General features: G+C 70.9%; 30 protein-coding genes and 2 pseudogenes (1 of these 32 running past the window's edge). 17 read left to right on the top strand and 15 right to left on the bottom strand.

From position 1 onward, the window contains the following. Together ACIRQP_RS02365 and ACIRQP_RS02360 are read right to left on the bottom strand one after the other, a co-directional pair. Positions 1-1,195 (bottom strand): annotated as a pseudogene (locus ACIRQP_RS02365) (IS1380 family transposase); the annotation flags it as partial. A 135-nt stretch (positions 1,196-1,330) separates the two neighbouring features. Then, positions 1,331-2,140 carry a site-2 protease family protein gene (locus tag ACIRQP_RS02360; RefSeq protein WP_403882056.1) on the bottom strand — a complete coding sequence of 270 codons (810 nt, stop codon included), beginning with the start codon at positions 2,138-2,140 and terminating at the stop codon, positions 1,331-1,333. Positions 2,141-2,482: 342 nt separating this feature from the next. Between ACIRQP_RS02360 and ACIRQP_RS02355 the strand changes: the two genes are divergently transcribed. Then, positions 2,483-6,034 carry an AfsR/SARP family transcriptional regulator gene (locus ACIRQP_RS02355; protein ID WP_403882053.1) on the top strand — a complete coding sequence of 1,184 codons (3,552 nt, stop codon included), beginning with the start codon at positions 2,483-2,485 and terminating at the stop codon, positions 6,032-6,034. A gap of 121 nt (positions 6,035-6,155) precedes the next feature. Here the strand turns inward: ACIRQP_RS02355 and ACIRQP_RS02350 are convergent, their stop codons facing one another. The 3 genes from ACIRQP_RS02350 to panB all read right to left on the bottom strand — a co-directional run bounded on the left by ACIRQP_RS02350 (position 6,156) and on the right by panB (position 9,161). Continuing rightward, positions 6,156-7,016, bottom strand: a complete 861-nt coding sequence (locus ACIRQP_RS02350; protein WP_403882050.1) for an ABC transporter permease — start codon at positions 7,014-7,016, stop codon at positions 6,156-6,158. After that, on the bottom strand, positions 7,013-8,041 hold the full coding sequence (locus ACIRQP_RS02345) for an ATP-binding cassette domain-containing protein (protein ID WP_403882046.1): 1,029 nt from the start codon (positions 8,039-8,041) through the stop codon (positions 7,013-7,015). The genes ACIRQP_RS02350 and ACIRQP_RS02345 overlap by 4 nt, the downstream gene beginning before the upstream one ends. Before the next feature lie 238 nt (positions 8,042-8,279). Further along, positions 8,280-9,161 (bottom strand): 3-methyl-2-oxobutanoate hydroxymethyltransferase, encoded by an 882-nt coding sequence (gene panB / locus ACIRQP_RS02340; RefSeq protein ID WP_403882044.1) that lies wholly within the window; start codon positions 9,159-9,161, stop codon positions 8,280-8,282. 157 nt (positions 9,162-9,318) lie between these two features. Between panB and ACIRQP_RS02335 the strand changes: the two genes are divergently transcribed. From ACIRQP_RS02335 to ACIRQP_RS02320, 4 genes are all read left to right on the top strand, one after another. Then, positions 9,319-10,941 (top strand): MFS transporter, encoded by a 1,623-nt coding sequence (locus tag ACIRQP_RS02335; RefSeq protein ID WP_403882041.1) that lies wholly within the window; start codon positions 9,319-9,321, stop codon positions 10,939-10,941. A gap of 108 nt (positions 10,942-11,049) precedes the next feature. Then, positions 11,050-11,658, top strand: a complete 609-nt coding sequence (locus ACIRQP_RS02330; RefSeq protein ID WP_403882038.1) for a TetR/AcrR family transcriptional regulator — start codon at positions 11,050-11,052, stop codon at positions 11,656-11,658. A 284-nt stretch (positions 11,659-11,942) separates the two neighbouring features. Beyond that, a complete protein-coding gene (locus tag ACIRQP_RS02325) occupies positions 11,943-12,971 on the top strand; it encodes an endonuclease/exonuclease/phosphatase family protein (protein WP_403882035.1) in 1,029 nt (342 codons plus the stop codon). A 229-nt stretch (positions 12,972-13,200) separates the two neighbouring features. Then, a complete protein-coding gene (locus ACIRQP_RS02320; RefSeq protein ID WP_403882032.1) occupies positions 13,201-14,427 on the top strand; it encodes an MFS transporter in 1,227 nt (408 codons plus the stop codon). A 100-nt stretch (positions 14,428-14,527) separates the two neighbouring features. On the opposite strand, the gene ACIRQP_RS02315 is transcribed toward ACIRQP_RS02320, so the two are convergent. The 5 genes from ACIRQP_RS02315 to ACIRQP_RS02295 form a co-directional block, all read right to left on the bottom strand. Continuing rightward, positions 14,528-16,285 (bottom strand): NAD+ synthase, encoded by a 1,758-nt coding sequence (locus ACIRQP_RS02315; RefSeq protein WP_403882029.1) that lies wholly within the window; start codon positions 16,283-16,285, stop codon positions 14,528-14,530. A 225-nt stretch (positions 16,286-16,510) separates the two neighbouring features. Further along, positions 16,511-16,930 carry a CBS domain-containing protein gene (locus tag ACIRQP_RS02310; RefSeq protein WP_403882026.1) on the bottom strand — a complete coding sequence of 140 codons (420 nt, stop codon included), beginning with the start codon at positions 16,928-16,930 and terminating at the stop codon, positions 16,511-16,513. Between the two features lie 227 nt (positions 16,931-17,157). Beyond that, complete coding sequence (locus ACIRQP_RS02305; RefSeq protein ID WP_403882150.1) at positions 17,158-17,826, bottom strand: DUF305 domain-containing protein; 669 nt, start codon at positions 17,824-17,826, stop codon at positions 17,158-17,160. 86 nt (positions 17,827-17,912) lie between these two features. Further along, positions 17,913-18,560 carry a DUF3105 domain-containing protein gene (locus ACIRQP_RS02300; protein WP_403882023.1) on the bottom strand — a complete coding sequence of 216 codons (648 nt, stop codon included), beginning with the start codon at positions 18,558-18,560 and terminating at the stop codon, positions 17,913-17,915. 118 nt (positions 18,561-18,678) lie between these two features. After that, complete coding sequence (locus tag ACIRQP_RS02295; protein WP_403882020.1) at positions 18,679-19,107, bottom strand: hypothetical protein; 429 nt, start codon at positions 19,105-19,107, stop codon at positions 18,679-18,681. A 113-nt stretch (positions 19,108-19,220) separates the two neighbouring features. Here ACIRQP_RS02295 and ACIRQP_RS02290 point away from each other — a divergent pair, with 113 nt between their 5' ends. The 3 genes from ACIRQP_RS02290 (at position 19,221) to ACIRQP_RS02280 (ending at position 24,804) form a co-directional block, all read left to right on the top strand. Beyond that, a complete protein-coding gene (locus tag ACIRQP_RS02290) occupies positions 19,221-19,820 on the top strand; it encodes a MarR family winged helix-turn-helix transcriptional regulator (protein ID WP_403882017.1) in 600 nt (199 codons plus the stop codon). A gap of 240 nt (positions 19,821-20,060) precedes the next feature. Next, positions 20,061-21,422, top strand: coding sequence for a type I glutamate--ammonia ligase (gene glnA / locus ACIRQP_RS02285; protein WP_403882014.1), 1,362 nt, complete (start codon positions 20,061-20,063; stop codon positions 21,420-21,422). Between the two features lie 367 nt (positions 21,423-21,789). Continuing rightward, the gene (locus ACIRQP_RS02280) at positions 21,790-24,804 is read left to right on the top strand and encodes a bifunctional [glutamine synthetase] adenylyltransferase/[glutamine synthetase]-adenylyl-L-tyrosine phosphorylase (protein WP_403882011.1); all 3,015 of its coding nucleotides are present in this window, start codon (positions 21,790-21,792) and stop codon (positions 24,802-24,804) included. Between the two features lie 97 nt (positions 24,805-24,901). Here ACIRQP_RS02280 and ACIRQP_RS02275 read toward each other — a convergent pair whose 3' ends face one another. Together ACIRQP_RS02275 and ACIRQP_RS02270 are read right to left on the bottom strand one after the other, a co-directional pair. Beyond that, positions 24,902-25,819, bottom strand: a complete 918-nt coding sequence (locus tag ACIRQP_RS02275; protein ID WP_403882009.1) for a phosphatase PAP2 family protein — start codon at positions 25,817-25,819, stop codon at positions 24,902-24,904. A gap of 74 nt (positions 25,820-25,893) precedes the next feature. Beyond that, positions 25,894-26,949 (bottom strand): LacI family DNA-binding transcriptional regulator, encoded by a 1,056-nt coding sequence (locus ACIRQP_RS02270; protein WP_403882006.1) that lies wholly within the window; start codon positions 26,947-26,949, stop codon positions 25,894-25,896. 349 nt (positions 26,950-27,298) lie between these two features. Between ACIRQP_RS02270 and ACIRQP_RS02265 the strand changes: the two genes are divergently transcribed. The 8 genes and pseudogenes from ACIRQP_RS02265 (at position 27,299) to ACIRQP_RS02230 (ending at position 41,416) form a co-directional block, all read left to right on the top strand. Next, positions 27,299-28,573: an extracellular solute-binding protein gene (locus tag ACIRQP_RS02265; protein ID WP_403882003.1), complete on the top strand. Its 1,275-nt coding sequence runs from the start codon at positions 27,299-27,301 to the stop codon at positions 28,571-28,573. 30 nt (positions 28,574-28,603) lie between these two features. Further along, positions 28,604-29,632 carry a carbohydrate ABC transporter permease gene (locus ACIRQP_RS02260; protein WP_403882001.1) on the top strand — a complete coding sequence of 343 codons (1,029 nt, stop codon included), beginning with the start codon at positions 28,604-28,606 and terminating at the stop codon, positions 29,630-29,632. Further along, positions 29,626-30,495: a sugar ABC transporter permease gene (locus ACIRQP_RS02255; RefSeq protein WP_403881998.1), complete on the top strand. Its 870-nt coding sequence runs from the start codon at positions 29,626-29,628 to the stop codon at positions 30,493-30,495. Before ACIRQP_RS02260 ends, ACIRQP_RS02255 begins: the two co-directional genes overlap by 7 nt. Before the next feature lie 102 nt (positions 30,496-30,597). Further along, the gene (locus ACIRQP_RS02250; RefSeq protein WP_403881995.1) at positions 30,598-32,280 is read left to right on the top strand and encodes a glycoside hydrolase family 13 protein; all 1,683 of its coding nucleotides are present in this window, start codon (positions 30,598-30,600) and stop codon (positions 32,278-32,280) included. Continuing rightward, positions 32,265-33,416 carry a LacI family DNA-binding transcriptional regulator gene (locus tag ACIRQP_RS02245; RefSeq protein WP_403881992.1) on the top strand — a complete coding sequence of 384 codons (1,152 nt, stop codon included), beginning with the start codon at positions 32,265-32,267 and terminating at the stop codon, positions 33,414-33,416. The genes ACIRQP_RS02250 and ACIRQP_RS02245 overlap by 16 nt, the downstream gene beginning before the upstream one ends. A 181-nt stretch (positions 33,417-33,597) precedes the next feature. Beyond that, a pseudogene (locus tag ACIRQP_RS02240) lies at positions 33,598-34,977 on the top strand (alpha-amylase family protein); the annotation flags it as partial. A gap of 168 nt (positions 34,978-35,145) precedes the next feature. Further along, on the top strand, positions 35,146-40,533 hold the full coding sequence (gene pulA, locus ACIRQP_RS02235; protein WP_403881989.1) for a pullulanase-type alpha-1,6-glucosidase: 5,388 nt from the start codon (positions 35,146-35,148) through the stop codon (positions 40,531-40,533). A 208-nt stretch (positions 40,534-40,741) separates the two neighbouring features. Then, complete coding sequence (locus ACIRQP_RS02230; RefSeq protein WP_403881986.1) at positions 40,742-41,416, top strand: DUF4230 domain-containing protein; 675 nt, start codon at positions 40,742-40,744, stop codon at positions 41,414-41,416. Positions 41,417-41,467: 51 nt separating this feature from the next. On the opposite strand, the gene ACIRQP_RS02225 is transcribed toward ACIRQP_RS02230, so the two are convergent. Together ACIRQP_RS02225 and ACIRQP_RS02220 are read right to left on the bottom strand one after the other, a co-directional pair. Further along, the gene (locus tag ACIRQP_RS02225) at positions 41,468-42,184 is read right to left on the bottom strand and encodes a hypothetical protein (RefSeq protein ID WP_403881983.1); all 717 of its coding nucleotides are present in this window, start codon (positions 42,182-42,184) and stop codon (positions 41,468-41,470) included. A 142-nt stretch (positions 42,185-42,326) separates the two neighbouring features. After that, on the bottom strand, positions 42,327-43,043 hold the full coding sequence (locus ACIRQP_RS02220) for a TetR/AcrR family transcriptional regulator (protein WP_403881980.1): 717 nt from the start codon (positions 43,041-43,043) through the stop codon (positions 42,327-42,329). A gap of 51 nt (positions 43,044-43,094) precedes the next feature. Here ACIRQP_RS02220 and ACIRQP_RS02215 point away from each other — a divergent pair, with 51 nt between their 5' ends. After that, positions 43,095-43,409 carry a hypothetical protein gene (locus ACIRQP_RS02215; RefSeq protein ID WP_403881977.1) on the top strand — a complete coding sequence of 105 codons (315 nt, stop codon included), beginning with the start codon at positions 43,095-43,097 and terminating at the stop codon, positions 43,407-43,409. 49 nt (positions 43,410-43,458) lie between these two features. Here the strand turns inward: ACIRQP_RS02215 and ACIRQP_RS02210 are convergent, their stop codons facing one another. After that, positions 43,459-44,643, bottom strand: partial view of a hypothetical protein gene (locus ACIRQP_RS02210; protein WP_403882147.1) — the 3' portion only. It continues 852 nt past the right edge of the window; the window shows 1,185 of its 2,037 coding nt (coding positions 853-2,037); its start codon lies beyond the right edge, outside the window — the gene reads right to left on this strand; it ends in the stop codon at positions 43,459-43,461.

Raw genomic sequence — 44,643 nt, 5'->3', positions numbered from 1 at the left:
GCGGCGTTGACCAGGAAGTGGCGGGAGGGGAAGCGGCCGAAGCCGGTGGTCTTGCCGCACCTGATGTGGTCCTCGACGGTGGCGTGTCCGCGGTGGCGGACCTCCAGAAACTGGGCGGAGCCCCCGCTGGCGAACGGCGTGTCGGTGAGGAAGGCCTGGTGCCGCAGGCCCTCGTCCTGGTCGAACAGGGACAGTTGGGCGCCGGGGTGCGGTCGCTCGCGGCGCACGATGATGCGGGTGCCGTCCGGATAGCCGGCAAGGTCGGCCATGCCAGTCAGCTCGGCGACCTCGGCGCCGGCACGCAGTGTTCCGTCCTGGTCCAGGGCGGGGTGCCAGACCTGTTCGGGCAGGGCCCGGATCGCGCGGCGGACCGGTGCGGTGACCGCGTATCCGACCGAGAAGAAGGTGCGGATTCCTCGTATCCGCACGTCTCGGACGTGGGTGAGGAAGGCTTTCGCCGATCCGGCGCTGTCGGTGCGGACGAGGATGTCGGTGCCGTGCCGGTGGGCGTCGGGGATCTGCGCGAGAGCGTCGTCCAGCACCGCGATGTGATCGGCGGCGGTGTTGGCTCCGGCGTTGCCGGGCCGCAGCCGCCCGGACATGCCCTCGCCGGTGTTGGCCAAGAAACACACCAGAGGGTGGAATCCGAAGCCGCCTTTATAGGTGGGTGCGGCTTGGTCTTTTTCGGAGTGGCAGGTCACCAGCGTGGCGTCGAGGTCCAGGACCAGGCCGGGCGGTTCCCGTCCGCCGGATTTCACTGCCGGTATTCCGCAGCGGGTCTCGGCGGCCTGCAGCCAGGCGACCTCTCGTGCCTGGGCGCGGGCCGCTCGCAGCCGGGCGAGTCCGGTCTCGTCGATGTCGGCGAGCAGCCGCCAGGCCGTGGGTGTCGAGGCGACCGGGCCGAACGCCTCGCCCTGGTCCCGGAGCACGGCCAGATCCGTGATGGCCTCCCCGCCGTCAGCCAGCATCACCGCGGATCGGTGGCGATCCGGCCCGGGTCGTGGCCGGTGCCGCGTCGCCGAAGTGGTCCCAACGCGGTGGAGCACGCGCTGGTCAGTCCGGTGGCATCGGCAAGATCAGCCAGCAACCGTGCCCCGGCATGACCGACCACCCCCGAACCATCGGCACTGACCTGGACCTTGGGACGCAACCCGATAGTCTGCACGTAGAAAGTGCCCTCCGCCTGGACCGACAGAACCCCTCAGCAAGGTTCATCGTCCCAGGTCAGGAAGGCACTTTCGGGTTTCCGACCCCATAACCAGCCGTCCCCAAGCGAAACGGCGAGGTTAGCGGCGGCTCGGCGGCCCGGCCTGCCCGCCCGTCGCCGCCGCTACTGCCCGACCGCGCCGCAGATGAATTCGTCCCTCGTGGTCCAGAAGCTGAAGAGATCGCGTCCGCAGTAGCTGTCCAGCTCCGAGACCCCCAGCCCGCGCAGGATCGCGTGGATCAGGTCGAAGAAGGCCGCGTTCACCTCGGGGATGAAGAAGAGCAGGACGAAGACGGCGAGCAGTCCGTACGGGGCGAACGGCTCGACCTGGCGGCGGAATGTGTACGAGAGCCAGGGCTCGACCACCCCGTAGCCGTCGAGGCCCGGGACCGGCAGGAAGTTCAGGATCGCCGCGGTGACCTGGAGCAGGGCGAGGAAGCCGAGGGCGTAGCGGAAGCCCGTCGGGACGCCGGAGAGGGCGTTCAGCCAGAAGGGCGCGGTGCAGACGAGGGCGAACAGTACGTTCGTCAGCGGGCCGGCCGCCGAGATCAGGCTGTGCCGCCAGCGTCCCTGGATGCGTTGGCGCTCGATGAAGACCGCGCCGCCGGGCAGACCGATACCGCCCATGATCACAAAGACCACCGGCAGCACGATGGACAGCAGCGCGTGCGTGTACTTGAGGGGGTTGAGCGTCAGATAGCCCTTCGCCCCGATCGAGATGTCCCCGCTGTGCAGCGCGGTACGGGCGTGTGCGTACTCGTGCAGACAGAGCGAGACGATCCAGGCGCCGACGACGAACAGGAAGACGGCGATCCGGATGTTCGCCGCGAAGTCCGTCCACACGGCCCAGCCCGCGACAGCCGTGACAGCGGCGATCCCCAGGAAGACGGGGGAGATCCGCCGGTCGCCGCGGCGGGAGGAGGCGGTGGTCATGGGTGGGTCTCCTCGGGGGCGTGGGACGGCGGTCGGACCGCCTTACCGTAAGCGGCGCGGGTCGGTGGTCGGATGCCCGGCCCTGAGCGGTGCGGGACGGCGGTCGGCGTCGCCCGACCGTACAGCTGACAGAACGGGAACGTCCGGCACGCCGATAACGTCTCGCCAACGGTTCCCGGTTCCGGGGGAGGCCGGCCGCCCGCGTCCCGGCGGGAGGGCTACCGGCGCGACGCGACCGGCGTGCTGGTCGGACTCGCGACTGAATAAGAGGCCGCCCCACCCATGCGCCCGGCCTCTCATGCCGGGGCGGCCTTCCTGGACGCCGTCACGGACAATGGGCGGATGCGCTATCGGCTCCTCGGCACCACACGGGCACTGCACGACGACGGCACCCCCGTCGCCCTCGGCGGTGCGCGGCTGCGTGCGCTGCTGACGGTGCTCGCCCTGCGGCCCGGCCGTACGGTGCCGGTCGGCCAGCTCGTCGCCGAGGTCTGGGACGGCGATCCGCCCGCCGACGCGGTGGGGGCGCTCCAGGCGCTGGTCGGGCGGTTGCGGCGGGCGCTCGGCCCCGCGGCCGTCTCCTCCGCGGAGGGCGGCTACGGGCTGTGCGCCGACGAGGAGGATGTGGATCTCCACCGCTTCGGCCGGCTCGCCGCCGAGGGCGCGCGGGCCTTGGCGGACGGTGACCCGACCAAGGCGGCGAGCCTTCTCGACGAGGCGCTGGCGCTCTGGCGCGGTCCCGCACTGACCGACCTTCCCGACCGTACGACCGGGGCGGCCCGCTGGGAGACCCTCCGGCTGGAGGCCCGCAGGGCGCGGCTCACGGCCGCGCTCGCCCTCGGTCGCGCCGAGGAGGCGCTGCCCGAACTGGCCGCGCTCTGCGGTGAGTTCCCGCTCGACGAGCCGCTCCAGGCGCTGCGTATCCGCGCCCTGCGCGACGCGGCGCGCCCGGCCGAGGCCCTGGCCGCGTACGACAGGGTGCGCCGGGCGCTGGCGGCCCGCCTGGGCACCGACCCGGGCCCGGAGCTGCGCGCCCTGCACGAGGAGTTGCTCCAGGGCGCCGGCGGGCCCGGTGGCGCCAGCGGCTCCGGCGGCAGCGGTGGGTCCGAGGAAGGGGCCGGGGGCGGCGAGCTGTCCGACCGTACGACCGCCACGCCGCCCGACCGTATCCGCCCACCGGTCCGGGCTCCGCGCCCCGCCGCGCCGCCCGGCAACCTCCGGGCCCGGCTGACCAGCTTCGTGGGGCGCGAAGGCGACATCGAGGACATCCGCGGCGATCTGGGCCGCGCCAGGCTCGTCACCCTGCTCGGCCCCGGCGGAGCGGGGAAGACCCGGCTCTCGCAGGAGGCCGCGGAGCTGATGGCCGAGGGGTGGCCCGACGGCGTATGGCTCGCCGAACTGGCGCCCGTGAACGATCCGGAGACCGTGCCCGAGGCCGTACTGACCGCGCTCGGAGCGCGGGAGACCGTACTGCGGGGTGCCGGGGCCGAGGAGCTGCGGGCCGCCGACCGGCACGCCGGTGAGCCGCTCGTACGGCTGGCCGAGCACTGCGCGCGCCGGCGCATGCTGCTGCTCCTCGACAACTGCGAGCACGTGATCGGCGCTGCCGCCGCTCTCGCCGAGGAACTGCTCGCCCGCTGTCCGGAGCTGACCATCCTGGCGACCAGTCGTGAGCCGTTGGGGGTGCCGGGTGAGTCGGTGCGGCCGGTGGAGCCGTTGCCGCCGGATCCGGCGCATCGCCTGTTCGCGGAGCGTGCCCGTGCGGTGCGGCCGGGGTTCGATCCGGCGGGGGATCCGGAGGCGGTGGCGGAGATCTGCCGTCGTCTCGACGGGCTGCCGCTGGCGATCGAGCTGGCGGCGGCGCGGTTGCGGATGCTGACTCCGCGTCAGATCGCGGATCGGCTCGATGACCGTTTCCGGCTGCTGACCAGCGGGAGCCGGACCGTTCTGCCGCGTCAGCAGACGCTGCGCGCGGTCGTCGACTGGTCCTGGGACCTGCTCGACGCGTCCGAACGCGCGGTACTGCGGCGGCTGTCGGTCTTCGCGGGCGGCTGTGGACTGACGGCCGCCGAGTCGGTCTGCGCGGATGAACCGGCCGGCCCGGAAGGCCTGGACGACAGGAACGACGCGGCTGCCCCCGACGGTACGGCCGCCCCACCCGTCACCGACGGTACGGCCGCCCCGGCTGCCACCGACGGTACGGCCGCCCCGGGCGCCACACGCGACGCCCAGACCGCCACACACGTCGTCGCGTCCCAGGACGTCGCCCGGCTCCTCGGCTCGCTCATCGACAAGTCCCTCGTCGTCGCCGCCCCCGCGCCGGACGGCGACATGCGCTACCGGCTGCTGGAAACCGTCGCCGAGTACACCGCCGAGCGGCTCGACCAGGCCGGTGACCGGGCCGCCGCCGAGCGCCGGCATCTCGTGTACTACCGGGAGCTGGCCCGTACCACCGACACCGAACTTCGCGGCCCCGGCCAGCACGCCGCGATCGCCCGGTTCCAGTTGGAGTACGAGAATCTGCGCACCGCGCTGCGCCGTGCCGTCGCCGCCCGCGACGAGCACGAGGCGCTCTGTCTCGTACTCTCCCTCGCCTGGCTCTGGCAGATGCTCGATCTGCGCGCCGACGCCCGTCACTGGGCGGAGGCCGCCGGGGCTCTCGGCCCCGACCCGTTCGCCCCGCCCGTGGAGCCGGCTCCGGCCCTCTCGCAGCGGTGCACCGACGCGCCACCGCCCATGACACCCGAGTTGCTCCACGAGGCCCGGCGCCAGGTGCGGCTGATCGGGATCGCCAGCATGAATCACGACGCGGAGAACTGGACCACACCCGAGCGGCTCGCGTGGTTGCGCAAGGTCGCCGACACCTACCGCCCGGGGCTTCCGCAGACCTGCCGGTTCCCCGGCACGCTGTGGGTCTTCGCGTACATGCTCACCGGGGATCCGAACGAGCTGAGACGGGTCGTGAACGAGACCGTACGGGCCTGCGAGAGGCTCGGTTACGAGTGGGAGCTGGCCGGCGCGCTGCATCTACGGGCCAATATCCTCGCGAACCGCAGCGACTGGGCCGAGGACGCGAGCCGGGACGCCGACCGCAGCCTGGAGATCTTTCAGCGGCTCGGCGACGCCTGGGGCGCCGCGGAGGCGCTGTCCGCGCGGGGAGAGGCCAGGGAGAGGGCCGGGGAGTACCTCCTCGCCGCCGACGACTACCGGGCCGCCATGGCCCACGCCGAAGGGCTCGGCGCACAGAGTCAGGCCGCGCTGCTGCGTTCCCGGCTGGCGGCGACCATGTTCGAGACCGGCCGGGGCGAGGAGGGCGAGCGCATCCTCCGTGAGGTGCTGGCCGAGGGGCGCGACACCTGGCACGAGGCGCAGCCCGCGGCCCGGCTCTTTCTCGCGCTGTGGCTGGGCCATACCGGACGCGGGGACGAGGCGCGGGAACAACTCAACCGTCTGCTCGTTGTGTTCCGCTCCGAGACGCTGGCCATCTTCGAGGGTTTCGTCCACGGCGTCTTCGCCTGGCTGGACTGCGCGGACGGCCGCTACGCCGCGGCGCTGGAGGAGTCCCGCACGGCCGTGGAGGCGGCGCTGTCGCCGCTCTCGCTGATGGTCGCCCCCGAGATGCCCGCGGTCCATCTGATGACGGTCGCCTGGGCGCTGGGCGGTCTGGCCGCCGAAGCGGGCGACCGGGAGCGTGGACGGGACGCGGCCCGGCTGATCGGCGCGTACGAGACGCTGGCGCCCGCCGGGCACCACCCCACGTTCACGGAGCGGTACATCGGGAGGAGCGCGCGCGAGACCGTGGTGGGCGTGCTCGGCGACGCCGCGTTCGAGGAGGCCCGTGCCGAGGGCGGCGGCCTCACTCTGGAGGAGGCCACCGCTCTCGCCGGATGCTGAATCCGCCGTCCCGGATCTGTCGAGTCCTGGTCCGGACGGGACCCGGAGTCCTGGGCCCGACGGATCCCGGAGTCCTGGTCAGGACAGGTCCCGGAGTCCTGGGCCCGACCGGTCCCGGACCTCAGGACTTCTTGCGGAACTTGGCCACCGCCAGCGGCGCCGTCACCACCATGATCGCCGCCGCCCACCCCAGCGTCATCCACATCGAGTGCAGGACAGGACCGCCGTTTATCAGGCTTCGCGCCGCGTCCGCGAGATTGGACAGCGGGTTGTAGTCGGTGAACGCCTGGAGCCAGCCGGGCATCGTGGACGGCGGGGCGAAGATCGACGAGCCGAACTGCAGGGGCATCAGGACGAGCATCGCCACGCCCTGGACGGCCTGCGCCGTCTTCATGGTGAGCCCCAGCAGTATGAAGATCCACATCAGCGAGGCGCCGAACGCCAGGGACAGACCGACGGCCCCGAGCAGTTCGGGCACCGACGTCTTGATCTCCATGCCGAGCAGGAAGCCCATGCCGAGCAGGATGGCGGTGGCGACGAGCATCCGGCCGATCTCGACGACGATCTTGGCGATCAGTACCGAGGACCGGGCGATCGGCATCGTACGGAACCGGTCCATGACCCCCTTGCGGAAATCGTCGTTCACGCCCGTGCCGACGGCCATCGCGATGTTCATACCCATCATCGCCATCAGACCCGGGATCACATAGTTCACATACTCCTCGCGGCTGCCGCCGAGGCTCGCGCCCACGGAGCCGCCGAAGACGTACACGAACAGCAGCGTGAAGATGATCGGCATCAGCAGGACGTCGAACATCGACTCGGGGTCCTGCTTGATCTGGAGGGCGTTGCGGCGCACCAGCGCGCCGATGTGCCGCAGGTTGGCGCGCAATCCGATCCGGCCCTCGTCGGCGGCGATGGCGGGCGACGGCGCGGGTGCCTTCTCGGGCGCGGACGTGGGCAGTGTGGTCGTCGTGCTCATGCCGCGACCTCCTCGGGTGTGGTGTCGGACACGGAGGCCGTCTTCTGGCCGGTGATGGCCAGGAACACTTCGTCCAGGCTCGGGAGATGGGTGCCGATATGGGCGATCCCGAAGCCGCGCTCGCCCAGCAGGCCGACGACCGCGGTCAGTTGCTCGTCGCTCAGGATCGGTACGTACAGCAGGCCCTCGTCCGGGACGGCCTGCGTGCCGGCCAGGCCGTCGAGCCCGGTCTCGGCGATCGCCCGTGCCATCGCGGGGAGCTGCGCCGGATCCGCGGGCCGGATCTGGAGCGTACGGCCGCCGACCTTCGCCTTCAGTTCGTCCACCTTGCCGTTGGCGATGACCCGGCCGCGGTCGATGACCGTCAGCTCGCTGGCCAGTTGCTCGGCCTCTTCCATGTACTGGGTGGTGAGCAGGACGGTGGCCCCCTCCGCGACCATCCGCTGCACCTCGTCCCAGACCTCGTTGCGGGTACGGGGGTCGAGCCCGGTGGTCGGCTCGTCCAGATACAGCACGGACGGTTGGCCGATCATCGAGGCCGCCAGGTCGAGCCGGCGCCGCATACCGCCGGAGTACTGCATCGCGGGCTTCTTCGCCGCCTCGGTGAGGGAGAAGCGCTCCAGCAGTTCGTCGGCGCGGCGGCGGGCGTCCTTGCGGGACAGATCGAGCAGCCGGCCGATCATGTAGAGGTTCTCCCAGCCGGAGAGCTTCTCGTCGACCGAGGCGTACTGCCCGGTGAGACCGATGGTGCGGCGCAGTTGGCGCGGCTGGCGCAGTACGTCGTACCCGGCGACCATCGCGGTCCCGGCGTCGGGCTGGACGAGTGTGGAGAGAATACGGACGAGCGTTGTCTTGCCGGCGCCGTTGGGCCCGAGCACACCGAGCACGGTGCCCTCGCGCACATCGAGGTCCACTCCGTCGAGAGCCCGGGTGCCCTGTGGTCCGCCGTAGTGCTTGACCAGCCCCCGTACCTCGACGGCGTTGCCCGTGCGGCTGCCGTTGGGGTTCTTGTCGATTCGCGTCATGACACCAGTGGACCAGCCGCCACCGACAAGCCGCCGACAAGCCGCCGACAAGCCGCCGACAAGCCGCAGTCAAGCCGCCGTCGAGCCGCCGTCGAGAGGCTGTCGGACAGCCGACAGCCCGCCGACGGGGGAAGATCGGCGGGCTGTCGTCCGTGCGGGCAGTGGCTTCTGGGGCCTTCTGGGGCGGAGAGGCCTCGCGTCGCGGGGGTGAATCCGTCCAGTGGGGTGTGAACCCCGTCTAGTGGAACGTGTGCTCCTCCTGAGGGAACGTTCCTCCAATGACCTCGTCCGCAAACTCCCTCGCGGCGTCCCCGAGCGTCTGCCGGAGGTTCGCGTACTGCTTCGTGAAGCGCGGCACCTTCCCTCCGGTGAGCCCGACCATGTCGGTGTAGACGAGCACCTGCGCGTCCGTCTCCGGCCCGGCGCCGATCCCGATGGTCGGGATGTGCAGGATGCGGGTCACCTCGGCGGCCAGCTCGGCGGGGACCAGTTCGAGCACGACCGCGAACGCCCCCGCGTCCTGTACCGCCTTGGCGTCGCGGAGCAGCTGCTGCGCGGCCTCCTCGCCGCGGCCCTGCACCCGGTAGCCCAGGGTGTTGACGGACTGCGGGGTGAGCCCGATGTGCCCCATCACCGGGATACCGGCCTGTACCAGCAGCTCGATCTGGGTGTGCGAGCGCTCGCCGCCCTCCAGCTTGACCGCGCCCACACCCGCGTCCTTCACCAGCCGGGTGGCGCTGCGCAGGGCCTGGACCGGCCCTTCCTGGTACGAGCCGAACGGCAGGTCGCCGACGATCAGGGCGCGCTTCGTGCCCCGTACGACCGCCGCGGCGAGCATCGTCATCTCGTCCAGCGTGACGGGCACGGTCGTCTCATACCCCAGATGGCAGTTCCCCATCGAGTCGCCGACGAGCATGACCGGGATACCGGCCTCGTCGAACACGGAGGCCGTCATCGCGTCGTAGGCGGTGAGCATGGGCCACTTCTCGCCGCGCTCCTTGGCGGCGGCGATGTCATGGACGGTGACGCGCCGGGAACTCTTGCCGCCGTACAGCGCCTTGGAGGCGACTTCCGGGCGTCCCGCGGGCGGCTTCTGCGCAGCCTCGGTCTGAACAGTCATGGCCAAAGGCCCTTTCGTCATCTCGAGGCACCCTGTCGGTGTCCCCGGACCGGTTCCATGGTGGCATCCCGGTACCGGTCACGGGAAGTGGGGGCCGCGCGTAAAGACTTTACAATACGAGACGGTCTCGTATCGAAAATGCTCTAGGGTATGCGTCATGTCCACACCGTCCGGCGGCGCTGCCGCCGCACCCCGAATACCCGAGTCCCGTGTCCCGGAGGCGGTCCACCGCCGCCGCTGGGCCATCCTCGGTGTCCTGATGTTCAGCCTGCTCATCGTCGTGCTGGACAACTCGATCCTGAACGTGGCGGTCAAGACGATCGCCGCCCCCGAGCCCACCGGCATCGGCGCCACCCAGAGCGAGCTGGAGTGGGCGATCAACTCCTACACGCTCGTCTTCGCCGGACTGCTCTTCACCTCCGGGCTGCTCGGTGACCGCATCGGCCGCAAGAAGGTGCTCCTCTTCGGCATCGCCGTCTTCGGACTCGGCTCGGCGCTCGCCGCCCTGTCCGGGTCCCCCGCCGAACTCATCGGCTACCGCGCCCTGATGGGCTTCGGCGCCGCCTTTGTGATGCCCGCAACCCTCGCCGTCCTGATGAATGTCTTCGAGCGCGAGGAGCAGCCCAAGGCCATCGGCATCTGGGCGGGCAGCGTGGGCCTCGGCATCGCCATCGGCCCGATCACCGGCGGTCTGCTGCTCGAACACTTCTGGTGGGGCTCCATCTTCCTCGTCAACGTCCCGGTGGCCGTTGTCGCGCTGATCGCGATGGTGCTGCTGGTCCCGGACTCCAAGGACCCCAGGCCGGGCCGGCTCGACCCGCTGGGCGTCGTGCTCTCCATCGTCGGACTCGTCCTGCTGGTGTACGGCATCATCCGCGGCGGCGAGCTGGCGGACTTCACCGGCGCGAGCGTGCTCGCCCCGCTCCTCGGCGGCGTGGCCGTGCTCGCCCTCTTCGTCTGGCACGAGAAGCGCAGCAGCCACCCGGCCATCGACATCTCGTACTTCAGGAAGCCGGCCTTCGCCGCCGCTGTCGCCTCCATCGCGCTGGTCTTCTTCGCGCTGATGGGCGTGACCTTCTTCTCGGCCTTCTACCTCCAGAGCGTGCGCGGCTACAGCGCGCTCCAGTCCGGACTGCTGATCCTGCCGCTCGCCGCGGCGCAGATGATCTTCGCGCCGCGCGCCCGGCTGGTGGTGGACCGGTTCGGCGCCCGTGCCGTCTGCACGGTCGGCATGCTGCTCGTCGCGGCCGGACTCGCCGCGTTCGCCCTCTTCGGCGCGGACACCCCGGTCTGGGTGCTGTGCCTGGTCTTCTTCGTCCAGGGCACCGGAATGGCGCACATCATGCCGCCGGTGACCGTCGCGGTCATGCAGGCGCTGCCCCGGGAGAAGGCCGGTTCGGGCTCGGCCATCAACAACACCTTCCGTCAGGTCGGCGGCGCGCTCGGGATCGCCGTACTCGGCTCGGTGCTCTCCGCGACCTACCGGGGCGGGATCGAGGGACACCTCGGCGCGGTCCCGGCCGGTGCGCGGGACGCGGCGGGGGAGTCGATCGAGGCGACCCTCGGCGTCGCGGAGAAGATGGGGCCTGCGGGCCGGCCGCTGATCAGCTCGGCCTACGACGCGTTTCTCGACGCCATGCATGTCACGGCCCTCGGCTCGGCGGCCGTCGCGCTGATCGGCGCCGTGGTGGTCGCGCTCTTCCTGCCGGGCCGCCCGGAGCCGCGGAAGCTCGCGGGGAGCGAGGAGGCGCCCGAACCGGCGACGGCCGCCCGCGCCTGACAGCGACGCCGTGTACGCCGCGTACGCGCGCACGGGATGCCGTGGAAAGAGACGCCGTGTACGAGAATCGGCACGGCGGAAGCGCGGCGCGGCGAGAGGCGGAGACAGGTGCGGGAGCAGGGTCACGAGAACGGACACCGGCGCGGCAGGCCACGCAGTGAGGCGGTCGAGCGGGCGATCCTGGAAGCCGTCGTGGCCCTGCTGGAGGACGGTGTGCCGCTCGGCGCGCTCTCCGTCGAACGCATCGCGCGTACGGCGGGCGTCGGCAAGGCGACCATCTACCGGCGCTGGCAGGGCAAGGAGGAGATCTTCCTCGACGTCCTGCGGGAGATCGAGCCGCCGGAGCCCGAACTGCCCGGAATCTCGGCGCTCGACGATCTCAGGGTCGTGCTGGAGTCGATGCGCCGGCGCGGGCTCGCCCAGCGGTCCTCGGCCCTGGTGCACAACGTCGCCGTCGAGATGAAGAGTCAGCCCAAACTCTGGGCGGAATACCACAGGACGGTCATCGGCCCCCGGCGTGAGATGACGCTGGCCCTGATCCGGCGCGGGGTCGCCTCCGGTGAGCTACGGGACGACCTGAGCGTGGAGTTGATGCACGAACTGCTGGTCGGCCCGATGCTCATGCGCACCCTGCACCGGCCCGGCGCGCCGCTGGAGGAGGACCTCCCCGACCGGATCATCAGCGCCGTGCTCCAGGGGCTGCGCCCACGTACATGACGGACGCGCGCGCCGGTGACGGGCGCGCGGAGTTCCGTACCGGACCGGCGCGACCGGATCGGCGCGCGATACGAGTCGCCGGGTCGGCGCGCGCGACGTGAAACACCCGGCCAGGCCGTGCGGGATCTGTCACACCTGCCGCTTTTCGTCCTTGATCGGAACCCCCGGACCCTCCCTCTTCGTCTCCGTGCGGGAACGGCTGTCCCCGGACGGCGTAGAAAGTGCCCGTACATCGCCTAGGGTCGGGGGCGAGCGTGCACGGCAAGGCAGTGAGGGCAGCGCATATGACGCAGGAGTACACGGCGCATTCGGTGACGGACGGCGGGGAGGACCACCGCTCCGGCTCCCGCGTCAGAACTCTGCTCGACCGATGGCGGGGCGATCCGGGTATCTGGCGGCGCGGGATCGTGCTCGCGCTGCTCGCGGTGGTCGTCGCGCTGTTGATGATCTCCCACGCGCAGATCCCCAACAAGATCGGCAACTTGGGCAGTCTCATCGAGACATTCCTGCCCTGGTTCGGGGTGTTCGTTCCGCTGATCCTCGTGCTGGCGCTGGTACGGCGCTCCGCCACCGCGCTGATCGCCGTGGTGCTGCCCGCCGTGGTCTGGGTCAATCTCTTCGGCGGACTCCTCACCGACAAGTCCGGCGGCGGCGGTGACCTCATGGTCGCCACCCACAACGTCAACGCGGACAACCCCGATCCGGCGGGCACCGCGCGCAAGCTGGCGGAGTCCGGAGCCGATGTCGTGGCGCTGGAGGAGCTGAAGGCCAGCGCCGTGGAGACCTATGTCGAGGCGCTGGCCGGGACGTACAAGTACCACTCGGTGCAGGGCACGGTGGGGCTGTGGAGCAAGTACCCGATGACCGGGACCGAGCCCGTCGACATCAGGCTGGGCTGGGTCCGCGCCATGCGCGCCACCGTCACCACACCGGAGGGCGGCCGGGTCGCCGTCTATGTGGCGCATCTCCCCTCCGTACGCGTCAAACTGAACGCGGGCTTCACCGCCAACCAGCGCGACAAGAGCGCCGACGCGCTGGGCGAGGCCATCGCCGACGAGTCGCTGAGCCGGGTCATCCTGCTCGGCGATCTGAACGGCACCATGAACGACCGGTCGCTCAACGCCGTGACCTCCCAGATGCGTTCGACCCAGGGCGCGGCCGGGCACGGGTACGGCTTCAGCTGGCCGACGTCGTTCCCGCTGGCGCGGATCGACCAGATCATGGTGAAGGGCGTCGAGCCGACCTCGTCCTGGACCCTTCCCGAGACGGACAGCGACCATCTGCCGATCGCGGCGCGGGTGGAGCTGAGCTGAGCGCGAGGCCGCGCGGGCCGGAGCGGCGCAGACCGGAGCCGTGCGGGCCGGAGCCGCGCGGGCCGGAGCCGGACCGGCCGGTCGGGCCGGAGCAGGACCTACCGGAGCCTCGTCGGCCGGACGGGACCTGGGCGCAATCCGGAGTTCATCCGCCGGAATAGAAACCCTGAGAGGCTTTGTTCCGTGGGGGTACTTAACCCCTGAACCTCACCACGGAAGGTCTCTCTCGATGCCCCTCGCCCTGTTCGCCCTGGCCGTCAGTGCTTTCGGCATCGGGACGACAGAGTTCGTGATGATGGGCCTGCTGCCCAATGTCGCGGACGATCTGGGTACGTCCGTGCCGACCGCCGGATATCTGGTCTCGGCCTACGCGATCGGTGTCGTCGTGGGCGCCCCGCTGCTCACCGCCCTCGGCTCCCGTATCCCGCGCAAGCGGATGCTGCTCCTGCTCATGGGGCTCTTCGTCATCGGCAACCTCGGCTCGGCGCTCGCCCCCGGCTTCGGCTGGCTGCTGACGGGCCGCTTCCTCGCCGGGCTGCCGCACGGCGCGTTCTTCGGCGTCGGCGCGGTCGTCGCCGCCCGGCTGGTGCGCGAGGGCCGGCAGGCGCGGGCCGTCGCCACCATGTTCCTGGGCCTGACCGTCGCCAATATCGTCGGCGTCCCCGCCGCCACCCTGCTCGGCCAGAACCTCGGCTGGCGCGCCACCTTCCTGGTGGTGACCGTGATTGGTCTGATCGCGCTCGTGGCGCTCGCGCGGCTCGTGCCCTACATACCGATCGAGGCGCATCAGAGCGTGGGCCGCGAGATACGCGCCCTCGGCGACCGCCAGGTGCTGCTCGGCCTCGCGACCGCCGTCTTCGGCTTCGCCGGGGTCTTCGCCGTCTACTCGTACCTGGCCTCGATCACGACCGAGGTGATGGGCTTCGGCGAGTCCTCCGTCACACTGGTCCTCGCCCTTTTCGGCATCGGTATGACGCTCGGCGCGCTGGCGGCCGGGCCGCTGACCGACCGGGCGCTGCGGCCCACCCTGTACGCCTCGCTCGGCACGCTCGCCGTCGTACTGCTCGCCTTCCGGTTCACGGCGCACATCCAGTGGGCGGCGCTGGTGACGGTCGTGGTGCTGGGCGCGGTGGGGTTCCTGACGACCACTCCGCTCCAGATGCTCGTCATGCGGAAGGCCAGGCACGCGCCCACGATCGCCTCCGCCTCGAACCACTCGGCCTTCAACCTGGCCAACGCGGGCGGCGCCTGGCTCGGCGGCGTGGCGATCGCGGCGGGCTGGGGCTGGCTGTCCCCGACCCTGGTCGGCGCGGTGCTCGCGGTCGTCGGCCTGGCGATCGCGGTGACGGCCGGGCTGCTGGACCGGGGGGACGGGAGCGGCCGGGTGCCGGAGACATCGCGGGTCGTCGCCTCGGCCACGGCGAAGACCGGGACGACGGCGGAACGGGTGGGCTGAGCCCGCAGGGCCCTCTGGGCGCCGCCAGTCCCCCCTGGCCCGTCGGCCTCCTTGGCGCTGCCGGCCCCTCTTGGCCCCCGCCGACCCGCGTCCGCGTCCGCTACGACCCGTGCTCGCGCCAGCGGTTCGTGATCGGCAGCCGCCGGTCCTTGCCGAAGCCCTTCGCCGAGATCTTGGTGCCCGGCGGGTACTGGCGCCGCTTGTACTCCGCCGTATCCACCATCCGCAGTGTCCTGGCGACCAGTTCGGGGTCGAAGCCGGCCGCGACGATCGCGTCCATGCCCTGGTCGCGGTCGACGTACAGCTCCAGGATCCGGTCCAGTACGTCGTAGTCGGGCAGTGAGTCCGTGTCGACCTGGCCGGGGCGCAGCTCCGCGCTCGGCGGCTTGGAGATCGAGGCCTCCGGGATCGGCGGGGTCTGGCCGCGCTCCTCGGCGGCGCGGTTGCGCCAGCGGGCGAGCCGGAAGACGGAGGTCTTGTAGACGTCCTTGATCGGGCCGTACGCGCCGACGGAGTCGCCGTAGAGCGTCGAATAGCCCACGGCCAGCTCGGACTTGTTGCCCGGTGCGAGAACGATGTGCCCCTCCTGGTTGGAGAGCGCCATCAGCATGGTGCCGCGCAGCCGAGACTGGAGGTTCTCCTCCGCGAGCCCGGTCAGCCCGAGTTCGCCCATGTACGCGTCGAACATCGGCTCGATCGGGTGCGTACGGAAGTTGAGCCCGGTGCGGCGGGCCAACTCGGCCGCGTCGTCCCTGGAATGGCCGGACGAGTACTTCGACGGCATGGAGACGCCGTACACGTTCTGCGCGCCGACCGCGTCACAGGCGATGGCGGCGACGAGCGCGGAGTCGATACCGCCGGAGAGACCGATCAGCACCGACCGGAAGCCGTTCTTCGCGGCGTACGCGCGCAGGCCCACCACCAGCGCCGAGTACACCTCCTCGTCGTCGTCCAGGCGCTCGGCGTAGCCGCCGGTCAGCTCGGGCTCGTAGGCCGGCAGCGGGTCCTCGGAGAGGACGACCCGGTCGATCCGCAGCCCGTCGTCCACGACCCCAATGGGCGCTTCCGGCGAGGCGGCCGGCAGATCGAGGTCCAGAACCACACAGCCCTCGGCGAACTGCGGTGCGCGCGCCACGACTTCGCCGTCCCTGTCCACGACGATCGAGTCACCGTCGAAGACCAGCTCGTCCTGGCCGCCGATCATCGCCAGATACGCGGTGGTGCAGCCGGCCTCCTGGGCACGCTTGCGCACCAGATCCAGGCGGGTGTCGTCCTTCTCGCGCTCGTACGGCGAGGCGTTGACCGAGAGCAGCAGTCCGGCCTCGGCGGACCGGGCCGCCGGGACCCGGCCGCCGTCCTGCCAGAGGTCCTCGCAGATCGCGAGCGCGATATCGATGCCATGGACCCGGATGACGGGCATGGTGTCGCCCGGTACGAAATACCGGAACTCGTCGAAGACGCCGTAGTTGGGCAGATGGTGCTTGGCGAAGTCGAGGACGACCGCGCCCCGGTGCAGCACGGCCGCGGCGTTGCGCGGGGCGCCCGCGGGCTGGCCGTAGCGCGGCTGGGCCGACTCGGAGCGGTCCAGATAGCCGACGACGACGGGCAACTCGCCGAAGCCCTCCTCGTCGAGCCGTACCGCGAGGGCGCGCACGGCGGCCCGGGACGCCTCGACGAAGGACGGCCGCAGGGCGAGATCCTCGACGGGGTAGCCGGTCAGCACCATCTCGGGGAACGCGACGACATGCGCTCCCTGTTCGGCGGCGTGCCGGGTCCAGTGCACGATCGCCTCGGCGTTCGCGGCGAGATCGCCGACGGTCGAGTCGATCTGATTCAGAGCGAGACGTAGTTGAGGCACGGGACCCAGTGTAATCGTCTGACTGACGCGATGTCCTGGGGTGCGGGTGTGTGGCAGCCCACTCGGCGCGGGCGGTGCGTGCGACCCGCACGGCGCGGGCGGTGCGTGCGACCCGCACGACGCGGGCGGTGCGTGCGACCCGCACGACGCGGGCGGTGCGTGCGACCCGCACGACGCGGGCGGTGCGTGCGACCCGCACGACGCGGGCGGTGCGCGAGCCGGGGCTCAGCCGTGCGCGTAGACCTGCCCCATCCAGGAGGCGAGCTGTCCGTCGGAGAGATGCTGGGCCAGGTCGGCCTCGCTGATCATCCCGACGAGACGCTTCTTCTCGATCACCGGCAGCCGGCGTATCTGGTTGCTCTGCATCTCGTACAGCACCTCGTCCACGTCGGCGTTCGCGTCGATCCAGCGAGGGGTGCCGTGCGCCATCTCACCGGCCGTCGTCTGTGCCGGGTCGTGGCCCATCGCCACACACCCGACCACGATGTCGCGGTCCGTGAGAATGCCGGTCAGCCGCTCCTCCTGGTCGGCGATGGGGAGCGCGCCCACATCCAGCTCACGCATCAGCTGGGCGGCGCGGTCCAGGGTCTCGTGGGCCGGGATCCACTGGGCCCCGGTGTGCATGATGTCTTTGGCGGTAGTCATGGCTTCCCTGCCTCCTGAGTGCCGTCCACCCCGAGCCAGATCCATCATCGTGCACCCGTTCGGGTGACGCGACCGCAAGCGCCCGAACGGGGGACGCCGGACGGGGACGAAGACCGGGGCCGCGCGGTCCACGACGGAGCCGGGCCGCGCACGACGGAGCCGGGGGCCACGCGGTCCACGACTGAGCCGGGGCCGCCGGATCCCTGGGGAGCCGGCGGCCCCGCGCGTCAGCCGGTACGCGGCTTCGCGCCGCGCGCCGCGAGCAGGTCCGCCATCAGGTTCATCTCGGACTGCTGCGCCGCGACCATCCCTCCGGCGAGGTCCTTCTCCGTACCGGGCGCGCACAGCTGTACGCAGCCCTGGGCCATGGCGACCCCGCCCTTGTGGTGGTCGGTCATCAGCTGGAGATAGAGGATCTCGGCCGCCTTGCCACGGGCCGCGCCGAGCTGGTCCAGCTCCGTCTTCGTGGCCATGCCCGGCATCAGCGAGCCGTCGTGGACCTGATGACCCGCGTCACCGTGAGCCATCGAGCCCATGTCCATGCCGTCGCCGTGGTCCATGGTCTTGTCCATGGACATCCAGGCCATGGGCTCGCGGCCCGACTCGACCTTCGGCAGCCCCCACATGTCCAGCCAGCCCAGCAGCATCCCGCGCTGGTTCGCCTGGGTGTTGGCGATGTCGTACGCCAGCCGGCGCACCTCCTCGTCGTCCGTGCTGTCCCGCACGATGAACGACATCTCCACCGCCTGCTGGTGGTGGACCGCCATGTCCCGGGCGAAGCCGGCGTCCGCCGAGTCCGCCGTGGGGGTACGGGGCGCGGTCGAGCCGCCGTCACGCCCGGCCGAGGCCACCGCCGCCGTACCGGCGAAGACCAGCGCCAGGACGACGGCGGTGATCGCCGCCCACTGGGTGCGCGTCGCCCTGCGCGCCGGACGAGCCGTGTCGTCGGCCGCGGCCGCCGGGTCGGGCGCGCTCTGGGCCGTCACTGCGCGCCCATTCCGCCCGTGCAGGCGGCGCCCGGCTCAGGGGTCTGCGCGCCCTGCACGTACTTCGTGAAGAACTGGTCCACGCGCGGGTCCGTGGCGCTGTCCACCGTGACCTGCTTGCCCCACGCGCTCAGCATGATGGCGCCCGACTGGTTCTTCAACGGGCTCATCATCGAGTAGGGGGTCTTCCCCACCTTCTCGCCGAGCGCCTTCACATCGGCGTCGGAGGCCTTGTCGTTGTACGTGACCCAGACCGCGCCGTGCTCCAGCGAGTGCACCGCGTTCACGTCCGGGATCGCTTCCTTGTAGACGTCCCCCTGGCAGTTCATCCAGACCTGGTTGTGGTCACCGCCCACGGGCGGGGTCATCGGGTACGAGACCGCCTCGGTGACATGGTTACGGCCGAGCTTCTTGGCGTCCCAGGACTTCTCGTCCTTCATGGGCGCCTCGGCCGCCGCCTGTTCCTGCTCCTTCTTGTCCGACTCCTTGTTGAGGAGATAGGCGCCACCGGCGACGAGGGCGGCCACCACGACGGCGCTCGCCGTGATCGTGATGACGCGGCTGCGCCGCTCGCGGGCCCGCTCGACGCGGCGCATCTCCTCTATTCGGGCCTTGCGCTCGGCGGACTGGGACTTGGAAGCCATGATGTGTGTCCTTCTGCGATAACTGCGGAACGCGGATAACTGCGTGATCACGGAACGTGGTTCGGGATATTCGGGACCCGGTGCGGGGGTTGGCCCGGCGAGATCCGGAAGACAGGCCCTACGTCCGCAGTACTTGAAGGACGTGGAGATCCGGGGCGCGGGCGAGCGCTCCGGAGCGGGGCACCTGGCCGGTGGGGCAGGGCGGTTCGAGGTGCGCGGGCTGGACATCGCCGGCGAGCGGGATGGCCGGCGGCGGGACGGTGAGCACGGCCGGGCTCTGACGCGGGAAGAGCCCGCAGTCACCGTTGTCGTACGGACAGGTGTAACGGGCCTCGGCCTCGGCCCGGTCCCGGACCGTGGTCCCGGCGGCCGGGCCGTACGCGGTGCCGCCCGCCACCGCCGTCGCGGAACCGTCCGAGTGGTGGACCCCGGTCCCGCCGGGGTCGGGACCCAGACAGATGAAGAGCGCGGCGAACAGCGTCGCCACGGCACTCAGCAGTGCCGCGGGACGCGTGACGCGTATGTGGCCGGGCCGCGATCCCCCCATGGGCGCAGATCGTAGTGCGTATACCCCCGCCGGCAGCAGTGAGGAGCCGGTTTCCGGTTCTCCTCCGGGCCCCCGGACGGTACGAACCGGACGCCACCGGGGTACAAAGAGGCATGGTCGACGATCCGCAGCCGCATCGACAGCCGCGCCCGCACCCGGAGCCGCACCCGGAGCCGCACCCGGAGTCGCACGCGCGGGAGCCGCGGGGCCCGGCCGATGTCGACGCGGTGACGCACGCCGTACTGACCGCCTCCCGGCTCCTGGTGAAGGTGTCGGCGCGGTCCCTCGCGACCGTCGCGGAGGCGGTCACCCTGCCGCAGTTCCGGCTCCTCGCGGTCCTCGCCGCCCACGGCGACGCCAAACTGGTCGATATCGCCGAGCGGCTCGGGGTGAATCCGTCGACCGCCATGCGGATGCTCGACCGGCTGATCGTCGCGGGCCTGGCGACCCGGCAGAGCAATCCGTGCAACCGCCGCGAGACGATGCTGCGGCTGACCCCGGAGGGCCGCACGCTCGTCGACCGGGTCACCGCCGTACGCCACCGCGAGATCTCGGCGATCGTCGAGCGGCTGACCCCCGAGCAGCGCACGGCGCTGGTCGGCGCGCTCACCGCGTTCACCGAGGCGGGCGGGGTGCCGGCGGTCCCGGGCGAGGACATGGAGACGTACCCCCTGGGCTGGTCGGACACCACCGTCCGGCACAGTGGTGGCTGACAGGCGCCAAAGTCGATCTTCCGCACCGATCTCCCGCACAATGGATTGCGTCCGCCTGTTTCATGGGCATCGGACGAACAGGCACTATGGGCGGCGGGACCGTACACACGCACGACGCGAAGCGTTGGACGGGGGTTCGCAACGCGCCGGAAATCGTGTGGTGGGATGCTCGGGTGCCCGGCGTGCCCCGCGGCATGGGAGCAGGTGGCCTGACCAGCAAGGATGGGTAGGACGGCTAATATGGATAAGCAGCAGGAATTCGTGCTCCGTACGCTCGAAGAGCGCGACATCCGCTTCGTGCGCCTATGGTTCACCGACGTGCTCGGCTTCCTGAAGTCGGTCGCGGTCGCGCCCGCCGAGCTGGAGCAGGCCTTCGACGAGGGCATGGGCTTCGACGGCTCGGCGATCGAGGGCTTCGCCCGGGTGTACGAGTCCGACATGATCGCCAAGCCCGACCCGGGCACGTTCCAGATACTGCCTTGGCGCGCTGAGGCCCCCGGTACGGCACGGATGTTCTGCGACATCCTGATGCCCGACGGTTCGCCGTCCTTCGCGGACCCGCGCTATGTCCTCAAGAGGATCCTCGCCAGGACCTCGGACCTGGGCTTCACCTTCTACACCCACCCCGAGATCGAGTTCTTCCTGCTGAAGGACAAGCCGGTCGACGGCACGCGCCCCACGCCCGCCGACAGCTCCGGCTACTTCGACCACACCCCGCAGAACGTCGGCATGGACTTCCGGCGCCAGGCGATCACGATGCTCGAATCCATGGGCATCTCCGTGGAGTTCAGCCACCACGAGGGCGCCCCCGGCCAGCAGGAGATCGATCTGCGGTACGCGGACGCGCTCTCCACCGCCGACAACATCATGACGTTCCGCCTGGTCATGAAGCAGGTCGCGCTGGAGCAGGGCGTCCAGGCGACGTTCATGCCGAAGCCGTTCTCCGAATACCCGGGCTCGGGGATGCACACCCATCTCTCCCTCTTCGAGGGGGACCGCAACGCCTTCTACGAGTCGGGCGCCGAGTACCAGCTCTCGAAGGTCGGCCGCTCCTTCATCGCCGGGCTGCTGAAGCACGCGGCGGAGATCTCGGCCGTCACCAACCAGTGGGTCAACTCGTACAAGCGCATCTGGGGCGGCTCCACCCGCACCGCGGGCTCGGGCGGCGAGGCCCCCTCGTACATCTGCTGGGGGCACAACAACCGCTCCGCGCTGATCCGCGTCCCGATGTACAAGCCGGGCAAGACCGGCTCGGCGCGGGTCGAGGTCCGCTCCATCGACTCGGGAGCCAACCCCTATCTGACCTACGCGGTGCTGCTCGCCGCGGGTCTCAAGGGCATCGAGGGGGGCTACGAACTCCCGGCGGGCGCCGACGACGATGTATGGGCCCTCTCGGACGCGGAGCGCCGCGCGATGGGCATCGAGCCGCTGCCGCAGAACCTGGGCGAGGCGATCGCCCTGATGGAGCGCAGCGAGCTGGTCGCGGAGACGCTCGGCGAGCATGTCTTCGACTTCTTCCTGCGCAACAAGAAGCAGGAGTGGGAGGAGTACCGCTCCGAGGTGACGGCCTTCGAGCTGAAGAAGAACCTGCCGGTGCTGTAGTGCTGTAGGCGTGATCCGATCCGGGCCGGCGGGGCTTCGTACCGCCGGCCCGGAGCTTTGTCCGGACAGGGCTCGGGCCCTGTCCGGAACTCATCGGTCGCCGCCGCGACCCGGGACCGGGCGTCGCGGGCCCGCGAAGATCGGCCGTACTGGTGCCGCGACCGGCAAGGTTTGCCCGTCGAGGAGCGGTGGCCGGTGCGTGTGATCGCGAGGCGGCCGGATGTCCTGGTAGCGGAGCTACCTGGGCTTTTGGCCAACGCCGCGAGCGCACGTGCCGGCCGCCGCGACGGGGCGAACGTTGCCGGGAGGGGTACTAGTCTCGATTCCTGAGCTTGTCGGACGGGGTCGTGGACAGGAGACGGCGAATATGGCGCTGCCGGGACGCAGGAGCAGTACTTTCACCCGCCTGCTGCGGCACGGCTTCACCGATCCCTCCGCCGCCGAGCGGCTGCTGGACGCCACCGCGATGTCACTCGTACGGTCCGATCCGATACTCCTCGACGCGCTCGGCGCCACCGCGGACCCCGATCTCGCGCTGCACGGGCTCGTCAGGCTGGCGGAGGCGCAGCGGCCCGACGAGCTGCCGGTGCTGCTCGACACCGTGGTGACGGCGAAGCCGCTGCGGGACCGGCTGCTCGGGGTGCTCGGCTCGTCGGAGGCGCTCGGGGACCATCTGGCCAGACACCCCGGGGACTGGCAGGTGCTGGTCACCTACGAGCTGGCCGATCTGCATCCCGGCGTGGAGGAGTTCGAGCGCGGTCTCGCGGAGGCGACCGACCCGGTCTCGCTGCGGGTCGCCTACCGCCGCTGTCTGCTGGCCATTGCCGCCAGGGACGTCTGCGGGACGGCGGACTTCGCCCAGACCGCCGCCGAACTGGCCGATCTGGCGACCGCGACCCTGCGCGCCGCCCTCGCGATCGCCAAGGCGGCCGCGCCCGGGGACGCCGCGCTGTGCCGGCTCGCGGTGATCGCGATGGGCAAGTGCGGTGGCCATGAGCTGAACTATGTCTCGGACGTGGACGTGATCTTCGTCTGCGAGCCGGCCGACGGGGTGGGCGGCGCGGCCGAGGGCATCGACGAGGGCAAGGCCGTCCAGGCGGCGACCCGGCTGGCGTCCCACATGATGCGGATCTGCTCCGAGTCGAACATCGAGGGCTCCATCTGGCCGGTCGACGCGAATCTGCGCCCCGAGGGCCGCAACGGGCCGCTCGTACGGACGCTGAGCAGCCATCGCGCCTACTACCAGCGCTGGGCCAAGACCTGGGAGTTCCAGGCGCTGCTGAAGGCACGCGCCGTGGCGGGCGACCCGATGCTCGGCGCCCAGTACATCGAGGCGGTGTCCCCGCTGGTCTGGCAGGCCGCCGAGCGCGATCACTTCGTCTCCGAGGTGCAGAAGATGCGCCGCCGGGTCGTCGACAACATCCCCCTGGGCCAGGTGGACCGCGAGCTGAAGCTCGGTCCCGGCGGGCTGCGGGACGTCGAGTTCGCCGTACAGCTCCTCCAGCTCGTCCACGGCCGCAGTGACGCCTCGCTGCACAGCGGCTCGACCCTCGAAGCGCTGGCCGCGCTGGCGGCGGGCGGCTATGTGGGCCGGGCGGACGCGGCGCAGCTGGACGAGGCGTACCGCTTCCTGCGCTCCATGGAGCACCGCATCCAGCTCTACCGGCTGCGCCGTACCCATCTGGTGCCCGATGACGAGAACGATCTGCGCCGCCTCGGCCGCTCGCTCGGACTGCGCGGCGATCCCGTCGCCGAGCTGAACCGGACCTGGAGGCGGCACACCGCGGTCGTACGGCGGCTGCACGAGAAGCTGTTCTACCGGCCGCTGCTGGACGCGGTCGCCCAGCTCGCGCCCGGCGAGATCCGGCTCAGTCCGCGGGCTGCCCGGCAGCGGCTCGAAGCGCTCGGTTACGCCGACCCGGCCGCCGCGCTGCGGCATCTGGAGGCGCTGTCGTCCGGCGTGAGCCGCAAGGCGGCGATCCAGCGGACGCTGCTGCCGGTGCTGCTCGGCTGGTTCGCGGACTCCGCCGATCCCGATGCCGGGCTGCTCGGCTTCCGCAAGGTGTCGGACGCGCTCGGCAAGACCCCCTGGTATCTGCGGCTGCTGCGCGACGAAGGGGCCGCCGCGGAGAATCTCGCGCGGGTGCTCTCGGCCGGCCGGCTCGCCCCCGATCTACTGCTTCGGGCGCCCGAGGCGGTGGCCATCCTCGGCGACCCCCAGGGGCTCGCTCCGCGCGGCCGTGACCCGCTGGAGCAGGAGGTCCTGGCGGCGGTCGGGCGCGCGGAGACCGCGGAGGGCGCGGTCGCGACGGCCCGTGGGATGCGCAGGCGGGAGCTGTTCCGTACGACCGCGGCGGACATCATCGGCTCGTACGGTACGGAGGACAGCCCCGCCGTGGAGGACCCGGGGGCGCTGGTGGACCGGGTGGGCAACGCGGTCACCGATCTGAACGCGGCGACCCTCGCGGGCGCCCTGCGCGCCGTCGTACGCGAGCAGTGGGGCGACACGCTGCCCACCCGCTTCGCGGTCATCGGCATGGGGCGGTTCGGCGGCCATGAGCTGAGTTACGGCTCCGACGCGGATGTGCTCTTCGTCCATGAACCGCGCGAGGGCGTCGGTGAGCACGAGGCGGCGCGTGCCGCGAACGAGGTGGTCGCCGAGATGCGGCGGCTGCTCCAGGTCCCCACCTCCGACCCGCCGCTGCTGATCGACGCGGATCTGCGGCCGGAGGGCAAGAGCGGTCCGGTGGTCCGTACGCTCGCCTCCTACGCGGCGTACTACCGGCGCTGGGCGCTGGTGTGGGAGAGCCAGGCGCTGCTGCGCGCGGAGCCGATGGCGGGGGACACCGATCTCGGCCGCCGCTTCATCGAGCTGGTCGATCCGTTGCGGTACCCGGCGGAGGGCCTGGGAGAGGACGCGGTACGGGAGATTCGCAGGCTCAAGGCGCGTATGGAGACGGAACGGCTGCCGCGCGGCGCCGATCCGACCCTCCACACCAAGCTGGGCCGGGGCGGGCTCTCCGATGTCGAATGGACGGTCCAGCTGCTCCAGATGCGGCACGGCTGGGCGGAACCGGGCCTGCGCACCACCCGCACCCGGGAAGCCCTGGCGGCGGCCCGCGCGGCGGCACTGCTCTCGACGGAGGACGCGCAGATCCTGGACGAGGCGTGGGTGCTCGCGACCCGGGTCCGTAACGGCGTGATGCTCGTCAGGGGCAGGCCGGGCGACACTTTCCCGTCGGACGGGCGCGAGCTGGGCGCGATGGGCCGCTATCTGGGGTACGGGCCGGGACACGTGGGCGACATGCTGGACGACTACCGCCGAACGACGCGCAGGGCGCGGGCGGTGATGGAGGAGCTGTTCTACGGGGCGGCGACCTGAGCCCGTACGCCGACCTGAGCCTGTACGTCGACCTGAACCTGTACGCCCCTGGGACAACGTCGGCCCGCGGGACCCCGTCGGCCCGCCTCGTACAGCCTCAGGCGGGCCGTGGGTGGCGGCGTTGTTCTCGTGGCCGGTCGTCGTCGACATGGCGGGGCAGCCGGTACGGCGGCGAGCCGTACCAGGCGTACGAGACCGCGATGCCGAACACGAGGCAGAGCATGCCGCCCACCGCGTCCAGCCAGAAGTGGTTCGCGGTGGAGACGATCACCAGCAGCGTGACCGCCGGATAGAGCAGACCGAGTATCTTCGCCCAGGGCGCCGAGGCGAGCGCGAAGATGGTCAGCCCGCACCACAGCGACCAGCCGATATGCATCGACGGCATCGCGGCGTACTGGTTCGACATGTGCTTGAGGTCGCCGGAGGCCATCGAGCCCCAGGTCTCGTGGCGCAGTACCGTGTCGATGAAGTGCTGCCCGTTCATCAGCCGCGGTGGTGCCAGCGGATACAGGTAGTAACCGAGCAACGCGACCGCCGTGGTGGCGAAGAGCACCAACCGGGCGGCGGCGTACCGGCCCGGATGTCGGCGGAAGAGCCAGACGAGCACCGCGATCGTGACGATGAAGTGCAGCGTCGCGTAGTAGTAGTTCATGCCGATGATCAGCCACGTCACCGAATTCATCGCGTGGTTGATGGTCTGCTCGACCGCGATGCCAAGGGTCTTCTCCGCGTCCCAGAGCCAGTCCGCGTTCCGCAGCGCCTTGGCCTTCTGCTCCGGGACCGCGTTGCGGATCAGGGAGTACGTCCAGTAACTCACCGCGATCAGCAGGATTTCGAACCAGATGCGCGGACGGCGGGGGGCTCTGCGGCGCCGGAGCCATGTGCTGTCTTCGGCGGTCTCCGGTGCAGCCGCCGCCTTGCTCGGGTCCGCGACCGCCTCCATTTCAGGGATGGGTGACGGGGTCGCGGTACGGCCGCGCAGGCCTTCCTGTGTCTTCACGGTCGGTTCACCCATAGCGAGAGAGTCTGCCAGATTCCCGTTCCCGACCGATCATCCCCTGGACGGGTTCGGGCCGCATTCGCTACACCCTACGGACGACTCCGCGACCCTGACCTTCCCTGGGGTCCGGGGGCAGGGCCGGAGGCGGTTGAACCGCGTACCACCAGCTCCGGCATGAAGACGAATTCGCTGTGCGGGGCGGGCGTACCGCCGATCTCCTCCAGGAGCGTACGGACCGCTGCCTGGCCCATCGAGGGCACCGGCTTGCGGATCGTCGTCAACGGCGGATCGGTGAAGGCTATGAGGGGCGAGTCGTCGAAACCGACGACCGACAGGTCCCGGGGTACGTCGAGACCGAGCCGCCGCGCCGCCCTGATCGCGCCGAGGGCCATCATGTCGCTCGCGCACACCACCGCCGTACAACCGCGTTCGATCAGCGCGGAGGCCGCCGCCTGGCCGCCCTCCAGAGTGAACAGCGACTGCTGGATCAGTTCGTCCGCCTGCTCGGAGGAGAGCCCCAGCAACTCCTGGACCGTGGCGCGGAAACCCTCGATCTTACGGAGGACCGGCACGAAGCGCCGGGGGCCGACGGCGAGCCCGATCCGCTGGTGGCCCAGCGAGACGAGATGGGTCACCGCGAGCCGCATCGCCGCCCGGTCGTCGGGCGAGATGAAGGGCGCCTGGACCTTCGGTGAGAAACCGTCCACGAGGACGAACGGCACGCCCTGGGCGCGCAGCTTCTCGTAGCGCCGCATATCGGCGGAGGTGTCGGCGTGCAGCCCGGAGACGAAGATGATGCCGGAGACATCCCGTTCGACGAGCATCTCCGTCAGCTCGTCCTCGGTGGAGCCGCCGGGGGTCTGGGTCGCCAGCACCGGTGTGTAGCCCTGCCGGGTCAGGGCCTGGCCGATGACCTGCGCCAGGGCCGGGAAGATCGGGTTCTCCAGCTCGGGGGTGATCAGTCCGACCAGCCCGGCGCTGCGCCGGCGCAGCCGTACGGGACGTTCGTAGCCGAGGACGTCGAGCGCGGCGAGTACGGACTCGCGGGTGGTCGCGGCAACCCCGGGTTTGCCGTTCAGTACGCGGCTGACCGTCGCTTCGCTGACCCCCGCCTGAGTTGCGATATCGGCAAGCCGTGCGGTCATGTCAATGGACTGTACCGGGCGTATGTCGGATTGCCCACCGTGTACCGGGCCGGGCGGGCGCGGCAAGCCCTTGCAAGATCTTGCGAAGTCTTCCCGTCGCATCGCTGCAGGAGGTCCGCGAACCGTCCGGGACCGTCCGAGACCGGCACTGACCTGCATGGTCCGCCCCTGCCAGCGCTTGTGCGTTCCCGTCAAGGGGTTGGGTCGCGTTCGACAGGACACGCACCGGTAACGATCGACCACCCTTGCAGAAATATTCCGCAAGGTCTTTCGGGCTTCTTGCAAGGCTGTTACGTTCACGTCCGACCCGGCGCCGCGACGGAGCGGTACGGCAGTTGAAGGAGTTCGGATGCGACGTGGCATAACGGCCACCGCCCTGGCCGCGACCCTGGCCCTCGCGGCGACCGCCTGCGGCAGTGACGGCGATTCAGGCAGCGGCAAGAGCTCGGGCGGCGAGCTCTCGGGAACCGTCACCTGGTGGGACACCTCGACCGTGGGCAGCGAGGACAAGGTCTTCAAGCAGCTCGCCGAGGGCTTCGAGAAGAAGCACCCGAAGGTCGATGTCACCTATGTCAACGTGCCCTTCGGCGATGCCCAGAACAAGTTCAAGAACGCCGCGCAGTCCGGCTCCGGGGCGCCCGACGTGATCCGCTCCGAGGTCGCCTGGACCCCCGAGTTCGCCGATCTCGGCTATCTCGCCCCACTGGACGGCACCCCGGCGCTCAAGAACGAGAAGGACTTCCTCGCGCAGGCCGCCGCCTCCACGAAGTACAACGGCAAGACCTATGCCGCGCCGCAGGTCATCGACTCCATGGGCATCTTCTACAACAAGAAGATCTTCAAGGACGCGGGCGTCGAAGTCCCCAGGACCGTCGACGAGTTGAAGACCGTTTCCCAGAAGATCAAGGACAGGACCGGCAAGACCGGCCTCTATCTGCGCGGCGACGACGCCTACTGGTTCCTCTCCTTCCTCTACGGCGAGGGCGGCAACCTGGTCGACGCGAAGAACAAGACCGTCACGGTCGACAACCCGGCCGGTGTCAAGGCCCTGACCGTCGTCAAGGACCTGGTCGACTCCGGCGCCGCCAAGACCGACGCCACCGACGGCTGGGAGAACATGCAGGCGGCCTTCAAGGACGGCGATGTCGCGATGATCATCAACGGCCCGTGGGCAGTCGCCGACACCTACGGCGGCGCGCAGTTCAAGGACAAGGCCAACCTGGGCATCGCCCCCGTACCGGCCGGCTCCGTCGCGCAGGGCTCCCCGCAGGGCGGCCACAACCTCGCCGTCTACGCGGGCTCCAAGAACCTGGACGCCTCCTACGCGTTCACCGAGTACATGACCTCCGCCGAGAGCCAGGCCAAGGTCGCCCAGGAGCTGAGCCTGCTTCCGACCCGTACATCCGTCTACGCCCGGCCGGGCGTCGCGGACAACGAGATCGTCGGCTTCTTCAAGCCCGTCGTGGACAAGGCCGTCGAGCGGCCCTGGATCCCGGAGACCGGCAGCCTCTTCGCGCCGCTGGTGACCGAGTACACCAAGGTCCTCACCGGCCAGAGCGCCCCCGCCAAGGGCGCCGAGGACACCGGCGACGCCTACCGCAAGCTGCTCAAGGGCTGGAAGTAACAGGTAACGGGAAGGAAGGCGGGCCGGCTGATGGCTGTCCACACCAGCCAGTCGGTGGCGTCGGCCGCGGGCGATGACCTCGCCCGCGGCCGCGGCCGCGGCACTGGCAAGGCACCCGGCGGACCCGGGGTGTCGACGAGACTCCGGCGCGGTGTCTCGACCCACTGGTACGCCTGGGCCATGGTCGCCCCGGTGGTGGCCGTGATCGGCGTGATCATCGGATATCCGCTGGTCCGGGGTGTCTTTTTGTCGCTCACCGACGCCAACGAACGCAATGTCGAGCGCAACATCGGCGTCAACCACCTGCCCGCCACCTACGAGTTCGTCGGGCTCGACAACTACGCCGCCGCACTGACGGGCGATCAGTTCCTCGGCACCCTCGGCTGGACCCTGGTGTGGACGGTCTCCTGCGTCGGCGTCACCTTCGCGCTCGGTCTCGGCCTCGCCAACATCCTCAACCGCCGGATCGCCGGCCGCTCCTTCTACCGGATGCTGCTGATCCTGCCCTGGGCCGTCCCCGGCTTCGTCTCCGTCTTCGCCTGGCGCTTCCTCTACAACGAGGACCGCGGCTTCCTCAACAAACTGCTCGCGGGCGGCGGCATCGACGCCGTGCCCTGGCTCAACGACCCGACGTGGGCGAAGTTCTCGGTCATCGCCGTGAACATCTGGCTCGGCGTGCCCTTCATGATGGTCGCCCTCCTCGGCGGACTCCAGTCCATCCCGGGGGAGATGTACGAGGCGGCCGAGATGGACGGCGCCAACGCCTGGCAGCGGTTTTGCCACATCACCCTGCCGGGGCTGCGCTCGGTCAGTACCACCGTGATCCTGCTCTCCACCATCTGGACCTTCAACATGTTCCCGGTGATCTTCCTGCTGACCCGCGGCGGACCCGGTGAGGCCACCCAGATCCTGGTCACGCAGGCGTACAAGTTCTCCTTCGAGATCAGCCCCCGCGACTTCGCGCAGTCCTCCACCTGGGGTGTCCTGATCCTTGTCCTCCTGATGCTCTTCGCCGCCGTTTACCGGCGCGTCCTCCGTAAGCAGGGAGATACGTGGTGACCACCGCCGCCCCTGAACCGACCGTGAACGTCCGGCGCCGCGGCCGCCGTTCACCGCTGGCCTCGGTCGCGCTGCACGCGACCCTGATCGTCGCGTCCGTGATCGCCGTCTTCCCGGTGCTGTGGGTCTTCCTGACCTCGCTCAAGCCCGCGAGCTACGCCACGACCACGGACTTCTTCAAAGAGACCACGTTCGAGAACTACACCAACCTGCTGCGGGACACCCCGTTCCTCACCTGGTTCGGCAACTCGCTGCTCATCGCCGGGCTCACCACCCTGCTCGGCGTGTTCGTCGCCGCCACCACCGGCTACGCCGTCAGCCGCTTCCGTTTCCCCGGTAAACGCGGACTGATGTGGACGCTGCTGGTCACCCAGATGTTCCCGGTCGCCGTCCTGATCGTGCCGATCTACAACATCATGGCGGGCCTCGGGCTGCTCAATCGGTCGGCCGGTCTGGTAATCACGTATCTCACCATCGCCGTACCGTTCTGCGCCTGGATGATGAAGGGTTTCTTCGACACCATCCCCCGGGAGATCGACGAGTCCGGGATGGTGGACGGGCTGACCCCGTTCGGCACCTTCTACCGGCTGATCCTGCCGCTCGCCAAGCCGGGGCTCGCGGTGACCGCGTTCTACTCGTTCATCACCGCCTGGGGCGAAGTGGCCTACGCCTCCGCCTTCATGGTCGGCGACGAGAACCTCACGCTCGCGGGCGGTCTCCAGAAGTTCGTCAACCAGTACAGCGCCCAGTGGGGCCCGATGACCGCCGCGTCCGTCCTCATCGCCATCCCCGCCGCGCTGGTCTTCCTCTTCGCTCAGCGCCATCTCGTCACCGGCATGTCAGCCGGTGCCGTCAAGGGCTGAACGGCCTTGCCCTCACCACCGAGTCCGTACGACGACGACGGCGGCGCGCGGGACCTACCGGGCCGCGCGCCGCTCCCCACCCCCAGACACCACAGGGACGACATGACCCAGCACCTCGCTGCCCCTCTGACCGGCACGTCCGACGACGCCCCGGGCCACCGCCACGGCTGGTGGCGGGACGCGGTGATCTACCAGGTCTATCCACGCAGTTTCGCCGACGGCAACGGCGACGGAATGGGCGATCTCGACGGGGTACGCCGCCGGCTGCCGTACCTCAGGGACCTGGGCGTCGATGCCGTCTGGCTCAGCCCCTTCTACGCGTCCCCACAGGCCGACGCGGGCTACGACGTCGCCGACTACCGGGCCATCGACCCGATGTTCGGCACCCTGCTGGACGCCGACGCGCTGATCCGTGACGCCCACGAGCTGAATCTGCGCGTCATCGTCGATCTCGTCCCCAACCACTCCTCCGACGCGCACGAGTGGTTCAAGCGCGCCCTGCGCGAGGGACCGGGATCCGCACTGCGCGAGCGCTACCACTTCCGCCCCGGAAAGGGCGCGAACGGCGAACTCCCGCCCAACGACTGGGAGTCCATCTTCGGCGGCCCCGCCTGGACCAGGACCACCGACCCGGACGGCACCCCCGGCGACTGGTATCTGCATCTGTTCGCCCCCGAGCAGCCCGACTTCAACTGGGACCACCCCGCCGTCGCCGACGAGTTCCGCTCGATCCTGCGCTTCTGGCTGGACATGGGCGTCGACGGCTTCCGCGTCGATGTCGCCCACGGTCTGGTCAAGGCCGAGGGCCTGCCCGACATCGGCGGCGCGGGCCAGCTCAGGCTGCTCGGCAGCGCCGACGGCGGCACACCGTTCTTCGACCAGGACGGTGTGCACGAGATCTACCGGCAGTGGCGCAGGATCCTCGACGAGTACCCCGGCGACCGGATCGCCGTCGCCGAGGCATGGACCCCGACCGTCGAGCGCACCGCGAACTACGTACGCCCCGACGAGCTGCACCAGGCGTTCAACTTCCAGTATCTGAGCACCTCATGGGTGGGCGCCGCGCTGCGCGAGGTCATCGATGTCTCGCTCGCCGCGATGCGCCCCGTCGGCGCCCCCGCCACCTGGGTGCTCTCCAACCACGATGTCACCCGGCACGCCACCCGCTTCGCGAGCCCGCCCGGCGGCGCCACCCAGACCCGCGAGGCCGGCGACCGTACGCTCGGACTGCGCCGGGCGCGCGCGGCGACCCTGCTGATGCTGGCCCTGCCCGGCTCCGCCTATGTCTACCAGGGCGAGGAACTCGGGCTCCCCGATGTCACCGACCTGCCCGACGAGGCCAGACAGGACCCGTCGTACTTCCGCGCGGACGGCCAGGACGGCTTCCGCGACGGCTGCCGCGTGCCCATCCCCTGGACGCGCGAGGGCGGTTCGTACGGCTTCGGCGGCGGGGGCAGCTGGCTGCCGCAGCCGGAGGGCTGGGGCGCGCTCAGCGTCGAGGCGCAGACCGGCGACCCCGGCTCCACCCTGGAGCTGTACCGGGCGGCGCTGGCCGCGCGCAAGGAACACCCGGGGCTGGGCGCGGGCGACTCGGTGGAGTGGCTGGACGCGCCCGAAGGCGTCCTGGCCTTCGCCAGGCCCGGATTCGTCTGCACGGTCAACACCACGGACACGGCGGTACGGATCCCCGCGCACGGCCGGGTGCTGGTGGCCAGCGGCCCGGTGGCCGTGGACGGCACGGAGGCCGAACTGCCCGCCGACACCACCGTGTGGTGGACGGTGTGAACGACCTCCTGCCGCCGGGTGGCGACGGACCCGGACTCGCCGGTACGCCGAGGCTCGCTGACATAGCGGGCCGGGCGTCGGTGAGTGAGGCGACCGTCAGCCGGGTCCTGAACGGCAGGCCGGGCGTCGCGGACACGACGCGTCAGCGGGTGCTCGCGGCGCTCGGCACCCTCGGGCGCGGGCGGGACGAGCGGCGCGGGCGGCGCGGGCGGGACGAGCGCCCGGAGCGCTCCGGGCGGGAGGAGCGCTCCGGGCGCGGCCCGAAGCAGCGCGGCGCCGGGCTGATCGGGCTGGTGACCCCCGAACTCACCAACCCGGTCTTCCCGGCCTTCGCCCAGGCCGTCGAACAGGTCCTGGCCGGGCACGGCCACACCCCGGTGCTCTGCACCCAGCTGCCCGGCGGCGCCACCGAGGACGAGCTGGTCGAACAGCTCGTCGAGCGGGGCGTCGGCGGCATCGTCTTCCTCTCCGGGCTGCACGCCGACACCTCGGCCGACCCGGCGCGCTACGCCGCGCTCGCCGCGCGCGGTGTGCCGTACGTACTGATCAACGGCTACAACGAGCGCGTCAGCGCGCCCTTCGTCTCGGCGGACGACCACGCGGCCGTACGGATGGCCGTCGGCCACCTCGCCGAGCTGGGACACCGCAGGATCGGGCTCGCGACAGGACCGCAGCGGTACGTACCGTCCCGGCGCAAGCGCGAGGGCTTCCTCGACGCGTCGGTCGGGCTGCTGGGGCTGGCCTGGGGCGAGGCCGAGGAGCTGGTGTGCTCCACGCTGTTCGGCGTCGAGGGCGGGCAGGTCGCGGCGGGCACGCTGCTCGGACTCGGCTGCACCGGCATCGTCTGCGCCAGCGATCTGATGGCGCTCGGCGTGGTGCGGGCGGCCAGGGAGCGGGGGCTCGGAGTGCCGTACGACGTCTCGGTCGTGGGGTACGACGACTCGCAGCTGATCGCCTTCACCGACCCTCCGCTGACCACGGTCAGACAGCCGGTACGGGCGATGGCGGCTGCGGCCGTCGCCGCGCTGCTGGAGGAGATGGCGGGCAGGCCCATGCAGCGCACCGAGTACGTCTTCCAGCCCGAGCTGGTGGTACGCGGCTCCACGGCCGGGGCGCGCGTGCCGCGGCACCACTGACCCGTTCCGCGCCGCCGACCCGTTCCGCACCGCAGGCACCGCAGGCACCGCAGGCACCGCAGGCACCGCAGGTACCGCAGGCACCACTGGCGTCCCAGGCGTCACCGAGAGCCGCACCACCCGCACCAATGGCACCACCGTCACCCGCACCTCCCCCCACCAGTGTTGTTGGAGGAACCGAATGGCTCGCAGAACTCTCGCCGCCGCGCTCGCCCTCGTGGCCGGCGCCGCGGCCGCGCTCGCGGCCCCCGCCGGGACCGCCCAGGCGGCGCCGCCCGGTGGCAAGGACGTCACCGCCGTACTGTTCGAGTGGCGCTTCGACTCCATAGCCACGGCGTGCACGGACACTCTCGGCCCGGCCGGCTACGGCTACGTACAGGTCTCGCCGCCCCAGGAGCACATCCAGGGCGGCCAGTGGTGGACCTCGTACCAGCCCGTCAGCTACCGGATCGCCGGGCGGCTCGGTGACCGCGCCGCCTTCTCGAACATGGTGAACACCTGTCACGCGGCGGGCGTCAAGGTCGTCGCCGACTCCGTCATCAACCACATGGCGGCCGGTGACGGCACCGGCACCGGCGGCTCCTCGTACACCAAGTACAACTACCCCGGCATCTACTCGGGCGCCGACCTGGACGACTGCCGGTCGCAGATCAGCAACTACGGTGACCGCGGCAACGTACAGAACTGCGAACTGGTCGGGCTCGCCGATCTGGACACCGGCGAGGAGTACGTACGCGGCCGGATCGCGGCGTATCTCAACGACCTGCTCTCGCTCGGCGTCGACGGCTTCCGGATCGACGCCGCCAAGCACATGCCGGCCGGTGACCTCGCCAACATCAAGAGCAGGCTGAGCAATCCGGGCGTCTACTGGAAGCAGGAGGTCATCCACGGCGCGGGCGAGGCCGTCTCGCCGAGCGAGTACCTCGGCAACGGCGACGTCCAGGAGTTCCGGTACGCCCGCGACCTGAAGCGGGTCTTCAACAACGAGAACCTCGCCTATCTGAAGAACTACGGCGAGGGCTGGGGCTATATGGAGTCCGGCAAGTCCGCCGTCTTCGTCGACAACCACGACACCGAGCGCGGCGGCGACACCCTCAGCTACAAGGACGGCGCGAACTACACACTCGCCAATGTCTTCATGCTGGCCTGGTCGTACGGCTCGCCCGATGTGCACTCCGGCTACGAGTGGAGCGACAAGGACGCCGGTCCGCCCAACGGCGGCACGGTCAACGCCTGCTACAGCAACGGCTGGAAGTGCCAGCACGCCTGGCGCGAGATCTCGTCGATGGTCGCCTTCCGCAACACCACGCGCGGCCAGGCCGTCACCAACTGGTGGGACAACGGCGGTGACCAGATCGCCTTCGGCCGGGGCTCGGCGGGCTATGTGGCCATCAACCACGAGGGCTCCTCGCTCACCCGTACCTTCCAGACGTCGCTGCCGGGCGGCACGTACTGCGATGTGCAGAACGGCAGGACGGTGACGGTGAACGGCTCTGGACAGTTCACCGCGACGCTCGGCTCGAACACCGCGGTCGCGCTGCACACCGGTGCCCGTAGCTGCTGACCGCTGACCGCTGACCGCCGGTCAGCGCTGAGCGGCTGACCCACCGGAAACGGCCGTCCGGCGACTGCCTCCCCCGTCGCCGGACGGTCCCTTTCCCGTACCCCAGTACCTCCGTACCCCCGTACCCCCCGATCCCTTGATCCCGCACATCCGAGGAGATCCCGCGTGAAACACCCGCCCCTGCGAAGATCGGCCACCGCCGTCCTCGCCGCCGCCCTGTGCGCGGCGCTGGTGCCCGCCCTGCCCGCCGCCGCGTCGGCGGCCGAGCGGCCCGCCGCGTCCGCGCCGCCCGCCCCGCCGTCGGACGCCCGGCTCGCCGCCGAGCCCGCGCGCCACGATCTGACCCGCGAGCAGTTCTACTTCGTCCTGCCCGACCGGTTCGCCAACGGCGACAGGACCAACGACCGCGGCGGGCTGATCGGTTCGCGGACGTCCACCGGATACGACCCCACCGACAAGGGCTTCTACCAGGGCGGCGACCTCAAGGGCCTAACCGACAGGCTCGACTACATCAAGGGGCTCGGCACCACCGCGATCTGGCTCGCGCCGATCTTCAGGAACAAGCCGGTGCAGGGGGAGGGGAAGGACGCCTCGGCCGGCTACCACGGCTACTGGATCACGGACTTCACGCAGGTCGACCCGCACTTCGGCAGCAACGCCGAGCTGACGAAGCTGATCGGCGCGGCCCATGACAAGGGCATGAAGGTCTTCTTCGACGTCATCACCAACCACACCGCCGACACCGTCGACTACGCGGAGAAGGAGTACGGCTACCGGCCCAGGGGCGCCTATCCGTATCTCGACAAGGACGGCCGCCCCTTCGACGACCGGGGGGCCGGCGCGGGGCAGGGCGCCGCGAAGGCCGACACGGACTCCTTCCCGTACACCCCTGTCGTGCGTACGGGCGAGAAGAAGGTCCCCGCCTGGCTCAACGACCCGATGATGTACCACAACCGCGGCGACTCGACCTTCGCGGGCGAGAGCGCCGAGTACGGCGACTTCTCCGGGCTGGACGATCTGTGGACCGAGCGTCCCGAGGTCGTCTCGGGGATGGAGAAGATCTACGAGAAGTGGGTCCGCGACTTCGACATCGACGGCTTCCGCGTCGACACCGTCAAACACGTCGACCTGGACTTCTGGACCCAGTGGGCCACGGCGCTCGACGCGTACGCGGCCGAGCGCGGCCGGGACGACTTCTTCATGTTCGGCGAGGTCTACTCGTCGGACACGGCGGTCACCTCGCCGTATGTGACCCGTGGGCGGCTGGACGCCACACTCGACTTCCCCTTCCAGGACGCGGCGCGCGCGTACGCCTCGCAGGGCGCGCCGGCCGAGCGGCTCGCGAAGGTCTTCGCCGACGACTACCGCTACACCACCGACAAGGCCAACGCCTATGAGCAGGTGACCTTCCTCGGCAACCACGACATGGGCAGGATCGGCACCTTCCTCGCCCAGGACAACCCGGGGGCCGGCGACGCGGAACTGGTCCGGCGCGCCCGGCTCGCCAATGAGCTGATGTTCCTGTCCCGGGGCAACCCGGTGATCTACTACGGCGACGAGCAGGGCTTCACGGGCGCCGGCGGCGACAAGGACGCCCGCCAGACGCTCTTCGCCTCGAAGACCGCCGACTATCTGGACGACGACCAGCTGGGCACCGACCGTACCCACGCCTCGGACGCCTACGACCCGGCGCACCCGCTGTACCGGTCGATCGCCGCGCTCTCGAAGCTCACCAAGGCCCACCCCGCGCTGCGGGACGGCGTCCAGACCGATCGGTACGCGAAGGACTCGGTCTACGCCTACTCCCGTACCGATGCCCGTGCGGACGCGAAGGCGCGCACCGAGTACGTCGTCGCCGTGAACAACGGCGCCGACGCCCAGACCGTCGAGATCCCGGTCGGCTCGGCCGCGGGCACCGACTTCCGTACGCTGTACGGCGGTTCGGGCACCACCGCCGGTACGGTACGCGCCGGAGGCGGTGGCACCGTGAAGGTGACCGTTCCCGCGCTCTCCTCGCTCGTGCTGAGGGCGGCGAAGCCGCTGCCCGCCCCCGACGCCAGGCCCGCGATCACCCTCAAGGCCCCGGCTCCCGGCGCCACCGGCACCGTCGAACTGGCCGCGGACGTCACCGGCGGACAGCTCAACCGGGTCGTCTTCGCCGCCCAGGCCGGCGGGGGCGCGTGGCGGACCCTCGGCACCGCGGACCACGCCCCGTACCGGGTCACCGACCACGTGGACACCGCAGCCGGAACGCCCCTGCGCTACAAGGCCGTTGTCGTCGACAGCGCGGGCCGTACCGCGAGCGCGACCGCCGTCTCGACGGCCGGGCAGACGCCCGCGCCGGAGAAGCCGGGCGCGGTCGAGCGGGACTACGCGGTCGTCCACTACCAGCGGCCCGACGGCGACTACGAGGGATGGCGGCTGACGGCCGGCCCCACGACCGCCGCGTTCACCGGCCGGGACGCCTACGGCGCCTTCGCCTGGATCAAGGTCCCCGAGGGCGCGTCGAGCCTCCCGTACACCGTGGAGAAGACAGGCGCCCCGGACGACGGCCCCCGGCACACCGTCGAGCTCGCACGCACCGGCGAGGTATGGATCACCCAGGGCGGGGACGGCCAGTCCGAGCGGGCTCCCGACGGCGCCTACCCGCCGCAGGACACCACGAAGGCGATCGTCCACTACCGGCGCGCGGACGGCGACTACGACGGCTGGGGGCTGCACACCTGGACGGGCGCGGCCTCGCCCACCGACTGGCCGAAGCCGCTCCAGCCGGTGCGGGAGGACGCGTACGGCGTGACCTTCGAGGTCCCGCTCGCCGCCGGAGCCACCTCGCTCAGCTACATCCTCCACAAGGGCGACGAGAAGGACCTCCCCACCGACCAGTCCCTGGACCTCGCGACCTACGGCAACGAGGTGTGGCTGCTCGCCGGGCAGCCGAAGTACCTGCTGCCGCAGTTCGGTTCGGGCCCGAACCTCGACCTCACGAAGGCCGAGGCCCAGTGGATCGACACCGACACCGTCGTCTGGAAGGTGAAGCCGACCGCCGCGACCAGCCGGCAGCTGGTGTACGCCCACGACGGTGGCATCACCGTCGAGGACGGCGCGCTGTCCGACGAGGGGCAGTGGCTGCGGCTCTCGCCCGCCGCCCTCACCGACGCGCAGAAGGCCGCGTACCCGCACCTCAAGGATTACCCGGCCTTCACCGTGGACGTACGCGACCGGGACAGAATCCGCGAGTCGCTCTCCGGACAGCTGATCGCCACCCAGCGGGCCGCCAACGGCGCGCTGCTCGCCGCCACCGGCGTACAGACGCAGGGCGTCCTCGACGACCTCTACAGCGACCGGGCGGTCGAGGCGTCGCTCGGCCCGGTCTTCACCGGCGGGCGTCCCGTCCTCTCCCTCTGGGCACCGACCGCGCGGCGCGTCGCCCTCGAACTCGACGGCCGCACGGTCCCGATGAGGCGCGACGCGGCCTCCGGCGTCTGGTCCGTGAAGGGCGAGCGGAGCTGGGCGGGCAGACCGTACCGGTACGCCGTGACGGTCTGGGCGCCGAGTGTCCAGAAGGTCGTCACCAACAAGGTGACCGATCCCTACTCGACCGCGCTCACCACGGACTCGGCCCGTAGCCTCGTGGTGGATCTGGCCGATCCGAAGCTGGCGCCCCAGGGCTGGTCCACGCTCAAGAAGCCCGCGGCCGTCCCGCTGCGCGACGCGCAGATCCAGGAGCTGCACATCCGCGACTTCTCGGTCGCGGACGGCACCTCGGACCACCCGGGCGGATATCTGGCCTTCACGGACCGCGGCTCCGACGGGATGAAGCGGCTGGCGCGGCTGGCGGATTCCGGCACGTCGTACGTCCATCTCCTGCCGGCCTTCGACATCGGCACCATCCCGGAGCGCGCGTCCGAACAGGCCACGCCCGGCTGCGACCTGAAGGTGTACGCCCCCGACTCGGCCGAACAGCAGGCGTGCGTGGCGCGGACCGCCGCGAAGGACGCCTACAACTGGGGCTACGACCCGCTGCACTACACCGTGCCGGAGGGCTCGTACGCCTCGGACCCGGAGGGGACCCGTCGTACGGTCGAGTTCCGGCGGATGGTGCAGTCGCTGAACGGCACCGGGCTGCGCACGGTCATGGACGTCGTCTACAACCACACCGTCGCGAGCGGCCAGGCCGACAAGTCCGTCCTCGACAAGATCGTGCCCGGCTACTACCAGCGGCTGCTGGCGGACGGCTCGGTCGCCACCTCCACCTGCTGCGCCAACACGGCGCCCGAGAACGCCATGATGGGCAAGCTCGTCGTGGACTCGGTCGTCACCTGGGCCCGGGAGTACAAGGTCGACGGCTTCCGCTTCGATCTGATGGGCCACCACCCGAAGGCCAATATCCTCGCCGTGCGGAAGGCGCTGGATGGGCTGACCGTGGCGAAGGACGGTGTCGACGGCAAGAAGATCATCCTCTACGGCGAGGGGTGGAACTTCGGCGAGATCGCCGACGACGTCCGCTTTGTCCAGGCCACCCAGAAGAACATGGCCGGGACCGGAATCGCGACCTTCTCCGACCGGGCCCGTGACGCGGTGCGCGGCGGCGGCCCCTTCGACGAGGACCCGGGCGTGCAGGGCTTCGCCTCCGGTCTCTACACCGACCCCAACTCCTCGTCCGCCAACGGCACTCCCGCCGAGCAGAAGGCGCGGCTGCTGCACTACCAGGACCTGATCAAGGTGGGGCTGACCGGGGGCCTCGCCGACTACACGTTCACCGACACCTCGGGCCGTACGGTCCGCGGCTCCGAGGTCGACTACAACGGCGCGCCGGCCGGCTACGCGGCCGTCCCCGGCGACGCGCTGGCCTACGCGGACGCCCACGACAACGAATCCCTCTACGACACCCTCGCCTTCAAGCTGCCGCCGTCGGTGCCGGCCGCCGACCGGGCGAGGGCCCAGGTCCTCGCGATGGCGACCGCCACACTCTCCCAGGGCCCGGCCCTCTCCCAGGCGGGCACGGACCTGCTGCGCTCCAAGTCCCTGGACCGCAATTCGTACGACAGCGGGGACTGGTTCAACGCGATCCACTGGGACTGCCGCGATGGCAACGGCTTCGGCCGGGGGCTGCCGCCCGCCGCCGACAACGAGGACAAGTGGTCCTACGCCAAGCCCTTGTTGACGGCTCCGGCGCTCACGCCCGGTTGCGCCGAGATCAACGGCGCCTCGGCCGCGTACCAGGATCTGCTGCGGATCCGCGCCACGGAACCTGCCTTCAGCCTCGCCTCCACGGACGCGGTCCGGTCCGCGCTGACCTTCCCGCTGTCCGGGCCCGACGAGACGCCGGGGGTCATCACCATGCGGCTCGGTGATCTGGTCGTGGTCTTCAACGCGACCCCGACGGCGCGGGAGCAGCGGCTGACGGAGCTCGCGGGGCGGCCGTACGCGCTGCACCGGATCCAGGCCGGGGGAGCGGACCGCACGGTCAAGGAGTCCCGTTACGAGCGGAGTTCGGGGACGTTCACCGTGCCCGCGCGAACGGTGGCGGTCTTCGCGGCGCGGGGGGTGTGAGCGACGCCTCCTCTCGGTCGTTCGCGACCGTTTCCCACCACGGGTGTCAGAGATGGTGCCCCACTGGTCCAGCCTGTCCCCGTGGTGGGGGCACATTCCCGAAGAGACGACCAGCTTCGTCGGGCGCAGGACCGAACCGGTCCGGCCGGCGGGCGCGATGTTGCCCGGACGGCGGTGTGAACCCGGCCGTACGGGCAACCCGGTAGGTATGACGTCCACCGACGCGCATCAGGAGAAGCCCCGGAGCCGTACGCGGCTGTCCCGGTGGGGCAGGCTGCCGCTCGCACTCGTCGTCGTGGCCGCGCTGCTCTTCGCGGGCAGCCGGCTCGATCTGCTGCCTGGATCCGGTGATCTCTTCGGCGAGGAGACCAACGACCGTACGGGACCGACCCTGCTCGAATCCATCCAGGACCTGGACCGGTACGAGGCGGCCTCCGGCAACTTCCAGGTCGTCGTCGACCTGGAGAAGGACGCCAAGTACCTGCCGGACGCGATCCGCGGCACCCGCACCCTCTATGTGGGCGCGGGCACCGTCTCCTCCTACGTCGACTTCAGCGGCCTCGGCGAGCAGAACGTCCAGGTCGACGAGGAGCGCACGGCAGCTACGATCCGGCTGCCGCACGCGCGGCTCGGCAAACCCGCCCTTGACCCGGAGCGTTCGTACGCCGTGTCCAAGGAACGGGGGCTGCTCGACCGGCTCGGGGACCTCTTCTCCGACAACCCGGCCGACGAGCACGCCGTGAACAAGCTCGCCGCCCGCCATATCGGGGACGCGGCCAAGGACAGCGAACTCACCGCGCGCGCCGAGAAGAACACCACCGGCATGCTTCAGGGGCTGCTGCGTTCCCTCGGCTTCACCGAGGTGAAGGTGGAATTCCGTTGACCCGGCGGACAGTGCGCCATCGCGTCGGGCACCCGGTCAGTGTCCGGGCTCTCAACTGCCCAAGGTGCGGAACGCCGAGTCGAGGTCGTTGAGCGACCAACCGCCGCCACCGGGACGGCAGTTCAACGCGGTGTTGGCCGTGTTGGACGCGTTGGTGCCGGTGTTGAAGTTGACGTTCGGGGTGTTCGGCAGGACACCCATGTAGTACATTCCGGCCGAAGTCCACACACACTGGTGCAGGTTGAGATGGCGGTTGCCGGTCAGGTCGAACGACTTGACCGCGGAGTTGGCCGGCAGAAGTCTCCAACCACCGCCGCCAGGGCGGCAGTTCAGCTTGGTGTCGGCGGTGTTGGAGACGTTGGTGCCGGTGTTGAAGTTGACGTTCGGGGTGTTCGGCAGCAGGGCTGTGTAGTGCTGCCCGGCCGAGAAGTACACGCACTGGTGCAGGTTCAGATACCGGCCGCCGGTGAGGTCGAAGGCCTTCACCGCCGAGTTGGCGGGCGCCGGCTTCCAGCCCCCGCTCCCCGGGCCGCAGGAGAGCGCCGTGTCCGGCGTGTTGGCGGCCTTCGTGCCCGTGTTGAAGGCGGTGTTCGCCGTGTTCGGCAGCACGTTCGTGTAGTGCCCGCCGCTGCCGACATAGACGCACTGGTGCAGGTTCAGATAGCGCTCGGCGATCGGTGGCCCCGGCGGCCCCGCCACCGCGGTGCCTCCCAGGGTCAGGCCGATGGCCCCCGCGACTGCTGCCGCGACAACGGAAAAACCGCGCATGGCACGTTCTCCTTCCGAACCGACACCGCCCATCCAGGGCATGTACGCACCAAGCTAATGGCGCGAGGTCCGGAGGAGACGGGGACCGCCCGACGGTCCCTCGTTCGGCTGAATTGATCGGATGCCAGTGCGACGAAGGCGGTCACACCTGAGCCCGCTGCGCGGGCAGACCCGTACCCAGCATGGTGAGCCGGCCGAGCAGATCGCCGAACGCGCCGTCGGCCGGCTCGTCGGCGACGAGCCCCAGCAGGATCGTCGCCATCTCCTCGTCGTACGCGGCGCTCACGGCGGCCAGCGCGGCGAAGTCGTGCACCAGCTGCAACTCCAGCTCACGGCGCGGGACGCGCCGCCCGTCCAGCCAGACCAGCGCCGTCGTCTCGGCCAGCGACACCCAGGACCGTACGACCAGCTCCAGCCGCGCGGGCGGATCCCCGACCCCGAGATGGGCCAGGATCTGTTCGTACGCGGCCTGCCGCACCTCGTCGATCACCGCGTTGGCCGTCGAGGAACCCACCGCGGGGCCGCCGCGCATCAGGGCGAAGAAACCGGCGCCGTGCTCGTCGACGAAGTCGAAGAAGCGCCCCATGACCCGGAGCAGCCGCGCCCCGAGAGGCCCTTCGCGCGGCTCCAGGAACCGGGTCGCCAGATCGTCGGCGGCGCGGCGCACGGCGGCCTCGTACAGGCTCTGCTTGCCGGGGAAGTAGTGGTAGACGAGCGGACGGGAGATACCGGCGGCGGCGGCGATCTCGTCGATCGAGACATCCTCGGGAGAGCGGCGGCTGAACAGCTCCAGCGCCACGCCGATCAGCTGCTGCTTCCGCTCTTCGACGCCCATCCTGCGGCGCACCCCGGTCGTCATACGAACAGCCTAACGGGCGGCTCACGGCCGATGTCCGTTACGCTCCGGACCATGAGCGCATCTGACCAGGACGAGGCCATGGACACGCCGGTACCGGAGCCCTATGACGGTGGCCTGACGCCCCGTCAGGCGCGCGCGGTACGGATCGCGTTGGCGTCGGTGCTGCTGGTCGGTCTCGCCGTGCTGCTCGCGGTGCGGCTCGCGGAACGGACCTCGGTCCTGGTGGTCGGGGTGTACGGGCTCGCGATGATCCTGTGCGGTGTGGTGATCGAACTGAGCCGCCACGGCCGTACGCGACTGGGCACATGGCTGCTGGGCGTGGGTCTGGTGGCGGCGCTGGGAGCGGACTGGCTGCTGCTGCCCTGAGTGTGGCGGCGGCGGGTGCCGGTGCCACGGGTCCGCGTCCGGGCGGCCGTCAGCGCAGCGCGTCCACCCGCGTCCCGTCCGGAGCCCTGCCGTACAGCTCGGCCCGCGCGCCCTCTTCCGCCCGTACCGCCAGCAGGTTCCCGGACGCGCCGGCCCGTACGCCGCCCGACACCTCGATCGAACCCAACCGCCCGCTCCCGGCGGCCAGTACGTACCACTTCCCGCCCCTCGACTTCCACAGCACGCCCGCCAGTACCTGTGACTCCCGTACCCCGCAGGCCGGTGAGTCCTCCGCGCGCGCCGCGACGGCCCCGGGCACCGCGTTCTCCGACGGCGCCTGGAACTGCGCGAGCACCCGGCTCCCCGGGCCACGCCAGGTCTCCGCGCGGGTGCAGAGCCAGGTCGCGGTGCCGTTGGACTCCGGCAGGGGCTGGCGCGCGTACGGCCAGGAGTTCACGGACCGTACGCCGTGGGAGCGCATCGCGGGCAGCAGACAGGCGGTCCTGGCCCAGGCGGCGCGGTCGGCCGGGGCCGACACGTCGCCGGGGGCCGACGGCGTCCCCGAGGTCAGCCGGGCGGGTGTCAGTTCGCCGAGGTCGGTGAGCAGCCGGTCCGTGGCGCCCGCGTCGGTGGCGCCCGTGTCCGTGGCGCCCGCGTCCGCGGCCCCGTCGCCGCCGGGGCCCGCGCCGCCGGGGCCCGCGCTTCCGTCGCGTACGGAGAGCGTGTCCCAGGAGCGGCAGTCGCGGGCCATCGCCGGGCTCGCCAGCGGATCGGTCACCCCGTCGGCGTCGCGCCGCAGGGGCCGCGCGGGCCCCGCCGGGTCGAGCAGATCGCGGACCGACGTACCCCGCACCCAGGGCGCGGTCAGATAGCGCACATCGCCGTCCGAGCGGCCCACGACCAGCGCCCCCGCCGCGGCGGCGTCCGCGCTGTCGACCCGCGCGAAGTCGAGGGCGGCCACCGCCTCGCCGCCGGCCGCGGGCTCCGCGTACCGCACGACCCGCAGGCCGTCGTGGAAGAGCACCACCCGCGCCGCGTCGACCTTCCCCGCGTACAGCAGATGCGGCGACCCCATCGGCGGGCCCGACGGAGTGGCGGGCGTCGCCGAGATCTGTACGGACGCGCCGGGCGCGGCCCAGGCCCTCAGCGCCCGGCCCAGCAGCGCGCGGTCCTGGGCCAGCGGCCCGCGCGCGGGCCAGACGGAGAAGTCCGTACGGTCGGAGGTCTGCCACGC

The sequence above is a fragment of the Streptomyces sp. NPDC102274 genome (assembly GCF_044766385.1).
GTDB lineage: Bacteria > Actinomycetota > Actinomycetes > Streptomycetales > Streptomycetaceae > Streptomyces.
Note: the sequence above shows the minus strand (reverse complement) of the source record. Positions and strands in the feature narration are given on the sequence as shown.

Coding starts and splice junctions, on each gene's coding strand:
- ACIRQP_RS02225 (WP_403881983.1), bottom strand. CDS start 42,184: ATGCGCGGTTTTTCCGTTGTCGCGGCAGCAGTCGCGGGGGCCATCGGC.
- ACIRQP_RS02290 (WP_403882017.1), top strand. CDS start 19,221: ATGGTCGACGATCCGCAGCCGCATCGACAGCCGCGCCCGCACCCGGAG.
- glnA (WP_403882014.1), top strand. CDS start 20,061: ATGGATAAGCAGCAGGAATTCGTGCTCCGTACGCTCGAAGAGCGCGAC.
- ACIRQP_RS02270 (WP_403882006.1), bottom strand. CDS start 26,949: ATGACCGCACGGCTTGCCGATATCGCAACTCAGGCGGGGGTCAGCGAA.
- ACIRQP_RS02300 (WP_403882023.1), bottom strand. CDS start 18,560: ATGGCTTCCAAGTCCCAGTCCGCCGAGCGCAAGGCCCGAATAGAGGAG.
- ACIRQP_RS02360 (WP_403882056.1), bottom strand. CDS start 2,140: ATGACCACCGCCTCCTCCCGCCGCGGCGACCGGCGGATCTCCCCCGTC.
- ACIRQP_RS02350 (WP_403882050.1), bottom strand. CDS start 7,016: ATGAGCACGACGACCACACTGCCCACGTCCGCGCCCGAGAAGGCACCC.
- ACIRQP_RS02310 (WP_403882026.1), bottom strand. CDS start 16,930: ATGACTACCGCCAAAGACATCATGCACACCGGGGCCCAGTGGATCCCG.
- ACIRQP_RS02345 (WP_403882046.1), bottom strand. CDS start 8,041: ATGACGCGAATCGACAAGAACCCCAACGGCAGCCGCACGGGCAACGCC.
- ACIRQP_RS02250 (WP_403881995.1), top strand. CDS start 30,598: ATGACCCAGCACCTCGCTGCCCCTCTGACCGGCACGTCCGACGACGCC.
- ACIRQP_RS02260 (WP_403882001.1), top strand. CDS start 28,604: ATGGCTGTCCACACCAGCCAGTCGGTGGCGTCGGCCGCGGGCGATGAC.
- ACIRQP_RS02320 (WP_403882032.1), top strand. CDS start 13,201: ATGCCCCTCGCCCTGTTCGCCCTGGCCGTCAGTGCTTTCGGCATCGGG.
- ACIRQP_RS02220 (WP_403881980.1), bottom strand. CDS start 43,043: ATGACGACCGGGGTGCGCCGCAGGATGGGCGTCGAAGAGCGGAAGCAG.
- ACIRQP_RS02355 (WP_403882053.1), top strand. CDS start 2,483: ATGCGCTATCGGCTCCTCGGCACCACACGGGCACTGCACGACGACGGC.
- ACIRQP_RS02325 (WP_403882035.1), top strand. CDS start 11,943: ATGACGCAGGAGTACACGGCGCATTCGGTGACGGACGGCGGGGAGGAC.
- ACIRQP_RS02215 (WP_403881977.1), top strand. CDS start 43,095: ATGAGCGCATCTGACCAGGACGAGGCCATGGACACGCCGGTACCGGAG.
- ACIRQP_RS02280 (WP_403882011.1), top strand. CDS start 21,790: ATGGCGCTGCCGGGACGCAGGAGCAGTACTTTCACCCGCCTGCTGCGG.
- panB (WP_403882044.1), bottom strand. CDS start 9,161: ATGACTGTTCAGACCGAGGCTGCGCAGAAGCCGCCCGCGGGACGCCCG.
- ACIRQP_RS02230 (WP_403881986.1), top strand. CDS start 40,742: ATGACGTCCACCGACGCGCATCAGGAGAAGCCCCGGAGCCGTACGCGG.
- ACIRQP_RS02335 (WP_403882041.1), top strand. CDS start 9,319: ATGTCCACACCGTCCGGCGGCGCTGCCGCCGCACCCCGAATACCCGAG.
- ACIRQP_RS02275 (WP_403882009.1), bottom strand. CDS start 25,819: ATGGGTGAACCGACCGTGAAGACACAGGAAGGCCTGCGCGGCCGTACC.
- ACIRQP_RS02265 (WP_403882003.1), top strand. CDS start 27,299: ATGCGACGTGGCATAACGGCCACCGCCCTGGCCGCGACCCTGGCCCTC.
- ACIRQP_RS02295 (WP_403882020.1), bottom strand. CDS start 19,107: ATGGGGGGATCGCGGCCCGGCCACATACGCGTCACGCGTCCCGCGGCA.